Origin of the sequence: Novosphingobium resinovorum, from assembly GCF_027922145.1 — a bacterium.
Taxonomy (GTDB): Bacteria; Pseudomonadota; Alphaproteobacteria; order Sphingomonadales; family Sphingomonadaceae; genus Novosphingobium; species Novosphingobium resinovorum.
Window position 1 is genome coordinate 403,701 of record NZ_BSFC01000030.1, and the last position, 45,076, is coordinate 448,776.

Annotated in this window: 33 protein-coding genes (1 of these 33 running past the window's edge); 24 read left to right on the forward strand and 9 right to left on the reverse strand. The window is 66.7% G+C overall.

Annotation, left to right across the window (positions count from 1 at the left end):
- Positions 1 to 750, forward strand: the final stretch of a protein-coding gene (locus PKE80_RS19750; RefSeq protein WP_271183983.1) for a TonB-dependent receptor. 1,440 nt of this gene lie to the left of the window's left edge; only the last 750 of its 2,190 coding nucleotides appear in the window; its start codon lies beyond the left edge, outside the window; the stop codon is at positions 748 to 750.
- A 126-nt stretch (positions 751 to 876) separates the two neighbouring features.
- Here PKE80_RS19750 and PKE80_RS19755 read toward each other — a convergent pair whose 3' ends face one another.
- Positions 877 to 1,554: a TetR/AcrR family transcriptional regulator gene (locus tag PKE80_RS19755; RefSeq protein WP_271183984.1), complete on the reverse strand. Its 678-nt coding sequence runs from the start codon at positions 1,552 to 1,554 to the stop codon at positions 877 to 879.
- An 87-nt stretch (positions 1,555 to 1,641) separates the two neighbouring features.
- Between PKE80_RS19755 and PKE80_RS19760 the strand changes: the two genes are divergently transcribed.
- The 3 genes from PKE80_RS19760 (at position 1,642) to PKE80_RS19770 (ending at position 5,784) form a co-directional block, all read left to right on the forward strand.
- On the forward strand, positions 1,642 to 2,742 hold the full coding sequence (locus PKE80_RS19760) for an LLM class flavin-dependent oxidoreductase (RefSeq protein WP_271183985.1): 1,101 nt from the start codon (positions 1,642 to 1,644) through the stop codon (positions 2,740 to 2,742).
- A 61-nt stretch (positions 2,743 to 2,803) separates the two neighbouring features.
- Positions 2,804 to 3,403: an NADPH-dependent FMN reductase gene (locus PKE80_RS19765; RefSeq protein WP_271183986.1), complete on the forward strand. Its 600-nt coding sequence runs from the start codon at positions 2,804 to 2,806 to the stop codon at positions 3,401 to 3,403.
- Positions 3,400 to 5,784 (forward strand): beta-glucosidase, encoded by a 2,385-nt coding sequence (locus PKE80_RS19770; protein WP_271183987.1) that lies wholly within the window; start codon positions 3,400 to 3,402, stop codon positions 5,782 to 5,784. Before PKE80_RS19765 ends, PKE80_RS19770 begins: the two co-directional genes overlap by 4 nt.
- Positions 5,785 to 5,941: 157 nt before the next feature.
- On the opposite strand, the gene PKE80_RS19775 is transcribed toward PKE80_RS19770, so the two are convergent.
- A complete protein-coding gene (locus tag PKE80_RS19775) occupies positions 5,942 to 7,156 on the reverse strand; it encodes an MFS transporter (RefSeq protein WP_271183988.1) in 1,215 nt (404 codons plus the stop codon).
- A gap of 220 nt (positions 7,157 to 7,376) precedes the next feature.
- Here PKE80_RS19775 and PKE80_RS19780 point away from each other — a divergent pair, with 220 nt between their 5' ends.
- The 3 genes from PKE80_RS19780 to PKE80_RS19790 are packed head-to-tail and all read left to right on the forward strand — an operon-like array spanning position 7,377 to position 11,148.
- Positions 7,377 to 8,003, forward strand: a complete 627-nt coding sequence (locus PKE80_RS19780) for a gluconate 2-dehydrogenase subunit 3 family protein (RefSeq protein ID WP_271184019.1) — start codon at positions 7,377 to 7,379, stop codon at positions 8,001 to 8,003.
- Complete coding sequence (locus tag PKE80_RS19785; RefSeq protein ID WP_271183989.1) at positions 8,003 to 9,700, forward strand: GMC oxidoreductase; 1,698 nt, start codon at positions 8,003 to 8,005, stop codon at positions 9,698 to 9,700. The genes PKE80_RS19780 and PKE80_RS19785 overlap by 1 nt, the downstream gene beginning before the upstream one ends.
- Positions 9,697 to 11,148, forward strand: coding sequence for an MFS transporter (locus PKE80_RS19790; protein ID WP_271183990.1), 1,452 nt, complete (start codon positions 9,697 to 9,699; stop codon positions 11,146 to 11,148). Before PKE80_RS19785 ends, PKE80_RS19790 begins: the two co-directional genes overlap by 4 nt.
- Before the next feature lie 34 nt (positions 11,149 to 11,182).
- Here the strand turns inward: PKE80_RS19790 and PKE80_RS19795 are convergent, their stop codons facing one another.
- Both PKE80_RS19795 and PKE80_RS19800 read right to left on the reverse strand, forming a co-directional pair.
- Entirely contained in the window at positions 11,183 to 11,581 is a 399-nt protein-coding gene (locus tag PKE80_RS19795; protein ID WP_271183991.1) for a C-glycoside deglycosidase beta subunit domain-containing protein, read from the reverse strand.
- The gene (locus tag PKE80_RS19800; protein ID WP_271183992.1) at positions 11,581 to 12,585 is read right to left on the reverse strand and encodes a sugar phosphate isomerase/epimerase family protein; all 1,005 of its coding nucleotides are present in this window, start codon (positions 12,583 to 12,585) and stop codon (positions 11,581 to 11,583) included. Before PKE80_RS19800 ends, PKE80_RS19795 begins: the two co-directional genes overlap by 1 nt.
- Positions 12,586 to 12,891: 306 nt before the next feature.
- On the opposite strand from PKE80_RS19800, the gene PKE80_RS19805 reads away from it, so the two are divergent.
- The 5 genes from PKE80_RS19805 to PKE80_RS19825 are packed head-to-tail and all read left to right on the forward strand — an operon-like array spanning position 12,892 to position 17,871.
- Positions 12,892 to 14,019 (forward strand): FAD-dependent oxidoreductase, encoded by a 1,128-nt coding sequence (locus PKE80_RS19805; RefSeq protein ID WP_271183993.1) that lies wholly within the window; start codon positions 12,892 to 12,894, stop codon positions 14,017 to 14,019.
- A gap of 18 nt (positions 14,020 to 14,037) precedes the next feature.
- On the forward strand, positions 14,038 to 14,940 hold the full coding sequence (locus tag PKE80_RS19810; protein ID WP_271183994.1) for a VOC family protein: 903 nt from the start codon (positions 14,038 to 14,040) through the stop codon (positions 14,938 to 14,940).
- Between the two features lie 3 nt (positions 14,941 to 14,943).
- Positions 14,944 to 16,101: an alpha/beta hydrolase family protein gene (locus tag PKE80_RS19815; protein WP_271183995.1), complete on the forward strand. Its 1,158-nt coding sequence runs from the start codon at positions 14,944 to 14,946 to the stop codon at positions 16,099 to 16,101.
- A complete protein-coding gene (locus PKE80_RS19820) occupies positions 16,098 to 16,904 on the forward strand; it encodes a cyclase family protein (protein ID WP_271183996.1) in 807 nt (268 codons plus the stop codon). The genes PKE80_RS19815 and PKE80_RS19820 overlap by 4 nt, the downstream gene beginning before the upstream one ends.
- A 7-nt stretch (positions 16,905 to 16,911) precedes the next feature.
- Complete coding sequence (locus PKE80_RS19825; protein ID WP_271183997.1) at positions 16,912 to 17,871, forward strand: fumarylacetoacetate hydrolase family protein; 960 nt, start codon at positions 16,912 to 16,914, stop codon at positions 17,869 to 17,871.
- 29 nt (positions 17,872 to 17,900) lie between these two features.
- On the opposite strand, the gene glpK is transcribed toward PKE80_RS19825, so the two are convergent.
- Positions 17,901 to 19,403: a glycerol kinase GlpK gene (glpK, locus tag PKE80_RS19830; protein ID WP_271183998.1), complete on the reverse strand. Its 1,503-nt coding sequence runs from the start codon at positions 19,401 to 19,403 to the stop codon at positions 17,901 to 17,903.
- Positions 19,404 to 19,574: 171 nt separating this feature from the next.
- On the opposite strand from glpK, the gene PKE80_RS19835 reads away from it, so the two are divergent.
- From PKE80_RS19835 to yaaA, 10 genes are all read left to right on the forward strand, one after another.
- Positions 19,575 to 21,122, forward strand: a complete 1,548-nt coding sequence (locus PKE80_RS19835) for a glycerol-3-phosphate dehydrogenase (RefSeq protein WP_271183999.1) — start codon at positions 19,575 to 19,577, stop codon at positions 21,120 to 21,122.
- 129 nt (positions 21,123 to 21,251) lie between these two features.
- The gene (locus tag PKE80_RS19840; RefSeq protein WP_271184000.1) at positions 21,252 to 22,505 is read left to right on the forward strand and encodes an MFS transporter; all 1,254 of its coding nucleotides are present in this window, start codon (positions 21,252 to 21,254) and stop codon (positions 22,503 to 22,505) included.
- Positions 22,506 to 22,509: 4 nt separating this feature from the next.
- On the forward strand, positions 22,510 to 24,909 hold the full coding sequence (locus PKE80_RS19845) for a glycoside hydrolase family 31 protein (protein ID WP_271184001.1): 2,400 nt from the start codon (positions 22,510 to 22,512) through the stop codon (positions 24,907 to 24,909).
- Between the two features lie 266 nt (positions 24,910 to 25,175).
- Positions 25,176 to 27,425, forward strand: a complete 2,250-nt coding sequence (locus PKE80_RS19850) for a TonB-dependent receptor (protein ID WP_271184002.1) — start codon at positions 25,176 to 25,178, stop codon at positions 27,423 to 27,425.
- Positions 27,426 to 27,513: 88 nt separating this feature from the next.
- The gene (locus PKE80_RS19855) at positions 27,514 to 28,827 is read left to right on the forward strand and encodes an alpha/beta hydrolase family protein (protein ID WP_271184003.1); all 1,314 of its coding nucleotides are present in this window, start codon (positions 27,514 to 27,516) and stop codon (positions 28,825 to 28,827) included.
- Positions 28,828 to 28,852: 25 nt separating this feature from the next.
- Positions 28,853 to 30,262 carry a carboxylesterase/lipase family protein gene (locus PKE80_RS19860; protein WP_271184004.1) on the forward strand — a complete coding sequence of 470 codons (1,410 nt, stop codon included), beginning with the start codon at positions 28,853 to 28,855 and terminating at the stop codon, positions 30,260 to 30,262.
- 184 nt (positions 30,263 to 30,446) lie between these two features.
- A complete protein-coding gene (manD, locus tag PKE80_RS19865) occupies positions 30,447 to 31,655 on the forward strand; it encodes a D-mannonate dehydratase ManD (RefSeq protein WP_271184005.1) in 1,209 nt (402 codons plus the stop codon).
- An 11-nt stretch (positions 31,656 to 31,666) separates the two neighbouring features.
- The gene (locus PKE80_RS19870; protein ID WP_271184006.1) at positions 31,667 to 32,572 is read left to right on the forward strand and encodes a sugar kinase; all 906 of its coding nucleotides are present in this window, start codon (positions 31,667 to 31,669) and stop codon (positions 32,570 to 32,572) included.
- 53 nt (positions 32,573 to 32,625) lie between these two features.
- Complete coding sequence (locus tag PKE80_RS19875) at positions 32,626 to 33,387, forward strand: FadR/GntR family transcriptional regulator (protein WP_271184007.1); 762 nt, start codon at positions 32,626 to 32,628, stop codon at positions 33,385 to 33,387.
- A 44-nt stretch (positions 33,388 to 33,431) separates the two neighbouring features.
- Complete coding sequence (yaaA, locus tag PKE80_RS19880) at positions 33,432 to 34,184, forward strand: peroxide stress protein YaaA (protein WP_036526509.1); 753 nt, start codon at positions 33,432 to 33,434, stop codon at positions 34,182 to 34,184.
- Between the two features lie 12 nt (positions 34,185 to 34,196).
- Here yaaA and PKE80_RS19885 read toward each other — a convergent pair whose 3' ends face one another.
- From PKE80_RS19885 to PKE80_RS19895, 3 genes are all read right to left on the reverse strand, one after another.
- Positions 34,197 to 36,233: a putative bifunctional diguanylate cyclase/phosphodiesterase gene (locus tag PKE80_RS19885; RefSeq protein WP_271184008.1), complete on the reverse strand. Its 2,037-nt coding sequence runs from the start codon at positions 36,231 to 36,233 to the stop codon at positions 34,197 to 34,199.
- Positions 36,234 to 36,450: 217 nt separating this feature from the next.
- Complete coding sequence (locus PKE80_RS19890) at positions 36,451 to 37,911, reverse strand: amidohydrolase (protein ID WP_271184009.1); 1,461 nt, start codon at positions 37,909 to 37,911, stop codon at positions 36,451 to 36,453.
- Between the two features lie 80 nt (positions 37,912 to 37,991).
- Entirely contained in the window at positions 37,992 to 40,325 is a 2,334-nt protein-coding gene (locus PKE80_RS19895; protein WP_271184010.1) for a TonB-dependent receptor, read from the reverse strand.
- 201 nt (positions 40,326 to 40,526) lie between these two features.
- On the opposite strand from PKE80_RS19895, the gene PKE80_RS19900 reads away from it, so the two are divergent.
- On the forward strand, positions 40,527 to 41,021 hold the full coding sequence (locus tag PKE80_RS19900; RefSeq protein ID WP_008833252.1) for an RNA polymerase sigma factor: 495 nt from the start codon (positions 40,527 to 40,529) through the stop codon (positions 41,019 to 41,021).
- Positions 41,018 to 42,073: a FecR family protein gene (locus PKE80_RS19905; RefSeq protein WP_271184011.1), complete on the forward strand. Its 1,056-nt coding sequence runs from the start codon at positions 41,018 to 41,020 to the stop codon at positions 42,071 to 42,073. Before PKE80_RS19900 ends, PKE80_RS19905 begins: the two co-directional genes overlap by 4 nt.
- A gap of 9 nt (positions 42,074 to 42,082) precedes the next feature.
- On the opposite strand, the gene PKE80_RS19910 is transcribed toward PKE80_RS19905, so the two are convergent.
- The gene (locus PKE80_RS19910) at positions 42,083 to 44,365 is read right to left on the reverse strand and encodes a TonB-dependent receptor (RefSeq protein ID WP_271184012.1); all 2,283 of its coding nucleotides are present in this window, start codon (positions 44,363 to 44,365) and stop codon (positions 42,083 to 42,085) included.
- Positions 44,366 to 45,076: the final 711 nt, after the last annotated feature.

The following is a 45,076-nucleotide window of genomic DNA, read 5'->3' on the forward strand; positions in this document are numbered from 1 at the left end:
CGCCCGAAGCCCGACACGCTGATCTATGCGAAGTACGATCGCGGCTACAAGTCGGGGGGCTTCAACTCGAACGGCAGCTCGGCTGCGGTGCCTTACGATTCCGAACAGCTCGACGCCTTCGAGATCGGCACCAAGAACTCGCTGCTGGGCAATACGCTGCAGATCAACGGCGACGTGTTCTACTCGAACTACCGCGGCTATCAGGCATCGCAGACTTCCGACGTGCTGCAGGGCAGCGGCATCTTCAACGTGGGTTCGGCCAAGATCTTCGGGGCCGAGGCAGAAGTGAAGGCACTGCTGGGCAAGGCCACGCGCATCGGCCTCAACGCCGCCTACCTGCACGCCAAGTTCGGGAACGGCATCGTCGTCAACGACGGTGACGGCAACCCGCAGGACATTAGCGGCAACCGCCTGCCCAACGCGCCCTCGTTCACCGTCACCGGATCGTTCGACCAGGACATCGCGGTGGGCGCGGGCAAGATCACCGCGCATGCCGATGCCAAGTATTCGTCGAAGTACTATTTCTCCGCGTTCAACCTCGACGATATATCCACCGCCAGCTTCGTCGTCACCAATGCCTCGATCGGATACGAGCCCGACCATGGCGGCTGGAAGGTGATCGCCTTCGTGCGCAACATCTTCGACAAGAACGTGCTGGCCTACGCGCAGCAGAACTTCGTCTCGCACACCAACAACTACCAGTTCCAGCCGCCGCGCACATACGGCGTGCGGGCAAGCGTCAGCTTCTGACGCCGGGACGCGTTCGTCGCGGGGCCGCGCCGTCTCCTCCTTGCGGCCCCGCGGTAAACTGAAGGGGCGCGGCATCGCTGCCGCGCCCCTCGATTGTGTCAGACTGCCGGAAAGGCGAAAGCCGCGTCAGGCATCCGCCTTGAGGTAGGCGAGGCACATCCGGCCCAGCTCTGTGTTGAGCTGCTCCCAGTCGTGGGCATAGGCGGACTCGGCTGTCGAGCCCAGGCTCAGCTGGCGGGCGAGCGTTGCGAAGATGATCTGGTAGGCGGCATTGGCCTTCAGTTCGTGGTCTTCGCCGCCGAACGCCTCGCGGTATTCGAGCATCGCCGCGATGCCCATCGCGGCGGCGCGGTTGGCGCTCTGCTTGCCGGGTTCGGACACCAGCGGGTCGAACGAGGCGCGCTGCATGCTCAGGCGCAGCAGCGGCGCATGGTCGCGCAGCACTCCGGCGAACGCCTGCACGTAGCGCGGCATGAACGTGTCGAGCGAGGTCGCCTTCGCCTTGACCGCCACCATCATCGCGTCCTCGTCCGCCGCCATGCGTTCGAGGTGGTTGGCGATCACCGCGCGGACCAGGTTCTCCTTGCTCTTGAAGCGCAGGTAGATCGACCCGATCGAGACGGCGCCCGTCTGGCTGACGTCCTGGAGGGTGAACTCCTCGCTACCCCGTTCGAGCATCAGCTTTTCGGCGGCGACGAGCATGCGCTCGAACGAGGCCTTGCTGCGCCCCTGTTGCGGGGTTCGACTGACGGTATCGACCGCCAGCGTTTTTTCGGAAGCGCGAGGCTTTGGACGTGTTGACATGACCGCAATAAACACCTTATCGAAATAAGAACGTCAATTCTAATTTAGCGACATATCCATGTCGCGATGATTCCCTTGGGAGGGTACATGCGCTTTTCCGTCTTCCTGAACGCCCGTTCGCTCGGCCCCGAGCAGGATCGCAAGCTGATGAAGGACCTGGAGGCGCACGCGCGTCTCGCGGCCTCGCTGGACTACGATGCGATCTTCCTGCCGGACCATCACTTCAACGGTTACATGCCGGTGGCGAGCGACAGCTTCATCTTCGCAGGCTACCTTGCCGGGCAGATGCCGCACATGCATTTCGGTTTCTCGGTGGTGTCGGTGCCGCTGCATCACCCCGTGCGTTTCGCCGAGCGGATCAACGTCCTCGACCAGCTGACCGACGGCAAGCTGCTCGTCGGCGTCGGCTCGGGCACCACGCCCGAGGAGATGATCGGGTTCGCGGTGGACTACAGGGACGCGGGCGCCCTTGCCGAGAACAACCTCGCCATCGCCGAGCAGCTCTGGGCCAAGCGGATGGACGATCCCGCCGTGGTCATCGAGAACGGCCCGTACAACGGCCGCGTCCTCCAGCGCATCACGCCTGCGCCCTATACGCCCGGCCATGCCCGCCTGATGCCGGTGGCGATGAAGGAGGCCAGTTCGCGCCGCGCTGCCGAGCACGGCTGGCCCGCCTTCATCCCCGCCTTTACGCCGCCCAAGATCGGCGGCACCGAGCCTTTCGTCCACGTCAAGAAGTGGTTCGACATCTACAAGGGGTTCCTGCTCGAAGCCGGCCACAGCGACGAGGTGGTCGCCTCCGCGCTCGACTGGACGACGCACACCTATCAGGTCGTCCACGTCGCCGAGACCGACGAGCAGGCGCGCGAGGAACTCGAAGTCATCCTGCGCAGCTATCAGGACGCGGTCGAGCGTGAGGCCGAATTCAACGCCCGCGCCGAGAGCGACGACGCCAACAAGAAGACCGACCGCACGCCCGATGCGCTGACCGACGACTGGATCGGCACCTGGTGCCTCTACGGCTCGCCCGAGACGGTGATCGAGCACCTGAAGCCCTATCAGGAGCTGGGCATCGGCAACATCCTGTGCGGCACGACGACCGGCCCGCTGACCGACGAGCGCCTGCAGCTGGGCAATCAGACGCTGCACCTGCTTTCCGAAAAGGTGATGCCCGCGCTCAAGGGCTGAGCCGAGCCGACGACGACAGGGCGCCCGCGAGAAGGGCGCCGCCTTATCAGGAGAGCGCATAGTGACCGCAACTTCATCGCCCCGCCGCAAGCGGGTGGTCGGCCTTGGCGGGACGTTCCGCCAGGCCTCTTCCAGCGAGCGGATCGTGCGGGCCGTCCTTGCCGAATGCGCGGCGATGGGCGCCGAAACCACGATGTTCGACGGCCCCTCGCTTGCGCGGCTACCGCACTTCAACCCGGAGAACCCCGAGCGCACCGCCGAGGAACAGGCTCTGGTCGAGGCGGTGCGCGGCTGCGACGCGATCGTCATCGGCAGCCCCGGCTATCACGGCGGCTACTCCGGTCTGGTGAAGAACGCGGTCGATCTCCTTGAGGACTTGCGCGGCGATGCGCGGGTCTATTTCGACGGGCTGCCGGTCGGCCTCGTGGTGACGGCGGCGGGCTGGCAGGCTTGCGGGACGACGCTTTCCGCGCTGCGCGACGTCGTCCACGCGATGCGCGGCTGGCCCACGCCGGTCGGCATCGCGGTCAATTCGGTGGAGCAGCGGCCGTTCGGTCCTGACGGCGCACTGGCCGACGATGGCATCGCCCGCGCCGTGCGGGCGCAGGCACAGCAGATCATGGGTTTCGCATTCGAGGTTTCGGCCGGGGGGTTGGCATGACGGACATTACGCTCACGCAGGCGAGCGCACTCACGGCGGGCGGGGCGATGTGGTCCTCGGTCGCATTGCCCGAGGCGGACATTCCGGCCTTCACCATGTCCGATGGCCCGCTCGGCATCGCCAGCGGCCGGGTGGACGAGCGCGACATCGCGCTGCTCAGCCCGTGCTCGACTTTGCTGGGCGCGACGTGGGACCGCGACTTGTGCCGCCGCGTCGGCGAACTCGTCGGGCACGAGGCGGTCGCGCGCGGCGTCGATGCGGTGCTGGCGCCCAATCTCAACCTTGCGCGCAGCCCGCTGGCGGGCCGTGCCTTTGAGTATTTCTCCGAGGACCCGGTGCTGGCAGGTGTTCTCGGCGCCGAGTGGGCCGTGGGCCTGCAGTCGACCGGCACCGGCTCGGTCGCCAAGCACCTTGTCTGTAATGACAGCGAGACCGCGCGTGACGAAATCGACGTGCGCGTCGATGACCGCACCTTGCGGGAAGTCTACCTGCTGCCGTTCGAATATGCGGTCGATGCGGGCTGCGTCGGCCTGCTGGCGGCCTACAACCGCGTCAACGGTTCGTGGTGCGCGGAGCAGGCCGAAGTGCTGACCGGAATCGTCAAGGGCGAGTGGGCTTTCGGCGGTCTCATCATGAGCGACTGGTTCGGCACCCATTCGACCGAGGGCTCGATCAACGCCGGGCTCGATCTGGAGATGCCGGGGCCGGCGCGGTTCCTCGGACCCAAGGTGGAGGCGGCCGTCGCGGCGGGCTCGGTCCTGCGCAGCCGGGTCGATGATGCCGCTGCCCGTGTCACCGCCGTCGCCCGCCGTCTCGATGCGCCCAAGGCCGCGCCTGCGCCGATGGATCAGGCCGAGGCGCTGCTGGTCGAGGCCGCTGCAGCGGGCTTCACCCTGCTGCGCAACGAAGGCGCGATGCTGCCGCTCGAACCGGGGACAGTGAAGCGGCTGGCGGTGATCGGCCCCAATGCCTACGCGCCGTGCTTTCAGGGCGGGACCTTCGCGAAGATTTCGATCTCGCCCGATGCGCCGACGCCGCTGGAAACGCTGCGCGAGACCTATGGCGACAGCTGCGAGCTGGTGTTCGAACCCGGCGTCGATCCGCAGCCGCGCCTGCCGGGGATGCCGGTGGTTCCGGCGCTCGACATCGGCGACGGCTGCACCCGCGGCATGACGCTCGAATACTTCGCGCAGCCCGGCTGCACCGGAGAGGTACTCTCGCGCGAGACGCGGGATACCAATTCGCTGGTGTGGTTCGTCGGCGTACATGAGCAGGCGGAATTCACCCGGCCCGGATCGCTGCGCGCTTCCGGCCGGTTCACGGCGGAAAGCGCGGGGCTCTACAGCTTCTACCTCGGCTCCACCGGCGCGGCGCGCATCCTTGTCGATGGGCGGGAAGTGCTGACGGCGGGCGGCGAAGTCCCGGCTTCCGAGATCATGGGCGTCCTCAAGCGCGGCGACGCCGACATGGCCGCGATCGAACTGGCCGAGGGGCAGGAGGTCACCGTCACAGCCGAATTCGAGTGGCTGGGCGGTCGCGTACAGGGTCTTTGGTACGGGGTGCGCAACCCCGACAGCGCCGAGGCCATGCTCGCCCGCGCCGTCGAGGCCGCGCGGGGAGCCGATGCGGTGCTGTTGCTGGTGGGCGAGACATCGGATTCCAGCGTCGAAAGCAAGGACCGCGCCGACACCCGCCTGCCCGAGATGCAGGAGCGCCTGATCGCGCAAGTCTGCGCCGTCAATCCACGCACGGCGGTAATCGTCAACGTCGGCCATGCCTTCGACTGCAGCTGGGAGGACGGTGCTGCCGCCGTTCTCTCGGTGTGGTATCCGGGGCAGGGCTTTGCGCAGGCGCTGGCGGACGTGCTTTGCGGCCGCCGCGAGCCGCGCGGGCGTCTGCCGGTGACGATCGCGGCCGACGAAGCGGACTATCCCGCCTTCGACCTCGCCCCTGCGGAGGACGACGGGACGCTGACTTACGCCGAGGGCACGCGCTTCGGCTATCGCGGACTGGTCGCACAGGGGCGGGCGGCGCGCCATCCGTTCGGCAGCGGCCTTGGCTACGCGCAAGTGCTTTGGAGCGATGCGCGTGCCGAGGACGGGGCGATCTCGGTGGCGCTGACCAATCCGGGCGAGCGCGAGACCTGCGAGATCGTGCAGGTCTATCGCGACGAGCCGGAATGCGCGCTGGTCGGCTTCGCGCGCGCCATTCTCGCGGCCGGAGAGACGCGGCGGGTCACGGTGCCGCTGGAGACCAGGGCACTGCGCATCTGGGGCGAGGAGGGCTGGATGCCCGTCGCCGATCGCCTGATGCTTCGCGCCGCACGGCATTGCGAGGATGCCGGGCTGCCGGTCGAGGTCACGCTCGCCGCATTCGCCTGAGGGTCGAGGTTAAAAGAAAGGGGCCGGCAGGACGCATTGTCCTGCCGGCCCCTTTTTGTCGCTTTCCCACACCGCCGTCATTGCGAGCGGAGCGAAGCAATCCAGGGCGGCACTGTGCCGTCTGGATTGCTTCGCTCCGCTCGCAATGACGAGAGGTTCAGGCCGTGCGCGGCACCGCCGGGCTGGCGCGCAAGGCGGCGACGACCGCCACCGCCATGCCGACCAGCGCCGCGCATCCGCTCGCGACGAAGGCCCCCTGCATCGTCCCGGTCGCGAGGTTCATCTGGTGGACCAGCCACGGCGAGCTGAACTGGCCGAAGAAGAACGCGCCGGTCCAGATGCCCATGCCGCGGCCGCGATGCTCGAAGGGGAACTTGGTCTGCGCCCACGCCACCAGCATCGGCACCGCCATGCCTGCGGCGGTCTGCTGGATGCACAGGCCCACGACCATCTCGCCCGGCGTGCGGGCAAGGCCGATCACGGCAAGCCCGGTGCCGATGATGCCGAAGAAAGTGGCCAGTTGCACCGCGTTCGCACGTCCCGAGAGAATGCGGAACAGCAGTGCCCCGGGGATCACGAAGAGGCTGGGCAGGAAGCTCATCCGGCCGACCGCGCCGGGGTCACGGACGCCGACTTCTCCGAAGGCGATGCTGCCATTGACGATGAAGACGTAATAAAGCGCCGAGGAGAACAGCGTGACGAGCGCCACCGTTGCCGCTGCCGCGATCGGGAAAGCCGAAATGCCCGCCGTCGGCGTTTCGGCCTGCACCTTGGCCATTTGCGCCCGCTTCGGCTCGAACATGAAGGTGAGCATCGCGAAGAAGATCGGGAAGGCCACCAGATATACCAGGAAGCCGCCGTTCCAGCGCAGCGAGGCCACCGTGCCCGACAGCAGGATCACCCCCGAGGCAAGGAACGGCCCGACCACGCCTTGCACGAACAGCCAGTCGCGGCGCCCGGTGTCCTCCCAGTAGTCGGCGATCAGGGTGTTGACGATGGTGAGGATGCCCGCCTCGCACACACCCAGCATCAGACGCGTGGCGAAGATCTGGTCGAGGTCGTCGAGGAAGAACGGCGCGGTGCCGAACAACCCGTAGAAGAACGTACAGCCCAGCAGCAGCCGCCTCCGTCCGAACTTGTCGACGAAGAACCCCGCGAACGGCGCGAGCACGGCTACGGTCAGGCCCGGAGCCGTGACCATGAGCGGCACTTTCGCGGCCGCGTCGGGGTCGGTGGCGAAGTGCTGGATCATCGAGGCGACGATCGGGAACATCGAGACGATGGCGAAGATGGGCAGGAACGCCGCCGACACCAGGGTCACGCCCTGGGGTCGCATCGTCAGCCTGCCGAAGAATCGGGATACCGGGTTCATGCTACTCCCAACTGCGCTCTGGATCGGCGCATATTAGAATTCGTATTCTCGTTTGGTATCCGGCGATGGGCGCCCGGTCAATGCACTTGTTTTGCCATGACGGGCTTGACGAGCGTGCAATTCAAAAATTAGAATGATAATTATAAAAATGGGCGAAGGTGCAGATGAAACGGCGTTTGCGAATGGACATGACATGCAGTGGCGCGGCCTTGCGGGAGCGATGCGCGTGAGCGGCTGGACGCGCCGCGATTTCGCGGGCGGCGTGGCGCTGTTCGCGCTGGCGCTGGGCATACCGGCGGCAGCGGTGAAGCTCACTGACCTCGCCGCCGAGGATGCGCCGAGCGACCGCCAGAGCACGTTGATGACCGAGGTATCCGATCTCGTAATCCCGCGCACCGATACGCCCGGTGCAAGGGACGTGGGGGTCGGCGATTTCGTGGTCCTCGCCCTCGCCCATGGGCTGAGCGGCACCGGTGCGCCGATGGCTGCGGAGACGGTGACGGCGGAGCTCGTGCCCTTTCGCCGCCGTGACGGATCGCTGCGGCATCTGGCGTGGCTGGAGCAGGTGCTCGACCGGGCGGCGGGCGGAGACTTCCTGCGCCAGCCGCGCGAGCGGCGGGCAGAACTTCTCTCCGCGCTGGATGCCCAAGCCTTCGTACAAGGGGCGGCGTTCTCGCCCTGGACCGCGATCAAGGGGCTGATCCTGACCGGCTACTACACCAGCGAGGCGGGCGGATCGCAGGAGCTGCGCTACGATCTCGTTCCCGGCAAGTGGGAGTGGGACATTCCGATCACGCCCGGCATGCGGGCATTCTCCAGCGACTGGACGGCAGTGGATTTCGGCTGATGACGGGCAACAACACGCAATTCGACGCGATCGTCGTCGGCTCTGGCATCACCGGCGGCTGGGCGGCCAAGGAACTGACCGAGGCGGGCCTCACCGTCCTGATGATCGAGCGTGGCCGCAAGATCGAGCATCAGGTCGACTACGAGACAGAGACAAAGTCTCCGTGGGACATGGAGTTTCGCGGGCAGGGCGACGCAGCGCTCTATGCGCGCGAATACCCGGTGCAGATGCTCAACCGGCACTTCAACGAATTTACGCAAGGCCACTTCGTCAACGATGCGCAGGAGCCTTACCAGAAGGCGCCGGGCAAGGATTTCGACTGGTTCCGCTCGTACCAGCTGGGCGGTCGCTCGCTGACCTGGGGGCGCCAGTGCTATCGCTGGTCGGACTACGATTTCGGCGCCAACAAGCGCGACGGCTTCGGCACCGACTGGCCGATCCGCTACGCCGAACTCGCGCCGTGGTACGACCGGGTCGAGGAGTTCGTCGGCGTGTCGGGCGCGGCGGAGGGGCTGGCGCAGTTGCCCGACGGGCGCTTCCTGCCGCCGATGGAACTCAATTGCGTCGAGCAGGCGACCCGCGAGCGCATCCTTGCGAAATACCCCGACCGCGTCATGACGATCGGCCGCACCGCCAACCTCACCGAAGCGCGCCCCGAACAGGGCCGCGGGCATTGCCAGTACCGCAGCATCTGCGCGCGCGGCTGCTCCTACGGCGCTTACTTCTCGACCCAGTCGGCGACGTTGCCGGCGGCGCAGAAGACCGGGCGGTTGACGGTGGTGACCGACGCGCAGGTGCACAAGCTGGACTACGATCCGGCGACGAAGCGGGTCACCGGCGTCCACTGGATCGACACGAAGACGGGCGAGGGGCGGCAGGCGCACTCGCGGATCGTGTTCCTCAATGCGGGCGCGTTCAACTCGGTCCACCTGATGCTCAATTCGGCGAGCGAGGCGATGCCTCGTGGCCTCGCCAATTCCAGCGGCGTGCTGGGGACGCATATCATGGACCACGCCAACACGATGGCGGGCATGGCGGTGATGCCCGGGTTCGAGGGGCGCACCACGTTCGGCAACCGTCCGACCGGCATCGTCATCCCGCGTTTCCGCAATCTGGAGACGATGGACGGCAAGGGCTTCACGCGCGGCTATTCGTTTCAGGGCGGCGCGCTGCAGGGCACGTGGACGCGCGGCAAGCGCATGGCGGGCATCGGAAGTGCCTACAAGGACGAGCTGCACGATATCGGTCCCTGGACGATGGTGCTGGTGGTCTTCGCCGATTCGATGCCGCGCGCCACCAACCGCCTGACCTTGAGCAACCGCACCGACCCGCGCGGCGTGCGCCAGCTGGAGATCGCCTTCGAGCACGGCAGGGAGGAACTCGCCGCGCTGTCCGACGCGAAAACCGAGGCGGCGGCGATGCTGACGGCGGCGGGCGGCCACGTCGTCATGGGCTTCGACCGGCCGGGCCACGGCGGTACCTCGATCCACGAGATGGGCGGCGCGCGGATGGGCTGGGATCCCCGGACTTCGGTGCTCAACCGCTGGAGCCAGGCGCATGACGTGCCGAACCTGTTCGTCACCGACGGCGCGCAGATGAGCTCGTCGGCCTGCCAGAACCCTTCGCTGACGTACATGGCGCTGACCGCGCGGGCCTGCGATGCGGCGGTGAAGATGCTTCGGGAAGGGGCGATTTGACGCCCGATGCGCCGCCGCCGCCAGCGGTGAAGCACGGTTCGGGCCTCAGCGAGCGGCAGAAGTCGCTCGCTTACCTGACGCTGATGGTGGCGCTGGTGCTGGAGATCGTCGACGTCACGATCGTCAACACCGCGCTGCCGGTGATCGAGCGCGATTTCGGCGCCATGGCCGCGCAGGCGCAGTGGGTGGCGGCGGGCTATTCGCTCGCCTTCGCGCTGCTGCTGATGCTGGGCGGACGGCTGGGCGATTCGTGGGGTTACCGGCGGCTGTTCGTCGGCGGGGTCGGCGGCTTCACGCTGGCTTCGATCCTCTGCGGCCTTTCGGGAAGCCCCGACCAGCTCATCGCCGCGCGCGTGCTGCAAGGATCGGCGGGCGCGATGATGGCGCCGCAGGTCATGGCATTGGTGCAAGTGCTGTTCGAGCCGCTGGAGCGCGTCGCCAAGCTGGCATGGGTGGGCGTGATCGGCGGGCTCTCGGCGATCTGCGGGCCGATTCTGGGCGGGCTGCTGATCCATGCCGACCTGTTCGGGCTGGGCTGGCGCAGCGTGTTCCTGATCAACGCGCCGGTCGGCCTCTTCGCGATGGTGGTCGGCTGGAGGCTGCTGCCGGATGCGCGATCGTCGAACGCGCGAGGCGTCGATCTTGCCGGGACGCTGCTGTTCGCGGGCGCGATGGCGGCGCTGCTGGTGCCGCTGGTGCGGGGCGCGGACTTCGGCTGGCAGGCGTGGCACTTCGCGCTGCTGGCCGCCGCGCCCTTGCTGCTGGCGCTGGTCTGGCGCCGCACCCGCGCGCGGGCCGCCAGAGGCACCGCCGCCCTGTTCGCGCCGGAGCTTTTCGCCGAGCCGCAGTTCGCGCTGGGCCTCGCGATCGCGCTGCTGTTCGGTGCGGCGACCGGCGGGTTCCTGTTCGTCTTCGCCTTCGGAGCGCAGAAGCTGCTGGGCTATTCGCCCTTGCAGACCGGGCTGCTGCACATTCCCTTCAGCGTGGGCGTGATGCTGGGCATCGCGTTCCTTGGCCGCAAGCTGCTGATGCGCCGGGGCAAAGGCGTGCTGGTGCTGGGAGCCGGGCTCATGGCGCTGTTCGCGGGTGGCTCGCTGGGGTGGATCGGCTGTGCCAGTGCTTTGGCCAGCCCTTGGGCATGGGCGCTGCCCTGTCTGGCGCTGGCGGGCACCGGCATGGGCATGACCACCGGGCCGCTGACCCCGGTGATGCTGGCACGGGTCGATACGCGCCATGCCGGCGCGGCGAGCGGGCTGATCAAGACCGTGCAGGAACTCGGCATGGCGCTGGGCATCGCGGTGGTCGGCACGGCCTTCTTCGCCGGAGCGCCGCGCGGGCAGGTGGGCGCGGTGTGGCCCGCCATCGCGGTCATCGAGGTGTTGCTGGCGGCGTGCCTGCTGCTGGCCCTGCGTTTGCCCGCAAGGCTGTTCCCGGAGCACGACGCTTGAATGGAAAGGGGCGGCTGAGCCGCCCCTTTCAACGTCAGATCGATACCGTCTTGCGGTCGGTGTTGATCGAGGGGAACGGCAGGTAGGACACCCGCAACTGCTGGAGCAGCGTGAGTTCGTGCTCGCCCGCCGGGAAGCCGCCGGGATAGTCGACGAGAATCGTCGCGGGTGTGCCGAAGGGCCAGCGGCGGTCGTAGGCCAGTTCCATCTCGTCCAGCGTCAGGGCGCCCCCCGTGCGGCCGCCGCCTTCATCGAAACGCACGGCTTCGCGGGCAAGGGGCTCGCCGTCGATGGACACGTCCAGCTTCTCGATCATCGAAAGGCCGAGGCCGCGGTAGTAGCCGAGCTTGGCCTCGAAGGCGAAGCCGGTGGGGGCGTCCGCCGGGCCGGTGTTGCGCAGGCTGGCGGCGTTGATCAGGTACTTGTCGAACATCAGGCGATCTCCAGCCGGCTTTCCGCCTTGGCGATGAGGTTTTCGAACATGACGTGCTGGCGGCGCACCTGCTCGCGGCTGTCCACCTCCTCGACGTCCTGGATCCAGCGGTTGCCTTCGTATTCGCTGGAAAGCGTGCCTTCCCAGCCGCACTTCACCAGTTCGGGGATCACTTCGTCATAGGCGATCGTCGGGTCGGTGCAGTCCTGCGTCATGCCGTAGAACTTGGCCTGGATATGGCGGAAATAGGGGGCGTAGTCCTTGATCCGCCTGGGGTTCGCGTAAGGTGCATGGCGCAGCGTCTCGGCCATGGCGATCTCGGCCTTGTTGCCGCCCATCTTCACCGCGACTTCGTAGATCGTGTATTCGCACATGATCTTCTGTTCGTGCTGGTCGACGATGAACTGCGCGATTTCGGGGCGGGCGCCCTGCCGTTCGAACCGGGCGCGGAATTCGGGTGGGTAGTGCTTCATGAATACGCCCATGTCGGGCAGGATGCCGAGGTGCCTGGTGCCGAGGCGGTCGGCGACGTCGATCGTGCGCAGGATCCACGCATGTTCCAGATGCCAGGGCGCATGGACCTCGACGCCCATGTGGACGTCTAGCTGTTCGGCATAAGGCACGCACTTCTCGAGGATGTCGGGACGCACGAAGATCAGCACGCGCATGTTGCGGATGCCGAGGCGGTTGCAGAGCACGAGGTCGCGCCGGATGCTCTCGACCTGTTCCTCGTCGGACAGGACCTCGCCCTTGCGCAGCTTGGTGTCGAGGAACATGTCGTAGCAGGTGAAATGCGCGCCGTGACGGGCCAGCATGTCCTGCCACTCGCCCAGTTGCGCATCGGTGATGTTCGGGAACGTCGGCATGTTCTGCTCGGGCAGGATCTCGATGCCCGGTGCGCCGATCGACGCGGCGAAGGTGACGACGTCCTCCACGCTCATCCGGCCCAGGAACATCTCCTCCTGGAAACTGTAGAGGCTCACGCCCCGCTCAATCTTGGACATTGTGGCCCCTTTCGAATGGGCCGTTTCGCAGCGGCATACGAAAGCGCTTCCGGCCCGTGCGGCCCGTCGCTTCTCCCGGATACGCGGCGTTGCGGCCGTCTATATTAGAATAGAAATTCGTATTTGGACTCGGATCGGGGCGCTGTCAATCTCTTGACGTCCCCCGAATCTATAATTAGAAATATCGTTCTAATTTACAAGCACCGGGCGCAAAGCTGCGCCGGTTCGGATCATGAGCCCGGGAGAGAAACATGCGGCCAATCGATGATACTGCCCATGGTACTGCAACGAGGGCGGGCGCCCGCCATGCATGACCTGAACGTCCTGATCATCGGCGGCGGCATCGGCGGCCTGTCCGCCGCGATCGCGCTCGGCCGCGCGGGCCACCGGCTGACGGTGATCGAGCGTGACCCGGAGTGGTCGGTCTACGGGGTAGGCATCATCCAGCAGGCCAACGTGGTGCGGGCCATGGACCAGCTCGGCGTGCTCGACGCATTCCTCGACGCGGCCTGCGGCTTCGATGCAGTGGAGATCTACCTGCCCTCCGGCGAGCGCGTCGCGCGGGTACCGGCGCCGAGCCTCGTGCCGGGCAAGCCCGCCAATGTCGGCATCGGCCGCCGCGCGCTGCAGAAGGTGCTCGGCGACAGCGCGAAGGCGCTTGGCGCGGCGATCCGGCTGGGCGTTACCGCGACTGTGCTTGAGGATGACGGCGCCGATGATAGCGGAGGTGTGGCCGTCAGCTTCTCGGACGGCAGCGCGGAACGCTTCGACATCGTGGTGGGCGCCGACGGGGTCTATTCGCAGACGCGCGAGGCGATCCTGCCGGGCGCCGCCACCCCGGAATTCACCGGGCAGGGGGTGTGGCGCTACAACTTCCCGCGTCCCGCCGATCTTGATGCGCTGCATGTCTACAACGGCCCCGTGGGTGTCGGCCTCGTGCCGATGAGTGCCGAGGGGATGTACCTCTTCGCGACCAGCCCCGAACCGGGCAATCCGCACTATCCTCGCGAGGGCCTTGCCGCCGCGATGCGCGGCAAGCTGGCGAATGCCGCACCGCAGATCCGGGCGCTGGCTGAGCAGATCACCGACGATGCGGGCGTGGTCTATCGCCCGCTGGAGGGGCTGATGGTCCACGGTCCCTGGCACAAGGGCCGCGTGGTGCTGCTCGGCGATGCGGTCCACGCGACGACGCCGCATCTGGGGCAGGGCGCCGGGATGGCGATCGAGGATGCGCTCGTGCTCGCCGAGGAACTGGGCCGCAGCGACGCGCCGGAAGCCGCCTTCGCCGCCTACCGCGAGCGCCGCTACGAACGCTGCCGCTACATCGTCGAGAAGTCGCTGGAGATCTGCCACGGCCAGATCGGCAAAGGCCCGCAAGTCGACAACCACAAGGCCACCGCAGAGATGTTCGCGGTCGTCTCGCAAGCTATCTGATCAGGCAAGGACAGACCCATGACCCGAGTGACCGAGATCCGTTATGTCGGATATGGCGTCGAGGATTTCGACGCCGAACGCGCTTTCTACACCAACGACTGGGGCCTCGTCGAAGTGGCCGGTGATGACCAGATGGCGTGGTTCAAGACCCACGGCCATGACGAGCATCACGTCGTGCGGTTGCACAAGTCGGACGCCAACCACGTCGAGGTGATCGCCTTCGCCGCCGACACCCGCGAGGATGTCGATACCCTGCACGACAAGGTCGCCCAGGCGGGCTGCCGGGTCGTCCATACCCCGCGCGATCTCGATGCGCCGGGCGGCGGCTACGGCTTCCGCTTCTTCTCGCCCGACGGCCTGCCCTTCGAGATTTCCGCCGAAGTCGCGCGCTCTGCCAAGCGGGCGATGGAGCGCTGGGAAGGCATGCCGGTGAAGATCAGCCACATCGTCGTCCACTCGCCCGACCATCAGGGGCTGGTGCGCTTCTTCACCGAGGTGCTGGGCTTCAAGGTGAGCGACTGGCTGGGCGACTTCATGTGCTTCCTGCGCTGCAACGAGGCGCACCACCGCGTCGCCATCCTGCCCGGACCGCCGTGCCTCGACCACGTCGCCTACGACATGCTGACGGTGGACGACATGTTCCGCGGTGCCCACCGCCTCAAGCAGCACGGCACCGACATTCGCTGGGGGCCGGGCCGGCACACGGCGGGCAACAACACCTTCAGCTACTTCGTGACGCCGGGCGGCTTCGCGGTCGAGTATACTTCCGAACTGGAGGACGTGGACTTCGAGAACCACGTCCACAAGGTCCACGTGCCCGCGCCGCTGGTCATGGACCAGTGGAGCATCGGCGTCGGCGGTCCCCAGACGATGCCGCACCCCAGGCCCGACGCGAAGCTGTTCCAGCCGGCGGAGGTGTGACAGGTGGCCCTCTTCGAATACTTCCCGAACTACATCTGGAACCTCTCGGTCGCGATCGCGATGGAATCGGGCGCGCAGCTCGGCGAGATCATCGACATGTGCAAGCCGATCCGCGACGCGGCCGACAGCGGCGCGGACGCGGGCACACCGCAGTTCATGAAGGCATGGGCGGCGATGGGCGACAAGCTGCTCGATCTCGCCGCCGAGGACGAGGCGAAGGGCTGCGCCTTCTCTGCCTCCAGCAAGCTGGAACGCGCCTCGCTCTACCTGATCACGGCGGAGCGCATGCAGGGCCACGGCGCACCGGGGCGCGAGGCGACTTACGCGAAGGCGCGCGAGGCGTTCGACCGCTCGACCGCGCTGGGCAAGCTGAACCGCGAGCGCGTCGAAATCCCGCTGGAACAGGGCACCATGCCCGCGTTGTTCACCCGCGCTCCCGGATCGGGCCGCAAGCCCGTGGTGGTGTTCTGCAACGGCCTCGATAGCTGCAAGGAGCTGCTCTACTGGACCCGGCTCCCTGAAGAACTGGCGCGGCGCGGCATCTCCACCCTTTGCGTCGACCAGCCCGGCTCCGGCGAGGCGCTGCGCCTGCAGAGCCTGCCGGTCGACCCGCATTCCGAAAGCTGGGCGAGCAAGGCGGTGGACTGGCTGGAGCAGCAGCCCGAAGTCGATCCCGGGGCCATCGGCATGACCGGCATCTCGCTCGGCGGTCACTTCGCGCCGCGCGCCGTCGCCTACGAACCGCGCTTCGCCAGCGGCGCGGTCTGGGGCGCCAACCATAACTGGCGCGAGGTGCAGGACAAACGCATGTCGCGCGAGGGCGAGAACCCGGTGCCGCACTACTGGGCGCACGTCCACTGGGCCTTCGGGGCCGAGGGTCAGGAAGACTTCCTCGCCAAATCCGAGGCGATGAACCTCAACGGCCATATGGACGGCATCAGGGTTCCGTTCCTTGTTACCCATGGTGCGCAGGACCGCCAGATCAGCGTCGCCTACGCCGACGACCTTTATGACCAGCTCGTCAACTCGCCCCGGCGCCAGAAGGTGATCTTCACCCCGCGCGAAGGCGGCGTCGAGCACGTCGGCGCCGACAACATGGCCTATGGCCGCGACCTGATCTCCGACTGGTTCGCCGAAACGCTTGGAGGAGCAACCGCATGAGCCCCCGTAGTGCCAACAGGCAGTTCATCGACCTCTCGATCACGCTGTGCAACGACGTGGTCAGCGACCCGCCGTTCCTCAAGCCCGAGATCACCTACCAGAACCACATGGACACGGCGGGCGAACTGGACATGTTCTTCCCCGGCGTCACCGCCAACGACACCCCCGACGGCGCCGGTTTCGCGGCCTCCGAATGGGTGAAGCTGACGACGCACAGCGGCACGCACCTCGACGCGCCCTACCATTTCCACCCGACCATGAACGGCAGGGACGGCGAGCCCGAACGCTCGATCACCATCGACGAAGTGCCGCTGGAATGGTGCTTCCAGCGCGGGGTGAAGCTGGACTTCCGCCACCTGCCGGACGGCCATGTGGTCACCGCCGCCGAAGTCGAGGCGGAACTCGCGCGGATCGGCCATGACCTGCAGCCGCTCGACATCGTTCTCGTCAACACGGCGGCGGGCAAGGCGCTCGGGCGGCCGGACTTCGTGAACGTCGGCTGCGGCATGGGCTACGAGGCGACGATGTACCTGACCGAGCGGGGTGTGCGCGTCACCGGCACCGACGCCTGGTCATGGGACGCGCCTTTCGCGCATACCGCGAAGAAAGTGCAGGAGACCGGCGACACCTCGCTGATCTGGGAGGGCCACAAGGCCGGGCGCGACATCGGCTACTGCCACCTCGAAAAGCTGCACAACCTTGAGGCATTGCCGCCGCACGGCTTCACCGTCAGCTGCTTCCCGCACAAGATCAAGGGCGCCTCGGCGGGCTGGACCCGCGCCGTCGCCATCATAGAGGACTGAGCCCGCCATGCGCCTCGCAACGCTTGCCGACGGGACGCCGGACGGCCGCCTCGTCGTGGTTTCGCACGACGGCGCGCGCTGCCTTGCGGCGTCAATCCCCAACCTGCTGGGCGCGATGGAGGACTGGACGGGTGCGGAAGCGCTGCTGCGCGATCTTGCCGCCCGGCTCGCAGCGGGAGAGGGCGATCCGCTCGACCCCCCGCTTCTGCGCGCGCCGCTCCCGCGTTCGTGGCAGTGGCTCGACGGTTCGGCATTCGGCACACACGGCGAACTCATGCAGATCGCCTTCAACCTGCCGCCTATCGAGACCGACCGTCCCCTGATGTACCAGGGCATGTCCGACCGTTTTCTCGGTCCCGCCGACCCGGCGGCGTTCCCCAGCGAAGCCGACGGCATCGACTTCGAGGGCGAATTCGGCGTCATCGTCGATGCGGTGCCGATGGGGGTGACGCCGCAGCAGGCGCTCGGCCACATCCGGCTGGTGGTCCAGATCAACGACTGGTCGCTGCGCGCGATCGCGCCGATCGAGATGAAGACCGGTTTCGGCTGGGTCCAGGCCAAGCCGGCCTGCTCGATGGCACCTTTCGCCGTCACGCCCGATGCGCTCGGCGCGGCATGGCGCGACGGGCGTGTCTGCATGGATCTGCAGATCGACTGGAACGGCAAGCGCTTCGGCCGGGCGAGCGGCGGCGCCATGGACTTCGGCTTTCACGAACTTGTGGCCCACGCCGCTCGCACGCGCGATCTGGTCGCGGGCACGATCATCGGTTCGGGCACGGTGTCCAACCCGGATTATGCAGAAGTCGGTTCCAGCTGCATCTCCGAAGTGCGGGCCATCGAGATGATCCGCGACGGCAAGCCCTCCACGCCGTTCATGGCCTATGGCGACAGGATTCGCATGGAAGCTCTGGCGGCGGACGGCGGTGCGCCATTCGGCGCGATAGACCAGACCGTCTCGCGCGTCTGAGGTACCTCCCTTTTCCGGTGCTGTAGGAGTCAGGCGGCTTCCAGCCTGACCGTCGCAGCCGCCAGTGCCCGGCGCCATCCCGCCAGCAGGCGGTCGCGGACGTCGTCCGGCATGGACGGCAGGTAACACGTCTTCTCGCTCCGGGCTGCGGCGATGGCCTGCGTATCCGGCCAGACGCCGACCGCAAGCCCGGCGAGGAAGGCAGCACCCAAAGCGGTCGTCTCGAGATGCGCGGGGCGTTCCACCGGGATGCGCAGTATGTCGGCGAGGAACTGGCACAGCCAGGCATTGGCCGCCATGCCGCCGTCCACCCGGATGGCCGATGGGCGTGTGCCGCTGTCGGCGATCATCGCCTCGATCAGATCGAGCGTCTGGTAGGCGACCGCCTCCAGTGCGGCCCGGGCGAGGTGGGCGGGTTCGGTGTCGAACGTCAGGCCGACGATCGTGCCGCGCGCGTCCGGGTCCCAGTGCGGGGCGCCCAGGCCGACGAAGGCGGGCACCATGTAGACGCCGTGGTTGTCGGCGATGCGCGTCGCCATGTCGTCGGTCTGGCGGGCGTGCGTGATGATGCCGAGCCCGTCGCGCAGCCACTTCACCGCCGCGCCCGCGGCGAAGATCGAGCCCTCCAGCGCATAAGTCATGCGTCCGCCGATGCGGTAGGCGGGCGTCGTCAGCATGCCGTGCTCGGAGGTTACCGCCGTCTCGCCGGTGTTGAGCAGTACGAAGCAGCCGGTGCCGTACGTCGACTTGACGGTGCCGGGCGCGAAGCACGCCTGCCCGACCAGCGCCGCCTGCTGGTCTCCGGCGATGCCCGCCAGCGTGACCGGGGCGCCGAAAAGCTCCGGCAGCGTCTGCCCGAAGACGTGGCTGCTGTCCTCCACCTGAGGCAGCATCGCCATGGGCACGCGCAGCAGGGCGCAGAGATCCGCGTCCCAGCGCTGCGCGTGGATATCGTAGAGCAGGGTGCGGCCCGCGTTGGTGACGTCGGTGGCGTGGACCGCGCCGCCGGTCAGGCGCCAGAGCAGGAAGCTGTCGATCGTCCCGAAGGCCAGTTCGCCGCGCTCCGCCCGCTCGCGCGCGCCCTCCACCGCGTCGAGGATCCAGGCGACCTTGGTGCCGGAGAAGTACGGGTCGAGCAGCAGGCCGGTCCGCGCGCGCACCATGGCCTCGTGCCCGGCCTCGCGCAGCTGGGCGCACGTGCGGGCAGTGCGCCGGTCCTGCCAGACGATGGCGCGGTGGATCGGCTCTCCGGTCGCGCGGTCCCATACCACCACAGTCTCGCGCTGGTTGGTGATGCCGATGGCGGCGAGGTCGGCGGCGGTGATGCCCGCCTCGGCGATGGCCTCGCCGACGGTGGCGACGACATCGCGCCAGATGTCCTCCGGATCATGTTCGACCCAGCCGTCCTCGGGATAGTGCTGGGCGAATTCGCGCTGCGCGGTGGCGAGCGGACGGCCCTGCGCATCGAAGACGATGCTGCGGGTCGAGGTCGTGCCCTGGTCGATGGCGAGGATATACGAATCGGCTGGCACTGGGCATCTCTCCACGCGGCATTGAGGTCAGTTGACTTTGGGCAGATATTTTTCTTCTGGTAAGGCCAATCTACTACTCATATAGAGCACGGCGTCAATCGCCCGAACGGGATGATGGTTAGGGCGTCGCTCGGCGGGAGCGCCGCGATGGCCCGTGAAAGAGGATGTCGAATGCCTTCTTCGGACAGTTCCGTGCCGCTGGATACCGCTTGTGTGCCGTTGAGTGCCGCCGAGTGCACCTACGATCTGCTGGTCGTCGGTGGCGGCATCAACGGTGCGGGCATCGCCCGGGATGCGGCAGGGCGCGGACTTTCGGTGCTTCTGGTGGAGAAGGAGGACCTTGCGCAGCACACCTCTTCGGCCAGCACCAAGCTGATCCACGGCGGCCTGCGTTACCTCGAATATGGCGAATTCCGACTGGTCCGCGAGGCCCTGATCGAGCGCGAGCGGCTGCTGTCCATGGCCCCGCACATCATCTGGCCGCTGTCCTTCGTGCTGCCGCAAGTCAACAGCCCGCGCCCCGCCTGGCTGGTGCGGCTGGGGCTGTTTCTCTACGACCACCTCGGCGGTCGCAAGGTCCTCCCCGCCACCCGCACGATCCCGCAGCTGGCCCGCGATCCGCGCGGTAACGGTCTGAAATCCGGCGCAAAAGCTTTCGTCTATTCGGACTGTTGGGTAGAGGACAGCCGCCTCGTCGTTCTCAACGCAATGGACGCAGAGGCGCGCGGCGCCCGCATCTGCACGCGCACCCGCCTCGTCTCCGCCGAGCGCTCCGACGGCCTCTGGACCGCGACGATTTCGGATGCGCAAGGAAGGCATAACGTCCGCGCCCGAGCCCTCGTGAATGCCGCCGGTCCATGGGTCGCCGACGTGATCGCCCGCGTGCCCGATGGCCGCAGCGATCGCGGCGTCAGGCTGATCAAGGGCAGCCACATCGTCGTCCCGCGCCTTTACGAAGGCGACCATGCATTCCTGCTGCAAAACCCTGATAAACGGGTAGTTTTCGCGATCCCCTACCAGGGCGAATTCACCCTCGTCGGCACTACCGACGAAGCCTGGGACGAGGCCCCCGGCGCCGCCGCGATCTCCGAGGGAGAGACCCGCTACCTGCTCGACACCGTGGCCCGCTACTTCACCCGCCCGATCGGGGAGATTGATCTGGTCTGGAGCTACGCTGGCATCCGCCCGCTCTACGACGACCGCGCCAGCAGCGCCTCGGCGGTCACCCGCGACTACGTGCTCGACCTCGATGCGGAGGACGGCCGCGCGCCGATGCTCAACATCTTCGGCGGCAAGATCACCACTTATCGCAAGCTGGCGGAGCACGCGATGGAGAAGCTCGCCCCGCTCCTTTCGCCGCAATCCGGCGCCTGGACCAGCGGTGCGATCCTGCCCGGCGGCGACATGCCCGAAGCGGACTTCGAACGCTTCGCCGCGACCCTGATTGCCCAGCGCCCGGGCCTCCCCGCCGCCCTCCTTCGCCGCCTCGCCCGCGCCTACGGCACCCGCGTCGCCACCCTGCTCGGAGACGCGCGCGACGTGGCGGGACTCGGCCACCATTTCGGCGGCGACCTCTACGCCGCCGAGGTCGATTATCTGGCCCGCCACGAGTGGGCGCGGACCGGCCGCGACGTGCTGTTCCGGCGCTCCAAACTCGGCCTGAAACTCGACAAATCGGTCGAATCCGCGCTCGATGAACACATTGCTGCATGGTCGTGATGTGGCCTGCCCAAAATGGTAAGACCTCTCTGGACATGGCGGTTTTCCGCGACTAATCAACGATAAGAATCTTGGGAGACAGAGCATGAAGGCGGTCGGAATCCGGACGCGGGCCAGCGGAGCGAGGCAGTGAGAACCGTGCGCAACTTGCGCTGGTGGATCGTCGCGCTGATCTGCGTCGGCACGATCCTGAACTACCTCGCCCGCAATTCGCTCGGCGCGCTGGCTCCCGAACTGACGAACGTGCTGCATATCTCGACGCAGCAGTACAGCTACATCGTCGGCGCCTTCCAGCTGGCCTATACGGTGATGCAGCCGGTCTGCGGCTGGATCGTCGACCGGGTAGGCCTGCAGATCGGCTTCGCGCTCTTCGCCGCCGCATGGTCGATCGCCAACATGGCCCACGCCTTCGCGGGCGGCTGGATGGGCCTCGCCTTTTTCCGCGGTTTGCTGGGGATGAGCGAGGCCGCTGCAATCCCCTCGGGGATGAAGGCCATTGCCGAGTGGTTCCCGGCCAAGGAACGCTCGGTCGCCACCGGCTGGTTCAACGCGGGCACCTCGCTCGGCGCGCTGATCGCGCCGCCGCTGGTCATCGCCGTCTCGCTCGCCGCCGACTGGCGCGCCGCTTTCCTCGTCACCGGCGGGGTGGGGCTGTTCTGGGCCTACGGCTGGTATCGCCTTTACCGCTCCCCGCAGAAGCACTGGGCGATCACCCCGGAAGAGCGCGCCTATATCGAGCACGACCGCCCGGTCGCGCCCGCCCGCCGCGCCTCGGCGAAGGAGATCGTCTCCAGCCCGCGTTTCTGGTCTATCGCCATCCCGCGCTTCCTGGCCGAGCCCGCGTGGCAGACTTTCAGCTTCTGGATTCCGCTCTATCTGGCGCACGAGCGCGGCATGGACATCAAGCAGATCGCGCTGTTCGCCTGGCTGCCGTTCCTAGCGGCCGACCTTGGAGGCGTGCTGGGTGGCTACCTCTCGCCGTTCTTCATGAAGCGCTTCGGCATGAGCCTGATCCCCTCGCGCGTCACGGCGATCAGCCTAGCTGCCGTGCTGATGATCGCGCCGGGCTGCATCGGTCTTGCCGCCGATCCCTACACCGCGATCGCCCTGTTCTGCGTCGGCGGCTTCGCGCACCAGATCATCTCGGTGCTGATCAACACGCTGAGCGCCGACGTCTTCTCGCCCGAGGAAGTGGGCACCGCCAATGGCTTCGTCGGACAGGCGGGCTGGCTCGGCGGCCTGCTGTTCTCGCTGCTGATCGGGCAGCTGGCCGACAGTGTCGGCTATGCTCCGCTGTTTGCCTGCCTTTCGGTTTTCGACCTTCTCGGCGCGGCCGTGCTGATCGCCATGATCGGCCGCCTGCGCTCCGCCGTTTCGGAGTAAGTTCATGCGTCAAGCGACCCTCTCCCGCCCGCCGCTGTTCCACGTCGCCGAGCGCGATACCGGCCGCATAACCCTGCGCAGCGATACCGCCGCCGTCGCGCATGTCTTCGTGCTGGAGGAGGACGTCGTGCGCCTGCTCCTGCTCCCCGAAGGCACCGTGAAGGGGCCGCCGAGCTGGGCCGTCGCGCCCGGCGCCGAGGACGTCGCCGAGCCCGGCCGCGACCGCATGAGCGTGGAGGGCTTCGCCTGCCCCGACTACCGCCTCGACGACGCCGACGGCACGCTGGTGATCGAGACCGCGCGCATCCGCCTGACGATCCGCCTCGACGGTTTCCACTGCGGCTGGGAGCAGCGCGCCGGTGACGGATGGCAGCTGATGATGGCCGATCGCCCGACGCAGAGCTATGATTTCGGCTGGTGGGACGGCCGTGTCTCGCACTACGTCGCGCGTCCGGCGGGCGAGCGCTACTACGGTCTTGGCGAGCGTTCGGGCGGCATGGACCGGACAGGGCGGCGCCTGCGCATGACGAACCTCGACCCAATGGGCTACGACGCGCAGAGTTCGGACCCGCTCTACAAGACGATCCCCTACCTGCTCGTCGCCGATGCGCAGAACGTCTGCCACGGCGCGTTCTACGACATCATGGCGGACGTCACCGTCGATCTCGGCGAGGAGCTGGACAACTACCACGGCCATTATCGCTCGGTCGTGGCTGATAGCGGCGACCTTGACCTCTACATGATCGCCGGGCCTGACGCGCTGGCGGTGACGCGCCGTTTCACGTGGCTGACCGGCCGCCCCGCGCTGATGCCGCGCTGGGCGCTGGGCTATTCCGGCTCGACGATGACTTATACCGACGCCCCCGATGCGCAGGCGCGGATGCAGGATTTCGTCGACAAGCTGGAGGAGCACGACATCGGCTGCACCTCGTTCCACTTGTCCTCGGGCTACACCTCGATCGGGCTGAAGCGCTACGTCTTCAACTGGAACCGCGACAAGTTCCCCGATCCCGCTGCCTTCGTCGAGGGCTATCGCGCCGCGGGGATCGAACTGGTGCCCAACATCAAGCCCGCGTTCCTGCGCGACCATCCGCGCTTCGCCGAACTGGCCGAGGCCGGGCTGCTGGTCGCCGACGCCGATGGCACGCCGATCGAGGTGCAGTTCTGGGACGAACTGGGCTCCTTCATCGACCTGACCAAGTCCGAAGGTGCGGCCTGGTGGCGGGCGCAGGTGAAGGCGGCGCTGCTCGATTACGGTATCCGTTCGACGTGGAACGACAACAACGAATACGGCGTGTGGGACCGGCGGGCGTTGTTCGACTTCTTTGGCTCGCCGCGCCCGGCCGCCGAGGCGCGGCCCTTGCAGTCGCTGCTGATGATGCGGGCTTCGCGCCGGGCTCAGGTGGAGCATGACGCGGTGCGCCGTCCTTACGTAGTGTCGCGTAGCGGCATGGCGGGGCTCCACCGCTATGCGCAGACGTGGACGGGCGACAACCGCACTGACTGGAAGACCATCCGCTACAATGCCAAGATGGGGCTGGGACTGGCGCTTTCAGGCGTGTCCAACAGCGGGCATGACGTGGGTGGGTTCGCGGGCCGCAAGCCGGAGCCGGAACTGTTCCTGCGCTGGGTGCAGGCGGGCGTGCTGATGCCGCGCTTCTCGATCCATAGCTGGAACGACGACGCCAGCGTCAACGAGCCCTGGATGTACCCGGAACAGCTTCCCGCGATGCGCCGCCTGATGGCGCTGCGCCAGACGCTGATCCCGTATTTCTCGGACCTGCTCTGGCGCTATCACCGCGATTACGAGCCGGTTTCGCGCCCGCTCTGGCTGGACTTCCCTGAGGATGCCGCAGCCTGGACCGACGATGATGCGCATCTGCTGGGCCGCGACCTGCTGGTCGTTCTCGCCTGTGAGGAGGGCGTCGATACCGTCGGGACCACCTTGCCTGCTGCAGCCGACTGGATCGACCCCTGGACCGGCGCCGTCCACGTGGGCGGAGGGGCCGTCACCCTCGCGGCGCCTCTCGACGGCCTGCCGCCGGTGCTCGCCCGTGCGGGCAGCACGATTCCGGTCGATCTCGCCCAAGGCGGGGTGCGGCCGGGCGCATTCGAGCGGGGCCTCTGGCTGTTCCCGCCGACGCGCGGTGACAGCGCTGCGTGGTCCTTCCACGAGGACGATGGCGAGGGTTACGGCGACGCCGATGTCTGGAGCGGCACGTGCCGGGCCACTGCCGACGAAGTCACTGTGACCGTCGAGCGCACTGGCGAGGGCGTTTTCGGGAATGGCACCATCACACTGCTCCTGCCGATCGGCGATTCGCGCAAGCTGGTGGTTGATGGCTACGAAAGCACGCCGGCAGAACATGACGGCCGCAGCGGTGTGCGCATAACGGTGGCCTGACCGCGTGAAGGGTTGGTCTGCACAGCTCTTCTTCATCGCGGAATGGCTGAAAACCTAGATTTATCGACGAAATCGGACGTTCCGGGGAGTTGGCTCTTCGGAGTGTTCTGCTGCCTGTCTGCTGCTCGCCTTTTAGAGGCGATATAAATTCCGCGAATAGAGCAAAACATTTATTGCCATTGGTAAGGTCAGTTGATAATCCGCTGACCACAGGCTGACAAAGCCGCTGGGATGACCTTCGCTGGACGAAGGGGAGGAGAAAATAGATGAAACTTTGGCATCACCTCTGCGCAACCACGATCATCGCGGGCGCCGGCGCGCTCGCCGTGCCTGTGATGGCGCAGGATGCGGCTCCGGCCCCCGCCGCCGCCCAGTCCGGCGCGGCCGACAACTACGGCGGCGACATCATCGTGACCGCCAACAAGCGCTCCGAAAGCGTGCAGGAAGTGCCGCTGGCCGTTTCGGTCGTGGCGCCCGGCAAGCTGCAGACCGCCGGTGTCAGCGGTTTCCAAGATCTCTACAAGGTCGCCCCCTCGCTGCGCATCAACCCGGCGCAGCAGCCGCAGAGCGCCAATATCTCGCTGCGCGGCGTCGGCACGTATGCCTTCGGCATCGGCGTCGAGCCCAGCGTCGCGGTGCTGATCGACGAAGTGCCGCTGGCCTTCCAGGCGCGCGCCTTCACCGACCTGCCCGACGTGGAGCGCCTCGAAGTGCTGCGCGGTCCCCAGAGCACCCTCTACGGCAAGGCCGCTTCGGCGGGCCTCATCAACCTCATCACCCGTGGCCCCACCGACAAGCTGGAAATGCGCGTCAACGGTAAGGTGACCAGCGACGACGAAGTCGCCAGCAGCTTCAGCGTCTCCGGCCCGCTCACCGATACCCTCGGCTTCATCGTGTCGGGCAGCTATTCGTGGTGGGACGGCAACGTCCGCAACATCACGCTGGACAAGGACGTCAACAGCCGGCAGGCCTCCAGCTTCCGTGGCAAGCTGAAGTGGGAGCCCAGCAGCGACGTCGCGATCACCCTGGCGGCCAACTACAATGACGGTGAAACCCACTCGGGCATGCCATTCATCAACCTTGCAAGCGGCGCGCTCTATCGCGGCCGGGCCGGATATACGGCTGACGTTGCGCTGCCGGGCATCACGGTCGGCCCCGACAACCAGCAGGTCGTCGACAACGTCGATTCGGGCACCAATTACCACGGTTACGGCGGCTACCTGCGTGGTGAGTTCGGTATCGGCGACATGACGCTGACCTCGATCACGTCCTACGACCGCTTCAAGCTGCACGACTTCGTCGACCAGGATCAGACCGTCGCGCCGATCGACGGCAACAACATCGAGCGCGGCACCTTCAACTCCGAAATGGTGACGCAGGAAGTGCGCCTGCAGTCGCCTGCGGAGGACAAGTTCCGCTATACCGTGGGCGTCTACTTCGCCGACACCAGCTTCAACCGCCCGTTCTATCGCGGGCCGGAGTTCTCGCTGGCGCAGTGGTTCGCCACTGCCAAGCAGCGCCAGATTGCCGGTTTCGTGCAGGCGGACTGGGAATTGGTGCAGGGCCTGACGCTGACCGGCGGCGCGCGTCTGCAGAACGAGAAGGTGTCGTACACCTTCAACGACATCTACAACGGCAATGGCTACTGGTCGGGCAACGCCAGCGACACCGCCGATACCTACAAGGCCAGCGTTCGCTACGAATTCACGCCTGACATCAGCATGTTCGGCACGTTCGCCACCGGCTACAAGGGGCAGACCTACGATCTGTCGACCGGCTTCAATGCCACCCGCGCGGCGGCCGGTGCGATCAAGCCCGAGACGTCGAAGGACTGGGAACTGGGCCTGCGCAGCCAGTTCCTCGACCGCGCAGTGACGCTCAACGTCACGCTGTTCAACACCACTTACAAGAACCTGCAGGCGCAGCAGATCGAAACAGTCGGCGATACGCAGTACTTCCGTCTCACCAACGTGGGCGGCCTGCGCACCCGGGGTATCGAGACCGAGATTTTCCTGCGTCCGGCGCAGGATCTGACGCTGAGCGCAGCGGGTACGTATCTTGATGCCAAGTACACCTCGTTCGAAGGCGCCGCGTGCTATGTCGGTCAGACCGCAGCGCAGGGTTGCACCGGCGGGTCGGTCAAGAGCCAGGATCTGACCGGTGAGCGGCTTACCTCGCCCACGTGGAACCTGCAGGCCAGCGCGGACTTCACGCCCGCACTGACCGACAGCCTGCGCGGTGTCGCTCAGGTCAGCTGGCAGTACCAGAGCGCGACCCATGCCAACGACCCGGCGACCCAGATGGACGCGTTCCACATCGTCAACCTGGGGATCGGCGTTCGCGCCGAGGACAAGGCCTGGGAAGTGGTCGCCTTCGTCAACAACGTGTTCGACCAGCAGTATTACGCCACCATCATCAACCGCGCGAGCTTCTTCGGAAACAGTGCAGCCGCCAACGCGATCCTCCCGCGTGACTTCCGCCGCTACGGCGGGGTCCGGTTCAACCTGAATTTCTGAAGCAGGATCGGGGGCGCAGGTCGGCCCCGATTTTTTCCGGGGGTGCAGGCAGCGCAAGGTCTGCACCCCCGATTTTCCCGTGAGGGGGATGACGATGCTCCGCGTGCTGCTGCCTCTGACACTCGCCGCTGCCGCTCCGCTGGCGATCGCCGCCGGCCAGGAGCCCGCCTCGCCCACCATTCCCGGACCCGACGCGCCGGAACTGGCTGCGCTCGGCAGCCTGCCGGTCGGCACGAGCACTATCGAACTGGTGCAGCCGGGGCAACTTGACGCTCTTCAGGGGGCCGACAAGCCCGCGAAAGTCGACCGCCACCTGACGGTTCGCCTGTGGTATCCCGCAGCCGCCGATGGCCCTCCGATCACCTATCGTACGCCTCTTCCCGGAGAGGACGGCAAGGACGTGCTGTTTACCGTTCCCGGCGTGGCCGCAGAGAATGTCGCCGTCGCCAGGGGGCGCTTCCCGCTCGTGATCCTCGCGCATGGCTACAGCAACAGCCCCGAAGTGCTGGCTTGGCTGGGCGAGAACCTTGCCAGCAAGGGCTACATCGTCGCCGTGCCCGCCTTCCGCGATCCGGCGATCAGCATCCGCACCGATGCCGCGAGGGCAGGGCCGCTCTCCCGCCGTCCGCTCGACATCGCCTTTGTCGCGTCGGAGGCGGCGCGTCTGGCCGGGCGCGGGGAGGGTGTCTTCGCCGCCGCTGACGTCAGCCGCACGGCGCTCGTCGGCTATTCGATGGGCGGCTACGGCGTGCTCACCGCTGCCGGAGCGCCGCTCGATCCCGTCATGGCGAGCAGGACGCGCGGCGTGCTGGCGCCTTATGTAAAGGGCGCCGCCAAGGCCGCCGCGCTCAAGGTGCCGAATCTCAAGGCCGTCGTCGCGATCGCGCCTGCGGGTGGCGCACCGGGCCTGCAGCCATGGACCGCGCCCGGCGTGGCGGCGATCACCGCGCCCACGCTTTACATCGTCGGCAGTCAGGACAAGGCGGTCGGCTACGATCCCGGCGTACGCAGCCTGTTCGAAGCGCAGGTCCACGCTCCGCGCTATCTCCTGACTTTCCGCGAGGCCGGGCACAGCATTGCCCTGACCGGTGCCCCGTCGGAAGCCCGTGCGAAGTTCTGGGACTTCGAGTGGTTCGAGGACGCCGTCTGGCGCAAAGACCGGTTGCTGGCAGTGCAGGCGCATTTCATCACCGCCTTCCTCGACCGCACGGTCAAGGGCGACGAGGGCAAGGCCGCCTACATGGACGGACTGGTGGTGGACTCCAATGCGGGCAAGTGGCCCGATGCACCCGGCGGCCGTTATTCGGGCTACAGCCCCGGCGCTTCGGAGGCCACCTTGTGGAAGGGATTCCAGCCCAACAAGGCGACAGGCATGTCGCTGGAATTCAAACCCGCTTCCTGAGCATCCGCGCAACCGGGAGATGACGATGCGCAAGTTGACGATCACGCTGGGCCTCCTGACCCTCGCCTCAACCGGTCACGCCGAGGACGTGCCGCCGCCGCAGGTTACGGTGGAGCAGGGCACGGTCTCGGGCGTCGATGCCGATGGCGTGACCGCGTTCAAGGGCATCCCCTTCGCCGCGCCGCCGGTGGGCGACTTGCGCTGGCGCGCGCCGCAGCCCGCCGCGAAGTGGAACGGGGCGCGCAATGGCGCGGCTTATGGCCACGATTGCATGCAGAACTACAACGCGGTGCCGCTGCCGCCGGGTTCGGCTCCGTCGGAAGACTGCCTCTACGTCAACGTCTGGCGCCCCTCGGGCGAGGCGACGAAACTGCCGGTGCTGGTGTGGATCTATGGCGGCGGCTTCGTGAATGGCTCGGCCTCGCGCCTCATCTACACGGGCACGCGCCTTGCGCAGCAGGGCGTCATGGTCGTCAGTTTCAACTACCGCCTCGGTCGCTTCGGGACTTTCGCGCATCCGGCGCTGACGAGGGCGAAGGAGGACGGCGGGCGCCTCGCCAACTACGGTTTCATGGACCAGATCGCGGCTATGGAGTGGATCAAGCGCAACGTCGCGGCCTTCGGCGGAGACCCGCAGAACATCACGGTCATGGGCGAGAGTGCTGGCGGTATGTCGGTCCATAACCTCGTTACGGCTCCAGCGACGCAGGGCAAGGACCTGTTCCAGCGCGCGGTGGTCATGTCGGGCGGCAGCGGATCGGCAATCAAGGCTTCCACGCTCAAGGATGCCGAGGCGATCGGCCTCGCCTTCGGCAAGGCCGAGGGTGTGGCGGCCAACGATCCGCAGGCGCTGGCCAAACTGCGTGCTATCCCTGCTCGCAACGTCACCGGGGACATCAAGCTGGGCACAGTGCTGACCGGCGGGCCGCGCACGTTCTCCTCGCCGTTCCCGCTGGGTGGTGCGGCAACGGACGTGGCGGCGGCCTACAAGGCGGGGCGCTTCGCCAAGGTGCCGACCATCATCGGCGCGACCAGCGGCGACCTCGGCGGCAGGGATGGCATGATGATTGCGGGCGCGCGCCACCTTGCCGGGACCATCGCGGGGCAGGGCGTGCCGACGTGGTACTACCGCTTCTCCTACGTCTCCGACGCGGCGGTCACGCCCAAAAGCGACGGCGCCATCCATGCCGACGACCTGCCCTATTTCTTCGACACCGTGGATATCAAGTACGGCGCGAAGACCCGTCCCGCCGACCAGGCGATGGGTCACACGATCGCGACGTACATCGCCAACTTCGTGAAGACCGGCAACCCGAACGGCCAGACCGTGCCGCAGTGGCCGGGCTATGCCGGAGTGGGCGGTTCGATGATGGACTTCGCGGCGGACGGCGCCACCCGCGTCGCCGCCGATCCCTGGGCGCCGCCCGCGCCGTGACGATCTCTCCCAACCTGCCCTGACAGCAGGACTCTGCCGGGCGGTCTTCCAAGACCGTCCGGCTTTTTTCTGACATTCAGGAGTCACCTGATGTATTGCATCAATGAGGTAAGGCCAATATGAAGGTCGAGAAAGGCGAGTCAGTGCGGGCAAGGGTCCGTCCGGCTCTCAAGGGAGATCACCAGTGAAGATCACTTCGGCCAAGGTCATCGTGACCTGCCCCGGTCGCAATTTCGTGACGCTCAAGATCGTAACCGATCAGGGGGTCTACGGCATCGGCGACGCGACGATGAACGGGCGCGAGAAGGCCGTCGTTGCGTATCTCGAAGATCACGTCATCCCCTGCATCGTCGGCATGGACCCGCGCCGGATCGAGGATATCTGGCAGTATCTGTACAAAGGTGCCTACTGGCGTCGCGGTCCGGTGACGATGCGCGCGATTGCCGCCGTCGACGTCGCGCTGTGGGACATCAAGGCCAAGATGGCGGGCATGCCGCTCTACCAGCTGCTCGGTGGCCGCAGCCGCGACGGCGTGATGTGCTACGGCCATGCCAACGGCAGCGACATCGCCGAAACCGTCGACGCGGTCGGGCAGTACATCGACCTCGGCTACAAGGCGATCCGCGCGCAGACCGGCGTGCCGGGCATCAAGGATGCCTACGGCGTAGGCCGCGGCAAGCTGTTCTACGAACCGGCCGACGCCGCGCTCCCCTCGGTCACCGGCTGGGACACGCGCAAGGCGCTGAACTACGTGCCCAAACTGTTCGAGAAGCTGCGCGAGACCTACGGCTTCGACCATCACCTCCTGCATGACGGTCACCACCGTTACACCCCGCAGGAAGCCGCCAACCTCGGCAAGATGCTGGAACCCTACCAGCTGTTCTGGCTGGAGGACGTGACGCAGGCCGAGAACCAGGAAGCGTTCAAGCTGATCCGTCAGCACACCGTCACTCCGCTGGCCGTGGGCGAGATCTTCAACACGATCTGGGACGCCAAGGACCTGATCCAGAACCAGCTGATCGACTACATCCGCTGCACGATCGTCAGCGCGGGCGGCGTCACGCACTTGCGCCGCATCGCCGACCTTGCCGCGCTCTACCAGATCCGCACCGGCAGCCACGGCGCCACCGACCTCTCGCCCGTCACGATGGGCACGGCGTTGCACTTCGACACCTGGGTCCCGAACTTCGGTATCCAGGAATACATGCGCCACACCGAGGAGACCGACGCGGTCTTCCCGCACGACTACACGTTCGACGCGGGCGAGCTGTTCTGCGGCGAGACCCCCGGCCACGGCGTCGACATCGACGAGGAACTGGCCGCCAAGTATCCCTACAAGCCCGCCTACCTGCCGGTCGCCCGGCTGGAAGACGGGACGATGTGGAGCTGGTAAGGGCCGGCGTTATGGCAAGGATCGTCTGCCTGGGCGAGGCGATGGTGGAACTGTCCGGCTCGGCGGGAGCATGGAGCGTGGGGTTCGGCGGCGATACGCTGAACACCGCGATCCACCTCGCCCGCGCCGGGCATGACGTTGCCTACATGACCGCGCTGGGCACGGATGCCTTCAGCGAGGGGCTGCGAACGGCATGGTCGGCAGAGGGCATCGACTGCGGCCTCGTGCTGCGGCACCCGACGCGGCAGGCCGGGCTTTATGCGATCACCACCGATCCTTCGGGAGAGCGCAGCTTCACGTACTGGCGCGAGACGAGCGCGGCGCGGGCGCTGTTCGAACTGGAAGCGGTGGATGCGGCGATGGACGTCGCCGAAACGGCAGACCTCCTGAGTTTCTCGCTGATTTCGCTGGCGATCCTGCCACCGCAGGGGCGTCAGGATCTGCTTCGGCTGGCCGGGCGGGTGCGTGATCGCGGCGGTCTGGTCGCGTTCGATGGCAACTATCGCCCGCGCCTCTGGGAATCACCTGAGGCGGCTGTGCAGATCCGCGACAAGGCGATCGCCTTCGCCGACATCGGCCTGCCGACTTTCGAGGACGAGGCGGCGCTGGACGGCGCCGGATCGCCGCAGGAAGTCGCCGCGCATTGGCAGCGTCTGGGTTGCAGTGAAGTGGTGGTAAAGCTGGGTGCCGAAGGTTGCCTCCTGCCCGGTGGCGAAGCCTGCCCAGTGCCGAGCACGCTGAGACCGGTCGATACCAGCGGCGCGGGAGATGCCTTCAATGGCGGTTATCTCGCGGCGCGTATGCAGGGTATCGCGGTGTCGGAAGCGGCGCTGGCGGGGCACCGCATGGCCGGCTGGAACGTCATGCGGCGCGGTGCGATCCCGCCGCGCGATGAGGCCGCGCCTTATGCGCTTTGATGAAGTGGTAAGATGACTTGCGAGTGCGTGCCGCTTGTGACATTCAAGGATGCATGGCGGAACGCTTGAAACTTTACCAGCGCGTGGCGCAGGAGATCGAACAGGGCATCAGGAGCGGGCAATATGCGGCAGGCAGCCGGTTGCCTGCCGAGCGTGACCTTGCCGAGCAATTCCAGGTCAGCCGCCCCACCATTCGTGAGGCGATGATCGCCCTTGAAATCCGCCAGCTGGTGGAAGTACGCCACGGCTCGGGCGTCTATGTGGCAGAGGAAATGCCCGCCGACCGCACCCCGGCCGAACTCAACGTCGGCGCCTTCGAACTGATCGAGGCGCGCATCATGTTCGAGGGCGAGGCGGCGGCGCTTGCGGCCACCGTCATGTCCGACGAGGAAGTGGCGCGCGTCGGCGAAATCCTCGAACGCATGGAAGCGCTCGACCCGGCGACGGCAGAGGAACTGGCGCTCGACCGGCAGTTCCACATGGCCATTGCAGAGGGCACGCAAAGCTCTCTGGTCGCCCAGACCGTCGAACACTTGTGGGATTTGCGTGAACAGTCGCCGCTGTGCCGCCACATGTTCGAGCAGGCTCGGCAGGTCGGCATCAACCCGCGTCCCGACGAGCACCGCCGGGTCTACGACGCGCTCGTCCAGCGCGATTCGGAGCAGGCGCGCTCCGCCATGCGCGCCCATCTGATGCGCGTGTCGGAGGACCTGCTAGCCGTCACCGAACTCCAGTTGATCGAGAAAGCCAAGCAGGAGATTGGCGAAAAGCGGCGGCGGATCGCCCGTAGCCCGCTGGCCGGTGTTTCGCACTGAAGGGCATTTGACGCGCCTGCCGGTGCTCGCTACCGCTCGGCGCGATGATTGCCCTTCTGTCTCCCGCCAAGACGCTCGATTTCGAGCGCGTGCTGCCGCCGCTCGCCGTTTCTACTCCGCACTTCGTGGAGGAGGCGACCAGCCTTGCGCGCTCGGCCGCGAACCTCACGCAGAAGCGCCTTTCCGAGCTGATGCATATCTCGCCGCGTCTGGCGAAGCTGAACGCCGACCGTTTTCGCGACTTCCCCGAACTGCCCGAGCGGCAGGCGCTGTTCGCCTTCGCCGGAGACGTCTACACCGGGTTCGAGGCGCATACGCTGGACGAGCCGGGCGTGACTTTCGCGCAGGATCACTTGCGCATGCTCTCGGGTCTTTACGGGCTGCTGCGCCCGCTCGACACGATCAAGCCCTACCGTCTCGAAATGGGGACTCGCTGGGCGCCGCGTCACAAAAGCCTGACCGACTGGTGGGGCGACCGCATCGCCGCGCTGCTGCGCGAACAGGTGGCGGAGGAAGGATCGGGCGTCGTGCTCAACCTTGCCAGCCAGGAATACTTCGCCGCCGTCTCCGGGCGCCTTTCCGGCATCCGGGTGATCGAGGTCGAGTTCCGCGAGCCCGGCCCCAACGGCCCGCGCTTCATCAGCTTCAACGCCAAGCGTGCGCGCGGCATGATGGCGCGCTGGATGTGCGAGCACCACATCACCGACGTCGATGCGATGCGCGGCTTCGACACCGACGGCTACCGCTTCGATGCCGAGGAGAGCGATGCCGACCGCTGGCGCTTCACGCGCGCCTGACGGGGACGCCGTTCAGGCGACCTGCGCGAGATCGACTTCGGCATTTGCGAAGTAGCCGAGGACTTCGCCCGCCTCGATCGGCTTGCTGTAGTAGTAGCCCTGAAGGTGAGTGCACCCGGCCGACTTGGTCGCGCCGATCAGGTGCGCCTCGCTGATTCCTTCGGCGACCACTTCGGCGCCGACGTGGCGGGCCATCGTCACTGCCGCTTCCAGCACCGCCACCGAGGCCGGGTCCTGCCCGAGGTCCATGACGAGGCTGCGGTCCAGCTTCATGCGGTCGAACTTGAAGCTCTTGACCATCGACAGCGACGAGTAGCCGGTGCCGAAATCGTCGAGCGCGATGCGGAAGCCCAGCGTGCGCAGCAGGTTGAGCGTCAGCAGTGCCCGCGTGTTCCGCTCGATCGACAGCGATTCGGTCACTTCCAGGAACAGGCGCCGCGGAACGATGCCGTTACGGCGGCAGGCGTCCAGCAGGAAGCCGCTGAATCCTTCGTGCTGCAACTGCAGCGGCGACAGGTTGATGCTGAGGAACATGTCGGGCCACTGCGCGAAATCGGCCAGCGCGCGCTCGATGATCCATTCGCCGAGCCGCACCATCAGCCCGCTGCGCTCGGCGGCCGGGATGAAGCTGGAGGGTGGGACATCGCCGAGTTCGGGATGGCGCCAGCGGACCAGTGCCTCGACCTCGCGCGCGTCGTCGACGACCGAGTGGATCGGCTGATAGACCATGCGCAGTTGATCACGCTCGAAGGCGAATTCGAGGTCCTTTTCCAGCGCGCGGTCGATCGAACGTTCCTGCGCCATGGCGAGGTCGAAGGCGGTGGCACAGTTGCGGCCGCTCTTCTTGGAGGCATAGAGCGCCATGTCGGCGTTGCGCAGGATGTCGTCCACGTCCTGTGCTTCGTCGCCTGCGGTGACGTCGACCACGCCCATCGAGCAGGTGACCGCGACCGCATAACCGCCAAGGCTGAAAGGCGCGCGGACCGCATCGACAAGGCCCGAGGCGAGGACGAAACCCTGCTTTCCTTCGGCCAGCGGCATGGAGACGGCGAATTCGTCGCCGCCGATGCGGGCCACGACGCTCTCGCTGCCGAGGTGGTCCTTCACCCGTTCGCCGATCAGGCGCACGAGGTCGTCACCGGCGGCATGGCCGTAGTCGTCGTTGACGTGCTTGAAGCGATCTATGTCGATGACCATGCAGGCAAAGCGCCGCTCGCCGCCGATCGCCAGCAGCTTGCCGAACGTTTCGAGGAAAGCGCGGCGGTTGGGCATCCCGGTGGCGGGGTCGCTGAAGGCGAGGTTCTTCACCGCGCGGGCGTTCTGGCGGAAGGTTTCCAGCGGGTGCGACAGCGCCTGCAGTTCCTTGAGGCGGAACGTGCCGATCTCGATGTCGAGGTCGCCGTCGGCAAGGCGCTGGACGTTGCCGTGCATCCGGCGGATCGCCGGCAGGATATTGCGGGAGATGTCGAACAGGGCGAGCAGCACGACGAGGATCGTCACCAGCCCGGTCGCCAGCACCAGCAGCTGCCAGCGCCCGACTGAGGCGACGAGCTGCTGCTGCGCGCTGCGGCGCTGGGCGTGGGCTCGATCGACGATGCCGTCTGCGAATTCGCCCATCGCGACATTGCGGGCCTCGATCCGGCGGGCAAGCGAGCGCGTGGCGCCGTGCTTCTGGACTTCGAGGATTTCGGCGACGTGCCGGTCGAGGTCGGCGAAGGGATTGCCCGCTTGCGGCGCGTCGTAGAACACCATGCCGCTATTGCGGAAACGGCCGAGTTGGTCGCCGATGCCGATGGCCTGGTCGGTAAGTTCGTCGCTGCTGCCGCCGGTCTCGCTGGCCATCAGGCCCCGATTGGTGGCCATGCGCAGCTTGGCGACCGCGTCGGCGAACTGGTCTGCGTTCTCGGCGATGGCGGAGGTTTGGATCAGCGCATCGCTCTGTTCGCGCAGGGCGTAGGCTTCTCGCTGGGTCACGACCTGCAGCAGGACCGTAAACACCACGATCAGCGTAAGCGCGCCCACCAGCCGCGTCTCGAGAGACGCGAACATGCGCCCGAACTTCGAATTAACGTTGAACATCTCGCACCCGAATTGTGCCGGGAATTCCCCATTCCCGTGCCATTGAGCGAGAGGTTAACGCGAATTTCCTAAGAAAATCTAATAAGGACAGTTACTTGACTGTCATTAATAGTCATTGAAATGTCATAATGAGAAAAAAAACCCGGTTCCGCGCACTTGCGCGGAACCGGGGTCAGGATGGGTCCGGTCAATTCTTTGAGGCAGGCGCCTTGCGATAGTCGAGCGAGGGTGCCTTGTCGCCGAGCAGCGAGCGGTAAACGAAGTCCGGTCCGCGCCGTTCGTCCAGTTCCTTCTTCGCGGCGGCCAGCGTCTCCGGGCTCTGGAACAGCTGCGCGGCGGTGAGGGCAAGGGTCTTGGCGGCCACTTCCGCGCCCTTGGTGCCGACGCTGTTGCCGCTGGCGGCGACCGCCTGCCAGCTGTGCGGCGGCGTGCCGGGCGCCCAGGTGCCTGCGGACATGCCCGCCGTGGGCGTGGTGTAGCTGACATCGCCGACGTCGGTGGAGGCGGACATGATCTCGCCGCTGGAATAGGGCTCGACCCCGGTGGTGCGCTTGCGGCCGCCCTTGGGCAGGGTGGCCGCGATCTTGTCGATGAACGCCTGTTCCTGCGCGGTATAGGTGGGCAGCGGAACCTGCTTGAGGTTGTCGTACATCACGTGGCCCAGCGTGTCGTTGGGAAGCAGGTCGAAGGTGCCGCCGATCTGGTCGTACTCGACCGTGGTGCCGGTGCCGAGCGCGGCGCCTTCGGCGGCCTTCTTCACGCGCTCCATGATGTCGGCGACCTGCTGCTGGTCGGGGTGACGCACGTAGTAGTAGACCTCGGCGGTGTCGGGCACGACGTTGGGGGCCTTGCCGCCATCGGTGATGACGTAGTGGATGCGCGTTTCCTGCGGCACGTGCTCGCGCATCATGTTGACCATGTTGTCCATCGCCTCGACACCGTCGAGCGCGGAGCGCCCGCGTTCGGGCGCGGCGGCGGCGTGCGAGGCGAGGCCGTGGAAGCGGAACTTCGCGCTGACGTTCGCAAGCGCATGACCCTGCATGGCGCTATAGCCGTCGCCCGCATGCCAGTGCAGCATGGCGGAAACGTCTTTGGTCAGACCGGAGCGGACGAGGAAGACCTTGCCCGAGCCGCCCTCTTCGGCGGGCGCGCCGTAGACCCGCAGTTCGCCCTTGATGCCGTGGGCAACCATCCAGTTCTTGGTGGCGATCGCCGCCGCGACCGAGGCGGCGCCGAACAGGTTGTGACCGCAGGCATGACCGGCGATCCCGTCGATGACGTGGCGCTCAGGCTCGGCCGCCTGGGCGAGGCCGGGAAGGGCGTCGTACTCGGCGAGGATGCCGATGACGGGGCCGTCTGCGTTCTTGAAGCTGGCGATGAAGGCGGTGGGCATGCCCGCGACACCGGCGGTCACCTTGAAGCCTGCCGCCTTGAGGTCCTTCTGGAGAAGCCCCGAGCTTTTGGTCTCCTGGAAGCCGACTTCGGCCCAGGACCAGATCTGCAATGCATTTCGCGCCATCGCGGGTGCGCCGCGATCGACTTCGGCGAGGATCGCGGTGCGGTCGGCATCGGCCAGCGGCTCGGCCAGCGCCGGAGTAGAAGCGAGCGCGGAAAGGGAGAGCAGGGCGGTACGAAGACGGGATTTCATCGGGCTACATCCTCATCGAAGGGTCGTATCGAAAGGGGTGCCTGCGCGGATCATGGCGATCCGCGCAGGCGGGCAGGGGATCAGCGCTTGCCGAACGACATGCGCAGCTGGGCACCGAACACGCGCGGCTCGTTGTAGACGAGCGTGGTCGAAGTCACCGACGGGGTGACGACACCGCCGGCAGCAGCATACGTCACATCGAACAGGTTACGCACGAAGAAGCCGAGGTCGATGCCGCGATCCTCGATGTTGTTGAAGTCCAGCTTGAGGTTGACGGTGTCGTAGGCCTTCTGGATGCCGTTGGTGTCCAGCGGACGCTCGACGTACCAGACCTTGGCGCTGTGGAACCAGTTGGCGTTGAACACCATCTCGGCGAAGTTGCCCAGGTACGTCGCGTAACGCGCACCGCCGCCGATGGTCCACTTGGGCGTGTAGGAGAACTTGTTGTTCACCGGGTTGTTGCCCAGCAGCGGTATGAAGGCTGCGGGTGCGTCGTACTCGTCGTACTTGGCATCGGTGTAGGCGCCGAAGCCCGACAGCGTGAAGCCGCCGACCGGGGTGACCGAGAAGTCGAACTCGGTGCCCTTGATCGTCGCCTTGGCGGCGTTAATGATCAGGCTGCTCGGATCGTTGGCCGAGTTGCCGTCGCCGTCGAAGTCCGCGCCGGGGAAGATCGAGCGCTGGATGTTGTTGTACTTGCTGGTATAGGCCGCGATGTTGAAGCGGCCCTTCACGCCGCCGATTTCCCAGCTGCTCTTGATACCGGCCTCGTAATCGGTGACCTTCTCGGGCTGGAACGTCTCGAAGCCGTCGAAGTACGAAGACATGCCGCTCTGGTTGTAGCCCGCCGAGCGGTAGCCGCGCCGGTTGGTGATGTAAAGGAACAGGTCGTCGTTGACCTTGTAGTCGAAACCGACGGTCCAGGTCGGGGCCTTGGAGCTTTCCGAACCGGTCTTGCCGCCCTGCGTGGCGCAGGCGTCAGGCCCGATGCGGTCGGCCGTGTCGAGCGCCGCGACCGAGCAGCCGCTCGACTTGTCCCAGGTGTAACGGAAGCCGCCGTTGAAGCGCAGCCCTTCCGCGAAGCCGCCGAAGGCATAGCCGACCTGCCCGAACAGCGCCTTGCTGGTCGAGGAATTGTAGTTCTCGTTGTAGGTGAAGGTCCTGCCCGGGATCACCGCCGAGTAGGTGACGCTGCCGTTTACGCCGGTCGGGTCGCTCTTGAGGTAGAAGGCGCCTACGATCCAGTCGAGGCGGTCGTTCAGCAGCGAGCCGAGGATTTGGAACTCGTTCGAGACCTGCTCGACGTCGGTGTTGGACACGCCGTCGTAAAGCGCGAGGTAGGTGCCGTCCATGTCACGGGCGGCCGCGACCTTGCTGCGGCGGTAGCCGAAGATGTTCTTGAAGGTGACCTTGCCGACTTCCAGTTCGGAGGTGTTGGCCACGCCCCAGAAGGTGCGGTTCGAATAGGGATCGATGCTCGTGCTGACGTCGCGCACGCCCGTCGCCTGCTGTTCGGCCAGCGCGATGTCGATGTCGCAGCCCGCGACGCCGCAGTCGAAGTAGGGACGGTTCGCCGCCGTGCGCGCGGTGCCGCCGCCGCTGACGGCCGGGTTCGGGTAGACGCCGTTGAGCACGGTGCCGGTGCCGTTCTCACGGGCGCGATACCAGTCGAACACGGTGGTGTTCTTGAGGCCATCGACCGGCTCGATCAGGAGCGAGGCGCGGAAGGCGTCGTTGTGGCGGTCGTCGAGATCGCCGCCGTTGCCGTGGTTCTTGGTGTAGCCGTCGCGGCGGGCGATCTGGCCTGCGACGCGCAGGGCAACACGGTCCGCGACGATCGGCACGTTGACGGCGCCCTCGAAGGTCGTCTCGTTGTACGAGCCGAGCGTGACCTGTCCGTAACCGGCGAAATCATAGTCGGGCGCGACGGGGTAAAGCAGGAGTGCGCCGCCGGTGGTGTTGCGGCCGAAGAGGGTGCCCTGCGGACCCTTGAGCACCTGGATCGAGCCGATGTCGAAGGTCGGCACGATGCTGCCTTCGTTGGGCAGCGGCACGTCGGCGAAGTAGGTCACGACCGAAGGCGCTGCGGCGCCTGCCGTCGCGCGGCGCTGGCCGCGGATCACGATCGAGGGGGTATCGCGCGAGGTCTGCGGCGCGACGTTGAGGCCGGGGGTGGTGTAGGTCAGGTCCTGCGTGGAGACGACGGCCTTCTCGCGCAGCATCTCGGAGTTGAACGCGGTGACCGAGACGGGGACGGTCTGGGCGCTTTCCTCGCGGCGGCGCGCGGTAACGACGATGTCGCCGCCGGGCTGGTCGAGGTTTTGAGCGGCAGTGTCGGACTGGGCCTGCGCGGGCGCGGCGATGGCAAGAACGGTGGACGCGAGAAGTAGAGCCGAAAGGCTGCGACAGGTCATTGGTGTGTTACCCCATGGTTGTCCGGCCTGTCCCTGATCGCAGGCCGATATGCGCAAGACGCAAAGGCGCGCGGATCATTCGCTGCCCGTGAAAAAATATATCGGATGACCTTCCGCAGCCTGCGCGGCTATGGACGCCGGGCATTGGACCGAAGGGCTGATCCGATTTTCTCGTTGCGCAGGACACCGCAGGAAAAGCATGTGCAGGGCCGCCGGCAGGTGACCGACCTGTCGGTGCACGTGCCCGCCCTGCGCCGTTATATCGCCAAGCGGGCGAACCCGGTGGATGTCGACGATCTCGTGCAGGACGTGCTGGTCCGCATGCACGTGCGTGGGCAGGCGGACCCGATCGCCAATGTCGAAGGCTACCTCTTCCAGGTCGCAGCGAGTGTTCTGACCGACCGGGCGCGGCGCGATACGGTCCGTCATCGCGGCGCGCATCACGAGCTGACCGAAGCGCTGCACCCGGTGGACGACCTCACCCCCGAACGCGTGCTGCGCGGCCGTGAGGACGTCGATCGGCTCGCCAATGCGCTGGAGGAAATGCCCGAACTGACGCGCGACGTCTTCGTGCTGCACCGCTTCGAGGAGATGTCCTACGATGCGATCGGACGGCACCTCGGCATCTCGACCAGCGCGGTCGGGCGCAACATCATGAAGGCGATCCGCTTCCTCGCCGCGAGGGATCTGCCATGAGCAAATCCGCCGACAACCTCCCGTTCGACGACCGCCCGTTCGATGGCCGGGCGCTGGAAAGGATCGACTCGCCCGAAGCGACCGCCGCTGCCTATTTCAGCATCTTCCGTTCACCCAAGGCGACGCGGCAGGACTACGAGGATTTCGAAACCTGGCACGCCCGCGACGAAGCGCACCGCATCGCTTGGGCGCGGGTGGAGCGGGCCTGGGACGGCACCGGAGCCATGCGCGCCGACGCCCGCATCCTCGAAATCCGCGAGCGGGCGCTGGCCAACCGCCGCGACCGCCGCGCCTGGGCGCGCCGAGCGATGGCGGCCGGGCTCGCGTTGGCCGTCCTGGTCGGCGGGCTGACCTTCCAGCACTATCGCGGGGGCGGCGAAGCGCCCGCAGCTGCGCTCGCGCAAGCGGACAGCCACGTGATCTCGACGGGCGTGGGGCAGCAGAGCACTTTCCGGATGACGGACGGCTCGGCGATCACCGCCAACACCTCGACCGTGCTCGCCGTTTCGGAAAGCGAAACCGGGCGCAGCACGACCATCCGCAGCGGCGAGGCGTTCTTCGAAGTCGCCAAGAACCCGCGCAAGCCCTTCGTCGTCTCGGCCGCAGGCGTGCGGGTGACCGCGCTGGGCACGGCTTTCGCGGTGCGGGACACCGGCGGCCGCGTCACGGTCACGCTTGCAGAAGGCCGCGTGCGCATCGACATGCCGGCAGGGCAGGGCCGTGAGGCCCAGTCCACCGTTCTTCATCCCGGGCAGGAACTCGTGTGGCAGGGCGGTGCCTACCGCATGGCCGAGGTCGCCGTGGACCGCCAGCTATCCTGGCGCTCGGGCGTCCTGAGCTTCGATCGCGTGCCGCTGGAGCAGGCCGTGGCCGAGATCAACCGCTACAGTCCGCAGGAGATCATCGTCTCCAGCCCACAACTTGCGCGTCGGCCCATCAGCGGCACGTTCCGCATCGGCGTGACGCGCGGGTTCCTGCAGAGCCTCGAACTGGCCGGGATCGCCCGCGTCGAGAACGAAAGCGTCACGCGCGCCGAACTCGTCGCGCCTTGACCGCGCGGGTCATTCGAAACTGTAGCGCAGTCGAAGCCCGATCGTGCGCGGCGGTCCGGGAATGATCGTCGCCGCCGTGTAGGCCGGATTGAGCGTCCCGCCGCCGCTCACGTAGAACCGGTCGGTGAGGTTGCGGCCCCACAATTCCATATCCACCGGCAATCCGCCCGGCCGACGCCATGTGATCGAAGCGCCAAGCAGCCCGTAGGCGGGCTGCCGCGCGAAAGATTCAGTCGGCCTTTCTGTCAGCCGGACACTGCTCACCCACGCGTAGTCTGCGCCAAGAGCGAGAGTTCCGAGCCCTACGGGCAAGGGAAGATCGTGCGATAGGAACACCGATCCGCCGAACGTCGGCGTATATGTGAAGCGGTTGTGCAGCGGGTCCGTGCCCAAAAGCGAGGTCAGGGCGGTGGGGGCATCGATCCGGGTATAACGCGCGTCGATCCACGAGGCGCTGAGGGTCAGCCGGGTACGGGTTCCCAGGTTCGCTGAAAACTCACCGTCTGCTCCCGCGACCCGGGCTTTCGCGCTATTGATGTAGAGGGTGATGGGGTCGGTCGTCAGATCGCCGTCGCCGTCGAAATCGACATCGGGGAATAGCGCGCGCTGTACGTCGTCGTACAAGCCGACATAGGCGGCCACTGCGTAAGATCCGCTGATCCCGCCCAAACTCCAGCGCCCCTTGGCGCCGACCTCGAAGTCGGTCAGCGTCTCGGGCCGGAAAGTCTGGAAAGGCGCCAGTAACCCGCCGAGCGCCGGCGTGTTGTAGCCGCCCGAACGAAACGCGCGGCGGCTGGTGGCGTAGAGGCTGCTGTCTCCCAGCCTACGGGTCAGCGCCAGCGTCCAGGTGAGCCGCCGCGATCGCGCCTTCCCGCGGGTCCCGCCATCATCAAGGCATTGGCGCTCGGACAATGGTCTGGCCACGGCGGATCGCAGCGCACAGCCGCCGATCCACTCACCGGTATAGCGCAGGCCGAGATCGGCGGTCAGGTCGGCGGCGAGCGCTGCCGTAACCTGACCGAAGATCGCGGCGCTGCGGAAAGTCTGGTAGCTGGCGATGTGCGAAGGCGGGTTGTCGGGCCGCACCAGTCGCGACAGGGTCTGTACGACCGGACCGTCGGGGGCACTGCTCAGGTAGAACAGCCCGCCGATATAGCGAAGGCTGCCGTGCTTTCCCTGAACCTGCAACTCCTCGCTCCACTGGCGCAGGCGGGCATCGGTGATCGAATCGTTGATCGGCAGCGGCGTCCCGTCTCCATCGAGGGTGTAGTGCAGGTCGGTCGTCCTGAGCCCGGCGATGTTGCGGACCAGCAGGTCGCCCTCGCCATATTCGGTAACGTTGCCGATACCGCGAAACCGCCGCCGGAAGGATGGCGCCAGGCCGGATTGGGAGGTCCGGCGGCCCAGCGTCTGCTGAGCCTCGAAATAGCCGTCGATATCACAGGCGCCAGTGCCGCAATCGAAGTAGGGCGCGTTACGCGCGTCGCGCACGCTGCCTCCCGGATAGACGCCTGCGAGGATCAGGGCGGCGCCCTTCTCTTCGGCATCGAGCATGTCGAAGCTCGTGGTGGAGCGCAGCGGCCCGTCCGGATCGAAACGCAGAACCGCGCGCATCGCGTCCGTATGCACATCGTCCGCGCGTCCGCCGTCGACCATGTACGTATAGCCTTCGCGCCGCACTTGCTGACCCGACACGCGAAGCGAGAAGGGACCGGACGCGGGCAATTCGATTGCCGCTTCCATACGGTGCAGTCCGTAGTTGCCGATTTCGCCTTCGACGTAGGAGGCGATACCCTCTCCCGGCTGTACCGAGCGCAGCAGCACCGCGCCGCTCGTGGCATTGCGGCCGAACAGCGTTCCTTGCGCGCCGCGCAGCACCTCGACCGAAGCAATGTCGAACAACGGCGAGAGCGCGGCCTGATTGGGCAGGGGCACTTCGTCCTGATAGACGACGAGCGGCAGCCGGTTCTCGTCGCTGATCGATCGCCGCTGGCCGCGCATCACCAGAAGCGGCGTGGCGCTGCTGGTCTGGCCGGTGGCGACGAAACCCGGAGTTATGCGCGCCACGTCCGCCAGGGTGCGAACGGCCGCGTGCTGCAGCGCCGAATTGTCGAGATGGGTCACGACCAGCGGCACGTCGCGCTCCAGTTCGGGGCGACGCCGTGCAGAAACGAGAATTTCGGGAGGTTCGGGGACTGGGGCTGGAGGCCGGGGTTGCAGCACTTTGCGGACAGGCGGCGTCTTTGCGATCAGATATACGCCGGGGGCGACGGCACGAACGGACAGACCCATGCCGCGGGTCATTCGCGTCAACGCTTCGGCCGGAGTCATATGGCCGTGTACGGCATGCGTGCGCCGCGCCTCGCTACCGGGCGCGTTGACCAGGATCTGAACTCCGGCCTGCTGCCCCAGCGACGCTACGGCGCGGGCCAGCGGAAGCGCAGGGACGTTCAGTTCCCCGTTCCTGGCGAAGGCTCCGGTCGCCGACCAAATGAGGACTGCGAACGCACAGACGGCATTCGCTATGCTAGCACGCAACCCGAAGTTTTCCCGGCAATTGAGCCATAATTCCCTTTGGCGGCGTGGCTATCGGCATCAGCGACACGCTTCAAGCAAAAGCTGGAAGGGGTTTGGCGCTGGGCTTGCCGGCTCGCAGTCTGCCTTGGTGCTGTTGGCCCCTTGTTGAAACATTTTTGAAAATTGGCTGTTGACCGAATCAGAAGCCCCCCTTAGAGGCCGCTTCACCGCAGCGAAGCACGCTTCTGCTACGGTCGCCAACACAGACGGACAGCTAGTTCCCCCGATCGCAAGAACGAGGGACGCTTGGTTGTCCGGCTTTACTGTTCGGCGGGGCTGGCCGCAAGGCTGGTTCGTTCTTTGACATTGTAGGTTTATGATGAAGGGACATGTGGGCGACGGCGCCTGGTCTTTCGGGTCTTCGGGCCGGGAGTACCAGTTTAAAGCAAGCCGATGCTGCATATGTCCTAACGTAACCATACGTTT

What these genes read in the sequence shown, in the direction of transcription:
- PKE80_RS19755 (WP_271183984.1), bottom strand. Translation starts at nt 1,554, where the DNA reads ATGTCAACACGTCCAAAGCCTCGCGCTTCCGAAAAAACGCTGGCGGTC.
- PKE80_RS19760 (WP_271183985.1), top strand. Translation starts at nt 1,642, where the DNA reads ATGCGCTTTTCCGTCTTCCTGAACGCCCGTTCGCTCGGCCCCGAGCAG.
- PKE80_RS19770 (WP_271183987.1), top strand. Translation starts at nt 3,400, where the DNA reads ATGACGGACATTACGCTCACGCAGGCGAGCGCACTCACGGCGGGCGGG.
- PKE80_RS19775 (WP_271183988.1), bottom strand. Translation starts at nt 7,156, where the DNA reads ATGAACCCGGTATCCCGATTCTTCGGCAGGCTGACGATGCGACCCCAG.
- PKE80_RS19780 (WP_271184019.1), top strand. Translation starts at nt 7,377, where the DNA reads ATGCGCGTGAGCGGCTGGACGCGCCGCGATTTCGCGGGCGGCGTGGCG.
- PKE80_RS19785 (WP_271183989.1), top strand. Translation starts at nt 8,003, where the DNA reads ATGACGGGCAACAACACGCAATTCGACGCGATCGTCGTCGGCTCTGGC.
- PKE80_RS19795 (WP_271183991.1), bottom strand. Translation starts at nt 11,581, where the DNA reads ATGTTCGACAAGTACCTGATCAACGCCGCCAGCCTGCGCAACACCGGC.
- PKE80_RS19800 (WP_271183992.1), bottom strand. Translation starts at nt 12,585, where the DNA reads ATGTCCAAGATTGAGCGGGGCGTGAGCCTCTACAGTTTCCAGGAGGAG.
- PKE80_RS19805 (WP_271183993.1), top strand. Translation starts at nt 12,892, where the DNA reads ATGCATGACCTGAACGTCCTGATCATCGGCGGCGGCATCGGCGGCCTG.
- PKE80_RS19810 (WP_271183994.1), top strand. Translation starts at nt 14,038, where the DNA reads ATGACCCGAGTGACCGAGATCCGTTATGTCGGATATGGCGTCGAGGAT.
- PKE80_RS19820 (WP_271183996.1), top strand. Translation starts at nt 16,098, where the DNA reads ATGAGCCCCCGTAGTGCCAACAGGCAGTTCATCGACCTCTCGATCACG.
- PKE80_RS19825 (WP_271183997.1), top strand. Translation starts at nt 16,912, where the DNA reads ATGCGCCTCGCAACGCTTGCCGACGGGACGCCGGACGGCCGCCTCGTC.
- PKE80_RS19835 (WP_271183999.1), top strand. Translation starts at nt 19,575, where the DNA reads ATGCCTTCTTCGGACAGTTCCGTGCCGCTGGATACCGCTTGTGTGCCG.
- PKE80_RS19845 (WP_271184001.1), top strand. Translation starts at nt 22,510, where the DNA reads ATGCGTCAAGCGACCCTCTCCCGCCCGCCGCTGTTCCACGTCGCCGAG.
- PKE80_RS19850 (WP_271184002.1), top strand. Translation starts at nt 25,176, where the DNA reads ATGAAACTTTGGCATCACCTCTGCGCAACCACGATCATCGCGGGCGCC.
- PKE80_RS19855 (WP_271184003.1), top strand. Translation starts at nt 27,514, where the DNA reads ATGACGATGCTCCGCGTGCTGCTGCCTCTGACACTCGCCGCTGCCGCT.
- PKE80_RS19860 (WP_271184004.1), top strand. Translation starts at nt 28,853, where the DNA reads ATGCGCAAGTTGACGATCACGCTGGGCCTCCTGACCCTCGCCTCAACC.
- PKE80_RS19870 (WP_271184006.1), top strand. Translation starts at nt 31,667, where the DNA reads ATGGCAAGGATCGTCTGCCTGGGCGAGGCGATGGTGGAACTGTCCGGC.
- PKE80_RS19875 (WP_271184007.1), top strand. Translation starts at nt 32,626, where the DNA reads ATGGCGGAACGCTTGAAACTTTACCAGCGCGTGGCGCAGGAGATCGAA.
- yaaA (WP_036526509.1), top strand. Translation starts at nt 33,432, where the DNA reads ATGATTGCCCTTCTGTCTCCCGCCAAGACGCTCGATTTCGAGCGCGTG.
- PKE80_RS19885 (WP_271184008.1), bottom strand. Translation starts at nt 36,233, where the DNA reads ATGTTCGCGTCTCTCGAGACGCGGCTGGTGGGCGCGCTTACGCTGATC.
- PKE80_RS19890 (WP_271184009.1), bottom strand. Translation starts at nt 37,911, where the DNA reads ATGAAATCCCGTCTTCGTACCGCCCTGCTCTCCCTTTCCGCGCTCGCT.
- PKE80_RS19895 (WP_271184010.1), bottom strand. Translation starts at nt 40,325, where the DNA reads ATGACCTGTCGCAGCCTTTCGGCTCTACTTCTCGCGTCCACCGTTCTT.
- PKE80_RS19905 (WP_271184011.1), top strand. Translation starts at nt 41,018, where the DNA reads ATGAGCAAATCCGCCGACAACCTCCCGTTCGACGACCGCCCGTTCGAT.
- PKE80_RS19910 (WP_271184012.1), bottom strand. Translation starts at nt 44,365, where the DNA reads ATGGGTCTGTCCGTTCGTGCCGTCGCCCCCGGCGTATATCTGATCGCA.